The sequence below is a fragment of the Chloroflexota bacterium genome, from assembly GCA_014360905.1.
Lineage (GTDB): Bacteria > Chloroflexota > Anaerolineae > UBA2200 > UBA2200 > JACIWX01.
The window spans coordinates 1-57,671 of the sequence record JACIWW010000003.1 but is presented as its reverse complement, the minus strand read 5'-3'; the positions used below and the strand labels follow the sequence as shown (position 1 = coordinate 57,671).

44 protein-coding genes (1 of these 44 running past the window's edge) are annotated in these 57,671 nt (G+C 50.1%); 4 read left to right on the top strand and 40 right to left on the bottom strand.

The window, feature by feature from the left end:
* From H5T67_02160 to H5T67_01965, 40 genes are all read right to left on the bottom strand, one after another.
* Positions 1-749, bottom strand: the start of a protein-coding gene (locus H5T67_02160) for a DNRLRE domain-containing protein (GenBank protein ID MBC7244124.1). The gene continues 4,918 nt to the left of window position 1, outside the view; 749 of the gene's 5,667 nt are visible here — the first part of the coding sequence; its start codon is at positions 747-749; its stop codon lies beyond the left edge, outside the window.
* Between the two features lie 111 nt (positions 750-860).
* A complete protein-coding gene (locus tag H5T67_02155; protein ID MBC7244123.1) occupies positions 861-1,769 on the bottom strand; it encodes a class I SAM-dependent methyltransferase in 909 nt (302 codons plus the stop codon).
* An 80-nt stretch (positions 1,770-1,849) separates the two neighbouring features.
* Positions 1,850-2,215, bottom strand: coding sequence for an acyltransferase (locus H5T67_02150; GenBank protein ID MBC7244122.1), 366 nt, complete (start codon positions 2,213-2,215; stop codon positions 1,850-1,852).
* A gap of 364 nt (positions 2,216-2,579) precedes the next feature.
* Complete coding sequence (locus H5T67_02145) at positions 2,580-3,539, bottom strand: NAD-dependent epimerase/dehydratase family protein (GenBank protein MBC7244121.1); 960 nt, start codon at positions 3,537-3,539, stop codon at positions 2,580-2,582.
* 19 nt (positions 3,540-3,558) lie between these two features.
* Complete coding sequence (locus tag H5T67_02140) at positions 3,559-5,259, bottom strand: glycosyltransferase family 39 protein (protein MBC7244120.1); 1,701 nt, start codon at positions 5,257-5,259, stop codon at positions 3,559-3,561.
* A complete protein-coding gene (locus H5T67_02135) occupies positions 5,256-7,004 on the bottom strand; it encodes a prolyl oligopeptidase family serine peptidase (GenBank protein MBC7244119.1) in 1,749 nt (582 codons plus the stop codon). The genes H5T67_02140 and H5T67_02135 overlap by 4 nt, the downstream gene beginning before the upstream one ends.
* Before the next feature lie 8 nt (positions 7,005-7,012).
* Positions 7,013-8,305 carry a radical SAM protein gene (locus H5T67_02130; GenBank protein MBC7244118.1) on the bottom strand — a complete coding sequence of 431 codons (1,293 nt, stop codon included), beginning with the start codon at positions 8,303-8,305 and terminating at the stop codon, positions 7,013-7,015.
* Between the two features lie 24 nt (positions 8,306-8,329).
* Positions 8,330-9,982 carry a glycosyltransferase family 39 protein gene (locus H5T67_02125; GenBank protein ID MBC7244117.1) on the bottom strand — a complete coding sequence of 551 codons (1,653 nt, stop codon included), beginning with the start codon at positions 9,980-9,982 and terminating at the stop codon, positions 8,330-8,332.
* Between the two features lie 106 nt (positions 9,983-10,088).
* Positions 10,089-11,666, bottom strand: coding sequence for a glycosyltransferase family 39 protein (locus H5T67_02120; protein MBC7244116.1), 1,578 nt, complete (start codon positions 11,664-11,666; stop codon positions 10,089-10,091).
* A gap of 22 nt (positions 11,667-11,688) precedes the next feature.
* Positions 11,689-13,362 (bottom strand): hypothetical protein, encoded by a 1,674-nt coding sequence (locus H5T67_02115; protein MBC7244115.1) that lies wholly within the window; start codon positions 13,360-13,362, stop codon positions 11,689-11,691.
* A gap of 1 nt (position 13,363) precedes the next feature.
* A complete protein-coding gene (locus tag H5T67_02110; protein ID MBC7244114.1) occupies positions 13,364-14,890 on the bottom strand; it encodes a hypothetical protein in 1,527 nt (508 codons plus the stop codon).
* 112 nt (positions 14,891-15,002) lie between these two features.
* Positions 15,003-15,854 (bottom strand): glycosyltransferase family 2 protein, encoded by an 852-nt coding sequence (locus H5T67_02105; protein MBC7244113.1) that lies wholly within the window; start codon positions 15,852-15,854, stop codon positions 15,003-15,005.
* A 94-nt stretch (positions 15,855-15,948) separates the two neighbouring features.
* Positions 15,949-17,001 carry an NAD-dependent epimerase/dehydratase family protein gene (locus tag H5T67_02100; protein ID MBC7244112.1) on the bottom strand — a complete coding sequence of 351 codons (1,053 nt, stop codon included), beginning with the start codon at positions 16,999-17,001 and terminating at the stop codon, positions 15,949-15,951.
* The gene (locus H5T67_02095) at positions 16,986-17,672 is read right to left on the bottom strand and encodes a glycosyltransferase family 2 protein (protein ID MBC7244111.1); all 687 of its coding nucleotides are present in this window, start codon (positions 17,670-17,672) and stop codon (positions 16,986-16,988) included. The genes H5T67_02100 and H5T67_02095 overlap by 16 nt, the downstream gene beginning before the upstream one ends.
* 22 nt (positions 17,673-17,694) lie before the next feature.
* A complete protein-coding gene (locus H5T67_02090) occupies positions 17,695-18,864 on the bottom strand; it encodes a radical SAM protein (protein MBC7244110.1) in 1,170 nt (389 codons plus the stop codon).
* A 109-nt stretch (positions 18,865-18,973) separates the two neighbouring features.
* Positions 18,974-19,993, bottom strand: coding sequence for a glycosyltransferase (locus H5T67_02085; protein MBC7244109.1), 1,020 nt, complete (start codon positions 19,991-19,993; stop codon positions 18,974-18,976).
* Positions 19,994-20,350: 357 nt separating this feature from the next.
* Positions 20,351-21,979: a phospholipid carrier-dependent glycosyltransferase gene (locus H5T67_02080; protein MBC7244108.1), complete on the bottom strand. Its 1,629-nt coding sequence runs from the start codon at positions 21,977-21,979 to the stop codon at positions 20,351-20,353.
* 14 nt (positions 21,980-21,993) lie between these two features.
* Positions 21,994-23,265, bottom strand: a complete 1,272-nt coding sequence (locus H5T67_02075) for a glycosyltransferase (protein ID MBC7244107.1) — start codon at positions 23,263-23,265, stop codon at positions 21,994-21,996.
* A gap of 11 nt (positions 23,266-23,276) precedes the next feature.
* Entirely contained in the window at positions 23,277-24,926 is a 1,650-nt protein-coding gene (locus tag H5T67_02070) for a glycosyltransferase family 39 protein (protein MBC7244106.1), read from the bottom strand.
* A complete protein-coding gene (locus tag H5T67_02065) occupies positions 24,904-25,335 on the bottom strand; it encodes a DUF2304 domain-containing protein (protein MBC7244105.1) in 432 nt (143 codons plus the stop codon). The genes H5T67_02070 and H5T67_02065 overlap by 23 nt, the downstream gene beginning before the upstream one ends.
* Positions 25,336-25,355: 20 nt before the next feature.
* Positions 25,356-26,207: a polysaccharide deacetylase family protein gene (locus H5T67_02060; protein ID MBC7244104.1), complete on the bottom strand. Its 852-nt coding sequence runs from the start codon at positions 26,205-26,207 to the stop codon at positions 25,356-25,358.
* Positions 26,201-26,971 (bottom strand): glycosyltransferase family 2 protein, encoded by a 771-nt coding sequence (locus H5T67_02055; GenBank protein ID MBC7244103.1) that lies wholly within the window; start codon positions 26,969-26,971, stop codon positions 26,201-26,203. Before H5T67_02055 ends, H5T67_02060 begins: the two co-directional genes overlap by 7 nt.
* Before the next feature lies 1 nt (position 26,972).
* The gene (locus H5T67_02050) at positions 26,973-27,902 is read right to left on the bottom strand and encodes an SDR family NAD(P)-dependent oxidoreductase (protein ID MBC7244102.1); all 930 of its coding nucleotides are present in this window, start codon (positions 27,900-27,902) and stop codon (positions 26,973-26,975) included.
* Entirely contained in the window at positions 27,892-28,857 is a 966-nt protein-coding gene (locus H5T67_02045) for an NTP transferase domain-containing protein (protein ID MBC7244101.1), read from the bottom strand. The genes H5T67_02050 and H5T67_02045 overlap by 11 nt, the downstream gene beginning before the upstream one ends.
* Positions 28,858-28,870: 13 nt before the next feature.
* Positions 28,871-29,599 carry a glycosyltransferase family 2 protein gene (locus H5T67_02040; protein ID MBC7244100.1) on the bottom strand — a complete coding sequence of 243 codons (729 nt, stop codon included), beginning with the start codon at positions 29,597-29,599 and terminating at the stop codon, positions 28,871-28,873.
* Between the two features lie 26 nt (positions 29,600-29,625).
* Positions 29,626-31,113, bottom strand: coding sequence for a glycosyltransferase family 39 protein (locus tag H5T67_02035; protein ID MBC7244099.1), 1,488 nt, complete (start codon positions 31,111-31,113; stop codon positions 29,626-29,628).
* A complete protein-coding gene (locus H5T67_02030; protein ID MBC7244098.1) occupies positions 31,079-32,695 on the bottom strand; it encodes a glycosyltransferase family 39 protein in 1,617 nt (538 codons plus the stop codon). Before H5T67_02030 ends, H5T67_02035 begins: the two co-directional genes overlap by 35 nt.
* Positions 32,696-32,697: 2 nt before the next feature.
* Positions 32,698-34,596, bottom strand: coding sequence for a hypothetical protein (locus tag H5T67_02025; GenBank protein MBC7244097.1), 1,899 nt, complete (start codon positions 34,594-34,596; stop codon positions 32,698-32,700).
* A 20-nt stretch (positions 34,597-34,616) separates the two neighbouring features.
* Complete coding sequence (locus tag H5T67_02020; protein MBC7244096.1) at positions 34,617-34,970, bottom strand: EamA family transporter; 354 nt, start codon at positions 34,968-34,970, stop codon at positions 34,617-34,619.
* Positions 34,971-34,983: 13 nt separating this feature from the next.
* A complete protein-coding gene (locus H5T67_02015) occupies positions 34,984-36,585 on the bottom strand; it encodes a glycosyltransferase family 39 protein (protein ID MBC7244095.1) in 1,602 nt (533 codons plus the stop codon).
* Between the two features lie 21 nt (positions 36,586-36,606).
* A complete protein-coding gene (locus tag H5T67_02010; GenBank protein MBC7244094.1) occupies positions 36,607-38,076 on the bottom strand; it encodes a glycosyltransferase family 39 protein in 1,470 nt (489 codons plus the stop codon).
* Entirely contained in the window at positions 38,073-39,599 is a 1,527-nt protein-coding gene (locus H5T67_02005) for a glycosyltransferase family 39 protein (protein MBC7244093.1), read from the bottom strand. Before H5T67_02005 ends, H5T67_02010 begins: the two co-directional genes overlap by 4 nt.
* A 12-nt stretch (positions 39,600-39,611) precedes the next feature.
* Positions 39,612-40,613 carry a radical SAM protein gene (locus H5T67_02000; GenBank protein ID MBC7244092.1) on the bottom strand — a complete coding sequence of 334 codons (1,002 nt, stop codon included), beginning with the start codon at positions 40,611-40,613 and terminating at the stop codon, positions 39,612-39,614.
* Positions 40,604-42,070: a radical SAM protein gene (locus H5T67_01995; protein ID MBC7244091.1), complete on the bottom strand. Its 1,467-nt coding sequence runs from the start codon at positions 42,068-42,070 to the stop codon at positions 40,604-40,606. Before H5T67_01995 ends, H5T67_02000 begins: the two co-directional genes overlap by 10 nt.
* A 7-nt stretch (positions 42,071-42,077) precedes the next feature.
* Complete coding sequence (locus H5T67_01990; protein ID MBC7244090.1) at positions 42,078-42,524, bottom strand: helix-turn-helix domain containing protein; 447 nt, start codon at positions 42,522-42,524, stop codon at positions 42,078-42,080.
* 286 nt (positions 42,525-42,810) lie between these two features.
* A complete protein-coding gene (locus tag H5T67_01985; protein MBC7244089.1) occupies positions 42,811-45,132 on the bottom strand; it encodes a GAF domain-containing protein in 2,322 nt (773 codons plus the stop codon).
* A gap of 27 nt (positions 45,133-45,159) precedes the next feature.
* Positions 45,160-46,611 carry a hypothetical protein gene (locus H5T67_01980; GenBank protein ID MBC7244088.1) on the bottom strand — a complete coding sequence of 484 codons (1,452 nt, stop codon included), beginning with the start codon at positions 46,609-46,611 and terminating at the stop codon, positions 45,160-45,162.
* A gap of 34 nt (positions 46,612-46,645) precedes the next feature.
* Complete coding sequence (locus H5T67_01975) at positions 46,646-48,061, bottom strand: tetratricopeptide repeat protein (GenBank protein MBC7244087.1); 1,416 nt, start codon at positions 48,059-48,061, stop codon at positions 46,646-46,648.
* Between the two features lie 24 nt (positions 48,062-48,085).
* Complete coding sequence (locus H5T67_01970) at positions 48,086-53,080, bottom strand: hypothetical protein (GenBank protein ID MBC7244086.1); 4,995 nt, start codon at positions 53,078-53,080, stop codon at positions 48,086-48,088.
* Between the two features lie 137 nt (positions 53,081-53,217).
* Complete coding sequence (locus tag H5T67_01965; GenBank protein MBC7244085.1) at positions 53,218-53,904, bottom strand: response regulator transcription factor; 687 nt, start codon at positions 53,902-53,904, stop codon at positions 53,218-53,220.
* Positions 53,905-54,162: 258 nt separating this feature from the next.
* Between H5T67_01965 and H5T67_01960 the strand changes: the two genes are divergently transcribed.
* Genes H5T67_01960 through H5T67_01945 form a run of 4 tightly spaced genes read left to right on the top strand, consistent with a single transcriptional unit; the run spans position 54,163 to position 57,347 of the window.
* Positions 54,163-55,131, top strand: coding sequence for a glycosyltransferase (locus tag H5T67_01960; protein ID MBC7244084.1), 969 nt, complete (start codon positions 54,163-54,165; stop codon positions 55,129-55,131).
* 16 nt (positions 55,132-55,147) lie between these two features.
* A complete protein-coding gene (locus H5T67_01955) occupies positions 55,148-56,050 on the top strand; it encodes a glycosyltransferase family 2 protein (GenBank protein ID MBC7244083.1) in 903 nt (300 codons plus the stop codon).
* Positions 56,047-56,814 carry a 5'/3'-nucleotidase SurE gene (surE, locus tag H5T67_01950; protein MBC7244082.1) on the top strand — a complete coding sequence of 256 codons (768 nt, stop codon included), beginning with the start codon at positions 56,047-56,049 and terminating at the stop codon, positions 56,812-56,814. The genes H5T67_01955 and surE overlap by 4 nt, the downstream gene beginning before the upstream one ends.
* Positions 56,815-56,828: 14 nt before the next feature.
* Entirely contained in the window at positions 56,829-57,347 is a 519-nt protein-coding gene (locus H5T67_01945; protein ID MBC7244081.1) for a nitroreductase family protein, read from the top strand.
* Positions 57,348-57,671: the final 324 nt, after the last annotated feature.

Sequence of the window (57,671 nt, the reverse complement as noted above, 5' to 3'; positions counted from 1 at the left end):
GGAGTTCGCGTTGGTGTAGGAGTGGCCAGTGGCGGCGCACCCTCGTATGTCACTACCAATTGGGGGCGATAATGAGGAGTGAGGTTGTCAGAACTAGCAAATTTATAGGTCACGTTCGCTACAACAGTAGCCCCCTGCAGCAGGAATCCATAATTCGCTGCCGGGTTATCCACCCATGCTTGTACTGCGCTCGTCAGATCCAGCACAACAATATCTCCAGCAGGGTTGTTCACCTCGGTCTGATAAAATGGCCCTTCAGAGCGTGAACTTCCCTCGCATCCGCCCCCACCCCACCAACTTACTCCTTGCGAGGCGTTGTTCCAGGTCACTTGAGACTCCATCCAAGGTTGCAACACATGGTAGCATTGCAAGCGTATAGGATAAGAAGCTGTCCGGTTGCTCACACGGATAGTCAACGTCGCCGAGAGCACTCGTACACCCTCGGGAATATGCTGCGTCAAGTCAAATTTCATCAGAGCACGCTGCCAACCATCGCTTCTGACCCACAAGTCGCCACTGGCTCCTTGATTTTCGGTCGCAGAAAAGTAGTTGAGAAAGGCGTCAGCAGCACCGCGGTATCCAGCAGGCGAAACATTGGTCTGAAAAGTAACGCTATACACTCCTTGCTGGGCGTGGGCTGGCAAGACAGCCACCGTTGCTATCTGGCTCCCGATATTCCAAGATACAGTCAGCCACAGGCCAATGGCCAAAGCCAAAGCAATGACGAAAATAACAGAGATTCTGGTCATGATGCTTCTCCTAATAGATAGCTATGCTTGCAACACTCTAAATAAATAGACGTATGACATACGTTCCACTCTACTGTGTGGGCAATGATTAGTCAAGGGTGGATTGTTCCTTCACAGAGAGGAATCGCACTGCTTACGGGCATATACTGCAATTTTCGTGAAAGGGTTGATGTTGATGCGGATCTTGTCCAGACCCAGCTTGTACACGAGGCGAGTTGCTGTATTCGTCAAAATTCCATCCCAGGTATAGTACTTTAGCCGCTGCATTGCTGGACCCAAATAGAAGACCTTGTCAGCACTTTCTATCTTCAGCACCTCAAAACCGGCTCTACGCAACATCTCGGTCATCGTGCGCCGAGAAAAGAAGTAGATGTGTTCGCGCACCCGGCGTACCTCCTCCCAACGCTTGCCCAATAAGCGTGCTATCGGACTGCTGCAATCTGGTGTGATCAAGGAAAGCAACCCACCCTTACGCAGAATACGCCAAACCTCCCGTAAATCACCCATTGGGTCTGCTACGTGCTCGATAACATCCCACATGGTTACCACATCAAACGTTTCTGCAGCAAAATGTAACTCTCTAAGTGAGCCTTCGTGCACATCTAATCCAAACCTGTCGCGCGCATACTGTGCAGCGAATGTGGATACCTCGCTGCCGACTACTTCCCAGCCCCTGGTTCGCGCAAGATCCAAGAAAAACCCAGTCGCACAGCCGATATCCAACAGTTTGCCTTTGTTCGCAAATCGTTCAATGGTTTTCAAGCGTTTGGCGAAGGTAATCCTGATGTTCTCCTCATCGGCAATATAGTCATCATAACCAAAGAAAGCCAGGCCATTTTTGATGCCATCGTGAACATAATACTCTGCGGTATAGAGTTCCTGAAGGAAGCCTTCCTGGTAGCGTGGATTGACATAGACCAAACCACACTGCCGGCAGCGGACAATGTGAAAATCATCGATCTCCGCTACAGGCTCAGTATCGTCAGCACCGCAAAGATTGCAACGAACGCTTTCCAGCATGTCATCCTCTTTCCCGCCCATTCTAACAACCCAAAATGAAAAACTTATGAAAAGTTCAAAGGGCAGATATTACAAATCTTTCACGCCTCGCCACGCCAGCGGATGACACGCGCTGGCACACCTACCGCGATAGCATATTCAGGGATGTCTTTGGTGACCACCGCACCAGCTCCAATCACAGCCCCTTTGCCAATGCGCACGCCCTCCAGCACCTTGACTCCCAACCCAAGCCACACATCGTCTTCCAACACAATATCGCCTGCACTGCGGATACCCTGTGCATTGATAGGCCTATACCGGTCTTCAAAGTTATGCTCATAGGGGCTGAAAGCACAATGAGGGGCGATCTGTACATTGTGACCAATAATGACGCTCTTCAGAAAGCCTTTGATATTGCATGATGCCTGAATATGCGTATTATCTCCGATCATCACGCTTCCTCCCATTCCGATTTCGATGATCGTGTCTCGGTATATATGCACTCGATCGCCCAGGCGAACCTCACCCCCATTATGGTGAGAGTAAATGGTTACTCTCTCGTCTATGAAACAATTACGCCCAACTCGTAAATGAGGGCATTTTATCTGGGCATGAGGCGAAATATAAGGTCTGGAGGTCACTTGTGCCAGTATACGTCGATCTTTGTAAGGCCCAACTAAGGCTTCGGCAAGCCGCACGGTCAACCATCCCAAAACGGGTACTGCCGATACTCCCATCAGAATAGCCAAGACCTTTTTTCGCATATATCCAGCCCACTTACTAATCCTCTGCATGATCTCACTCCCCTGAGGCAAACTCTGAAATATCAACTCATGTCCGGACATACCCATTGTCTCTAAACCAGGCAATAGCCTCTGCAAATGCCACCGGCAGCGGTGTCTGGGGCAATCCCAATTCACGAATAGCCTTCGATGGGTCACAAGTCAGTGATCTTGGCCTGAAACTGGGTGCTTTATCAGATGACCTGCCTCGCATGGCAGACAAAATGGAGAGCGGGTGTTTGGTTATGCGAGGGCGTTTGACTCCTGATACCTGTTCCATTAAAGCCAAAAATTCTGACAATTGCAGGTTACCGTCCTTATGACCAAGGATATACCTCTCACCCACACGACCCCTTTCTGCTGCCAACACTTCACCCTCTGCAACATCGTGAACTGAGATAAAATTTATCCCTCCTGGCACAAAGGAAGGAGGCTTGCCATTGAGATAATCCAGGACACGTTGACCTGTGCTGCTTGGCTTGATATCCCGTGGGCCTACCGGTGCACAAGGGTTTACCACAACCACAGGCAAGCCTTGTTTGCACATTGCAAGCGCTGCAACCTCGGCGAGGTATTTAGATTTGACATAGTGACTAGCGCTATCCCATAGATTGAAGGGCGTCTCTTCAGTCGCTAGAGTACCATCCTCGGGTTGCCCAATTGTCCCGATAGTACTGGTATGCACGACGCGCTGTACCCCTGCCTTCAGTGCAGCACGCATTACCGCCTTCGTCCCGCGCACGTTCACCTCGTACATCATCTGGCTATCGGCTTCATCCGTACTGTAATAGGCGGCGATATGGTAAACGACATTGCAACCTTGTAAAGCCCGTGCCAGGGCCTCTTCATGTAATAGATCGCCATAAGAAATTTCCAAATCAAGGCCAGCAATATTGCGTAGGTCACTGCTTCGCCGAGCCAGCACTCTGACTTCAACGCCCCTGCGCAGCAAACTACGCACTACGGCAGAACCCACGAAACCAGTCGCTCCAGTCACAAATGCCTTCATACTAATTCCCCGCTCAGGCTCATGGTAGCCGGTATAAGAATATCGAATAGCCTATCTTGGCCACAGGCGTATACCGTCGCAACCAACTAAATTGATCCACATCTTCCAGATAGCTCCCTTGTAGATACGTGGCGCTAATAGCATAGACTGGAGTAGTTTCTATTTCCAAGTCCTCTGGCTTATTTGTAGGCAATGGCTGCGCTTGAATGCCGTAATAATCGGGATGTGCACTGCCAAAATAGGCCAGATGCACTATATCTAGGTCATTTTGGGCCATATATGTTTTCAAGTTTTTCAAATCTTGCCCCCAATCCAAATCAGCACCCACAAGATATTTATACCCATTCCCAGAGCCGCCCACAAACTCGTTGAAATAGGCTAAACAATGGGGATAGATAGAAGCAGTACCAATAGCATACCATAGACAAAGCACAGCCAGAATGAGCTGTCCTAGATGCCCCAAGTTCCATGTTACGATTTTGCTCACAATAACGAAGGCAAAAGGCAAAATCGGTAGGATGTGTCGATAGTTAAGGTTCAATGAGCTGAAAATAACTCCTGCCAGGAAGAAAACTGTGATAGGCAAATACAAGATGAACTCTTCATGCGCACTATGCTTGCCACGCAGAGTCAAATACGTGGCTGCAGCCAAAAGAATTAACGTAGGAATTGGTGTCTTGATGGCAAAGGCAACAAGTATGTGGTACCATGGGCCTTTGCTGAAATGCCTGCCCATTAGGAAGACTGGCGCAGCACGTTCCAGACGACGCAGTATCGAGCGTAAGCCTCGGGCATACGTAGCAAAAGGCATCACCCAGTCCTTGATACTTCCTTGTCCGCCCGAAGAATTGAGCGCCTGTTGCGCCAAATTCCATACCGATTTGAAGGATTGCAGCGGCACCGTTTCAAAACGGTAGCTTGCCCATAGTGAGAAAAAGGCCAAACTGCTTAAAATGAGTAAAGTAACACAAAAGGAGCGGGTTGCTCGGCCCAAACCTCGGTGGGCACTATGCCCTTGCCGAGTCCTCCAACCGTGCGAGATCCTATTACGACAAGCCTCGATCAGCAGCATAACACAGAAAACCGGTAAAAGAAGCAATGCCGAGAACTTTGCCGCCTGTGCTAACCCTAGCAATAACCCTGCTGCTGCTAGATCTACGCTTCGGTGCCGGCGAAGAAAGCGCCATAAGAAATACGTAGCAATGAAAATGAAACAAGCTGCCCCTAGATCATTCGTGGCCAACTGAGAATGCGCCAGGATATTGGGATCCAAAACATAAAAAAACAATGCCAGCAGCCCCGCGGATACGCCCCACAGCTCTCTCGCCCAAAGAAAAACAGCATAGCCAAGTAGAACAGACAAAAAGATAATCGCCAGACGTCCGCTATTGATCACCGCCTCAGCATCATTGTAAACCCAGACAAACATGTCGGCGAACTCAGTGAGGGAGAACCTGTGCACAGGATGAGGGGGAGGTATTATAATGCCTTTATGAAAGAGCACTGGCAAAGCAGAGAGCATATCTACAAGCGGGGGAGATTCATCGAGATCGAGCTTGCCAGTTATGAGATAGCGATAACCACGAGCGATATGTGCTGGCTCATCCAAGGTAGGTGAATTGACTTGAATGCCAAGCAAGCACAAAGCAACCAAAGTTCCCAAAAGAGCAAAGACTATCCAGTTCTTGACCCGATCAAGGCAGTCCGTGGTTGGGTTCATTGGCAAGTCTGGTCTCCGACTCGAGAAGAGGGATAGATTCGATACTGATGGCGTTCTTCGCCCAAATGCTCGCGAGGCAAAGAGATGGTCAAACGTCCTTCCACGGGCAAGATGTCTTGCTTACACCACACTTTGCCCGAGGCAATGTGGTGATCTTCAATGGTATATGCAGTAGAGGGGTCAAATCCCATCGCGACTAGATCAAAAGTGACATCAATCGGTAAGGTGCCATCCTCAAAAACGCGCTCATCCCACACTGTGGCCGAGATCACCCGTGTGGCTAAGTCGTAGTCGGCCACTACGTTACTAAAGCCCTCAATGTGCTTGCCATTCCAATCCCTCTGCTCGACATGCACCCAATAGTAGCTTTTGCTCTCATCGGTTCTGATCATGACATCTCTGGGATTGGTATTCACGGTGAACTGGGCCAAAAAATCTAATCCGTCAAAATTGGGCAATGAATCAACATGACCGCCATCATGCCAAACAGCCAATTTGTTGTGCGCAATCGGATCATAGAATGCAGCCATTCGGTCATAGAACTCCCTAGACTGAGCAAATGGCACCCGGTCATCGGCACGGCCATGAACAATAGCCATCGGCACATGCTTCAGGTTCATCACCAACTCCCATGCAGCTCGACGCCTCCATTCGAACGGACAGGCCGACGTGTTTCCTTGCGGCGGGCATCCAAAGTCATAGGTCACCAAGCCAAAATATAACTGGGGGCGCTGTTCGATCCACTGTAACAGGTTAGTCGGTCCTTTCCAAGCTACAACCGCTGCAAAGACATCAGGATATTTCGCTGCCACCGTTGCCGCTACACCACCACCTGTAGAAAAACCACTCATGTAGATGCGGTTGACATCCACCTCATAATGACGGATCATGTAATAGATGGCATCCATGATGTCATGCTGAGTAGCAAGAGAGGCGGTCCGACCAAGCGATTCCTTATTAACTTGCCGGATATCGGGTGCCATCAATAGCCAACCTCTAACGTTAGCTCGATGTGCAAAGCGGGAAAGGGCATCCCATTTGTCCTCAAGAGTCCCACCAATGGATACCAACAATGGCACACGCGTACCTGGAGTGTGGCCAATCGGTATCTGGTACACGGTATAGCGCGTACTGCCATCATAACTGCTGGTAAAAGCAAATTCCGCAATAATTGCCTGGGATAGATTACCCTTGATTATCAACTGCAGATTGTGAGCCATCCAACTATCTGTGATATCTGCGTCATTGGTGACACTAATGTGATTCCAGCCATTGACAACGATGGAGGGATCGGGCAATGTGTAGGTTACAAGCCGACCATTTCCGTTGCACATGCAGGTATGAAATGCGTCATCTTGAGCCTGAGCTACCGGTTCTCCATTCAGGTAAATCGTGTGTGCTTTGCCTGACTTGACTCCGCAGGAGGTTAGCACTAGATGAGCAACTTCCGGTGTACCCTCGTAGAAAAGCAGAACCTTCCCTTCTGCTGACTGAACTTTTCTGCGGTCAGCTGTAACGATCGCGCACTCCTTGCCCACAGTAGAGGCAACCACCGTCCAGCCTGGCTCTTCTACATCGCTGAGCAAATCGTTGGCCAATTGATCGTTTGCAGCCTCTTCAATCGAGCATTTGCTTAGTGTAAACCAAGCAAATAGCGCCAATAGCAGGAGAATAGGGAGGAAACGGAGTCCTTGCAATAGGACAACTGGCCTGTCATTCATAGCTGGTTCAGGACTCGACGCCATCGGCTTCATCACCTGCGTAGGGTGCGTCTCAGCCAACGCTTGCCACGTACCAACAAAGTGAGACCTGGCTGGTCACGCACAAGCGCTGCTTGTGCCTGACGCAAAATTGCCAACTGTGCTTCATCATTTTTATCTGGCTCACCTTCCAGGTCGATGCCTGGGTATCTCTCGAAAACTTTCACGTTCAATGCAGCAGGTCTGAGTTGCTCGATAAAATGGCGCGTATGCTGCGCCATCGATATGTCCTGGCCGGGCAGGCCAGCCATGACAAACAATCGGCATGGCAATTCAATCTCTCTGCATACCCTTACCACTTCCGCAATATGGCTGAGATACGCCGTGGCTTCTTCTGCCGAGCTCACTCTACGCAACTGTTGCAACAACAGCGCATTCGTCGTCTCTAGTCCGATCTTCACCCATTGACAGCCAGCACGCTGCATGAGACGAAGCAAATCTGCATCAAAGTGCTCCGGCCTGGATTCACATTCCCAGTTCAGACGTAGATCAAGCCTCAGCATTCCTTCACAGATGGCTACTACTCTCTCGCGGTCATGAGCAAACACTGGGTCGCGAAAGATCAGCCTAACAGGATGAAAACGCCTGCTCAGCCAGTCTAGTTCTGTCAGGACATTCTCTACCGAACGGGGGCGAAAACGGTGTCCCTGGGCTGCTGCATAAGGGCAATAGGCACAACGGTCCGGGCAGCCACGGCTGCTCAATACGGTCAGGAATCTGTACTTTTCATAGGGCAATAGATCCCAGGCTGGAAAAGGTAGTGCATCCAGATTTTGCACAAAGCCCAAGGCATCGCAGCAAGAGGCCCCAACGCTTTCTGCTGTCAACATTCGGGGAATGTGTGATTCTACGTGGGTCCTTAGATGCTGCAACGCTGCCACGAAAAATCCTTCCGCCTCACCCACGAGGACGATATCTACAGGTACTAGGCTCAGCATCTCCTCGGCAACAAAGCGCACCGCAGGACCAAAAGCGATCAGTATAGCCGCAGTCTGTTTGCGCAATGCACGAATAAAAGCGAGGTCATTATCTAAGCTAGCATAAGCGACAAAAATGCCAATTACATCCGCCTGCATTGCATGCGCAGCCAATTCCTCCACCACGGCATCAAAAGCCTGTACCGTATAGCCAGCATCGCGCAGGCTCGCGGCTACTGTTGCCAATGTTTGTGGAGGATAGAAGAAGGCATCGGGGTAGGGATATACGACTCCCATACCCGCAGCACCCTCGCGATTGGCTACTGTACCAGGAGCACTTGGTGGATTAATCAGATTTACTTTATACAACGCAGTTCTCCTTGTGGTTTGCGTTCAATATAGTACCTCGTAGATAATTGTTTTGCCCCTGGGATCATGAGCCGTGTACACATGCCGTAACCCGGAGGGCGGCGCATCCTCGTTCAATAATAGCTGAAGTTGGGGCCGGATGACTGTAACCTCTCGCTCGTCCACAATCAGGTACTTTGCACCTCGTTTGCGTACATAAGCAATGAATCGCGAGTAATCCTCGTGCGGCGTAGCAGCCCAACGTCGCTCTGCATAGAAAGGTACCTCGGTATCACGAGACATGATGAGCGCATCAGGAGGAGAATTAGCTCTCAGCCAAAGTCCAGCCTCACGCCGGCTGGGATTCATCCCAGCCAATCCATCACGCACAACGAGAGGCTGCAGAATAAGAAAATAGAGCACAACCAGAACACATACTAGTACAGAAAAACTCGCGACCAGGTTAAGGGATAAACTGTCAGATCGTAAACCCACCCAAGTACGCTGTAACCAATCCGCCAGCGCGTCAATTCCTTTTGCTACCCACAACAATAAAATCGGCAACATTGGTGCAAAATAGCGTAATTCAATGTGAAAGGGTAGAAAGATAAATACAGGCAATACAACGGCAACGAGGAACAATTCCTTCACTGCCCGCTCCTTGCTCCAAGTTTGGCCAAACCACCCTAGGCTGAGGAAGATTAGCAGATAGAAGGGGAAAACCTGCCTGGCAAACAAAATCCCTTCTAATGTATTCACATTCCGCCACACCCTGCGCACGAAGCCTCGCGGATCGGCTTTGATGTAATCTAAAATGTCGTACTTGAAGCGGTCTGCTGAGAACCAGATAATCTCTTCGCCAGCTTCATCTAATTGAGATAGTGCTCGGTCATAGAGACTGGGGTCGTGATCCACCGCACCCTGGCCCGCTACATAGGTAACTCCCAATTTGCCACTGACCATGAGATGCCCAGTGTGACGATAGAGAAAAGCAATATAAGGCGAAATCACCAGGGCAAAAGCCAACATACCAGCCAACAGGGCAAGGACAGTACCCCAGGTGAACAGCGTACGCCGCCATAAGTTGGCCAAAGAGAGCAAGACAAACATCAACGCCATATAGACCACTGCCTCAGGCTTGGTCAAATAGGCTAGCCCAAACAATGCGCCTGCAGCCAGATAGGCGCCCAGTTTCTGTTTCTCCCAGGCGAGCCAGACAGCACAAAGCGCAGCATAAAGCAGGAAAAGATAGAGCGGTTCCAGCATGGTACCCCAAAAGAGCACCGCCGCTGTCAGTGCAGGGAAAAAGCACAAGAAGACCACACTCATCAAGGCAACACGCAAGCCAAACAGCTGTTTGGCTAGCCAGTAGAAAGGCAAGAGCGTCAGTGTGCCAAAGACAACGAAGCAGATGTCGCTGTTCAGTTTCATGTCATGCGTCAATGGGTACAATAACCCTGTAATCACAGGAAACAACGGCGCATAGTGCAATTCAGGCCGTCCGCTCACAGTATAGCCCCGCCCTGTGAACAAGTTCCGGCCAAGAATGAGATAGTCCGGCTCATCCCAGCGCACGATGCGATCCACGCGTATCAGAATCACTCTGAGCACCAGAGAAGCAATGACTATGGTTGCCAACATCCAGAACTCTCTGCTGGTCGGCAATCCCTTCGTGTATTTTCTAGATTCGTCTTTCACTGCAAACTCCTGCGATGCGAATATCCTTATGTAGAATCATGCGCCAACCAGGCGCTTCTCTATCATCTTATCCAGCAACCTACTTGCTCTCCCACCCTTTGTGCCTCTAATCCAGGCGCTGATAAATTACCACGTTTGGAACATCGCGCACAGTGGCGAACTTGTGGTACTCTGGCACCGGCCGGTTGCCCCACAGGATGTCCGGATAAGGTATCTCAATTGCCTGATAGTTTCCACTCGCGATAATCTGGGTAATTACCTCTCGGTAGAAGCCTTCCCGGCGGTCAATTACCCACTCCGGCTGTTTCACCTGCTCTATGCGATATGCGGATAAGCCACCAGCGATGTCCAGCCCGGTATAGAAAACAATCGGCAACTCGCCATAGCTGGTCAAGACCATATCTCCCGGCTTTGCATGCTCACGCAAGAATAGCACAATACCCTCATCTGGCCCATCGTAATCATGGGTGAGCTCATAGAAATAGTTCGCTAGGTCAAAGTGCAAGCGGCCAGCTTGCTCGATTAACGCATCTGTCTCCGCTAGATACCGGCGCGGAGCAAGAGAAGCCCATTTGAATTCTCTGGTCAAAGGCAGAAAGTAGGGAAAACCATGCAGCACATTGGTCATTACTAATAAGACTATTAACCCATAGCCCAGCGCACGAAAACGGTCTAGGATCTTTAGCACAGTCAACGCCAGAACCACTGCTAAGAGTGGTACCAATTGCACAATATAACTGAAATATATCCAGACAAAAGTCGCGGAGAGAAACAGAAGCGTGATCAGAATCACCCCAATATACAAATTCAGGGCTGAAACTTCGCTTTCCCTCAGTTTCAAATCTTTCTTCAAGTACCAATACGCAAACAAGAGCGCCAAAGGCCAAGGCAAAACCCAACCGGTGATATAGACGATGTAATGCACCATGTGACCAACGAAACGGTATACATCAAAAACAAACCGACCTCGCGCCCATGCTTGTAGATACAGTCCCCAAGGCACGGTGAAAAGAAAAAGGAGACTGACAGCCAATGCCATGCGCTTCACACGAACCCATTTGGAGTGGGTGAGGAGAAAATGCAACCCCGTTGCAGCAACCAAAGGTAAAAAGGCACCAAAATTGCTTTGAAACAGACAGAAGCCAGACAATATGAAATACGGTAGAGCAAAATCAGGTGCCTCATCCTGAAGAAGGCGCAGATAAGCATCCAACGTAGCCACAGTGAACAAAGCAGCAAAGGGAAAATACTTGCACTGTCGAGCATGGAGCAGAAACGGCACACAGAACAATAACAAACTCGCGCCAAGAATAGCCACACGTCGGTCGCGAAAATGCTGGCTTACACTGTGATATAGGAGGAGAATTGCAGCCAATCCGGCAATTGCATAAGGCAAACGTGCGGCGAATGTCGTCGGACCCAAGAGGGCAAGAGATAGCGCTGTGAAGTAAAAAGGCAACCAGGGATGATATATCCAGACATAATCCTCTGTATACTGCACATCCGCAGGGGCCTGACGGATCAAATTGCGGCCATCGAAGGCCAAGGGCAAGCCATACATCCCCAGCCTTTGGGAGAGCAATGCAGCCTCGGCCTCGTCTTGCCAGAGATAGATATTCCCAAGGTTCGTTAACAGCAAGATAGCCCCGGCGACAAAGAGCAGCCAGAAAAACTTTTTCTCCATCCAAGCCCAAAGCCTCTTCAAGCTAATCTCCCCTACGTCGGTACAGTACGACATGATCCTCGTCGCCCTGTGCCGTAAGAAGGTAATAATGCTTATATGCTTCTTCGCGATTCTCGTTACGAATGTCTGGATAGGGTATCTCGATACGCTCATACGAAGCTGCAGCTAGAATTGCCGCGAGGATATCACGGTAATGTCCATGCTTGCGGTCAATCACCCAATCCGGTTGCTGATCGGAGAGCACACCACGGGCAGCAAACCCACCCAGTACGCGCAGGTTTGTGTAGAACTGGAGCGGCAGATCCTCATAGTTGACCAAAACCGTCTGTCCTGGCTTTGCATGTTGGGAGAGATATCCCACCAGCCCTTCGATAGGCCCTGCATAGGAATGAGTCAACTCTTGGGCATACATCCATAAATCAGAACGAAAACGAATGCTCCGTATCAAGTCTACCCAATTCATCGTGGGCGATGTGACGGCTTCTTGCCACCAATGGCTCTGCTCCAAAGGAGCGGCACTGAGCAGCCTATAGGGTAGAATATGTAAAACATTGCTTGTGATAAGCAACGCTAGCAAAGTATAAGCGAACACAGGCCAGCGCTCTAAGAACCTGGCGATGACAACCGCTAGCATGGCTAACAGCAACGGGATCAAATGCGTAAGGTAACGGAAGAATACCCAACCCAGCGTAGACAATGTTAAGATATTCACTACGACCACCAAACCAACTAGCTGGCAAAATGTGGCCTGCGTTGAATTCAATGCCAATCCATCTGCCTTTGACCGCTTTAGCAAGGCAACAATCAGCACAGGGATAAATATCAAAGGGAAAAACCAAAGAGTAATTTGCAGAAAATATTGCCCCAGGTGTGCTAGGAAACGATTCCATCGTGATGGACTTACTAACGTCAATTGACTTTGGACTGACGAGAACCCCGCTCGACTACCCAAACGCATGAAATAAGCCCAAGGCACAACAAGGACAGCGATAAGCAAAAAAGCAATCAAGAAACGATGCCAGACTATGCGTGTTCTAGCAAAAAAGAACAGATGCAGTAATAAGGCAGCTAATGTAGGGGGAAAAGCAAGATAGTCACTATGGTAGAGCAATACTGAAGAGAGTACGAAGTACGGCACAGTCCAGGGCCTTTCCAAGCGCAACCACAGATAAGAATCCACCGTAAGCAAGGTGAACAACGCAGAGAGCACATAGTACCGACACTGGCGAGCCAAAAGGATAAAGGGTACGCAAAATAAGAGAAGCACAGCCGCCGCTCGCGCAATGCGCTCATCTTTCAGCCAACGTAAGACAAAATAATAAAAGAAACAAAATGTGGCTAATCCTGCCAGAGCGAAGGGCGCTCGTGCCGCAACTGTAGTGGAGCCAAGTGCCGCAAAAGCAGCAGCAGTCAGTGCAAACTGCAACCAGGGGTGATAAATCCACACATAGTCACGCGTGAATTCAATAAACGGCTGTCCTTGTTGTTGAACCCAGGTTACTCCATTGGTGGAAAGTGGCAAACCATAAGCCAACAAATGACGCGCAATCACCGCTGTCTCCGCCTCGTCTTGCCAAAGATAGATATCTCCCAGATCTGCGAAGAGCAGTAGCATACCAATGATGAGAAGAAGCCAGAGGAATCTGGCTTCTATCCCGCGCTGCAACACTATTACCGGCTGGGGTGTTGTGGCCACGTTAGTCCCTCCGGCGTCTGTACAACACCACGTTATCCTCGCCTCGCGCAGTGAGATAATGATGAGCGCCTGGCTGCGGTCGGCTTTCCCATCGAATATCGGGATAGGGTATCTCTATGCGTTCATAGGAGCCAGAGGAGATGATCTCGGCCAATAATTCGCGGTAGTGACCATATTTGCGGTCGATCACCCAATCTGGCTGCATCTCGGCAAACAGAGCATGATGCCCAAGGCCACCAAGCACGCGCAGATCAGTGTAGAACATCAAAGGCAATTCTTCATCATTGACAACAGCTGTCTCCCCTGGTAGGGCATGTACAGAGAGATAATGCACCAAGCCCTCAATCGGCCCTTCATAGGTATGAGTCAACTGCTGAGCATACATCAGTACGTCAGAGCGAAAGCGGTTGGCAACGACCCAAAGCCCTTGCAAAGCTCTGAATGCCCCAGAATCAGGCCACAGATTCTGCCAGTTAATATGCTTGATGCCAGGAAGTCTATAGGGCAAGATATGCAAAGCATTGCTGAGCAGGAGCATGACCAGCATAGCCGCTCCCAAAGCAAACCAACGCTCCATAACCAACACGACGAGAATCGCCATGAGCATTAGCAACAATGGGACTAGGTGCAGAACGTAACGGAAATAAACCCAATCATAAGCGGCAAAAGCAGAAAGAAACAGGATATTGACCAGGATCACGAAGCCAGCAAGTTCGCAAAAGGCAGCCTGAGTTGGATTCAATGCAAATCCGGTACCCCTGGCCCGACGCATCCAGGCAACTAACAAGATTGGTACCAGAATCAAAGGGAAAATCCATACTGTAATGAACAGAGAATATTGTCCAAGATGTGCCAGGAAGCGATCCCATAGAAATAACTGGCCGCGATTCCACACGCGCATAAAATAGGCCCAAGGCAGCACGAGCAATACAATGAGACTTAGCGCCAAAAGGAAGCGATACAATACCTCACGCTTTGTTCTGGAAAGAAAAAGGTGCATAGACAATGCTGCCACCGTGGGGAAGAAAGCACCATAGTGACTATGGTATAACAGCACCGCTGATAAAACAAAGTAGGGGACAGCCCATGGCTCCTCTGCACGGAAGCGCAGGTAAGCATCCAAGATCACCAGAGTCATTAAGGCGACGAGTGCATAGTAGCGACACTGCCGCATATGTAGGATAAAAGGCACGCAAAAGAGCAGAAGTACAGTAGCTACACGCACTATGCGCTCATCTTTCAACCACCGCGATACAAAGCCATAGAAGAAGCCATAAATGACCAAGCCAATAAGAACAAATGGCAATCTTGCTGCCAAAGTAGTAGGCCCAAGGGTGATGAAAGCTAGAGCAGTCAACGCATATTGCAACCAGGAGTGAAAAATCCAGACATAGTTCTGCCTGAACTCTACGAAGGGATCATCCGCCTGCTGTACCCAATCCTTACCATCTGTCGCCAGAGGCACTCCATAAGTCAATAGATGGCGTGAAACAAGAGCCGTCTCAGCTTCATCTTGCCACAAATACATATCATCCAGCCGGCAAAAAAGCAATAGCGCAGCAACAAGCAACGCCAATGCTGGAAACGTGATATTTTGTAACCAATCTGAGCCGAGGTGCTTTGCACGATAGAGCATGAGATCAGGACTTGTTGCCTCCTTGAGCTGGTTTACTCACTGTTTCCATTGTATCTACAGTGGGCTGACGCCGTAGGATTTGAGGCAGGTGATAGCGACTGATGATCTCTGGCAATGTCTTCTTGAACTGAGGATAGCGCACGATGTTCCACTTTGCCAGCAAGTACCGTATCATCACTGCCAGAGTGCTTAAGCCGTAAATGACACTGTTCTTGAAGTTTACCGAAGAGGCTTCTTTGAAGTAACGCGTTGGAACTGCAATCTCTCCAATGCGAAAACCAAAGGCCACCGCCTGGGCAATTACTTCCGTATCGAAGACAAAATTATCCGAATTCAACAAAAAGGGAATGGTCTCCAGGAACCGCCTGCTATAAGCGCGAAAACCGGTATGGCACTCGGACAAATGTTGTCCCAGCACCAAATTCTCAATCATGGTCAAAAAGCGATTGGAGATATATTTGTACAAGGGCATGCCCCCAGCCAGAGTGCCCCCACTAAGAAAACGAGAGCCCAGCATCATATCAGCCTTGCCCTCCAAAATAGGACGGATCAGCTCGGGCACAAGTGTAGAATCGTACTGATAATCAGGGTGCAGCATGACCACAATATCCGCTCCCTCTTCAAGCGCCTTAAGATAGCAAGTCTTCTGATTGCCACCATAGCCCCTGTTCTGGATATGAACCACTACCTCCAACCCTAGCTGACGGGCAATTTCCACTGTCTCATCCTGACTTACATCATCCACAAGGATGACTTTATCCACCACTTCTTTCGGCAGGTCATTGTAAGTACGCTCTAAAGTTTTGGCTGCATTGTAAGCAGGCATGACTACAATAACTTTCTGACGCATACTCATCCCCTTCACCATCTAACAGGATAATTATGACAGACAATATCTGATGCACGCTTTCTCGAACTAACGACCCCTAACATCACAAAAGCCAACTTGGTTACTTTTTCCAATAATGCTCCCGATACTCTATGTAATAGGCTACTGTACGTCGCAGCCCCTCTTTGAGAGGGACTCGGGGGGTCCAACCCAATGTCTTCTGGATCTTGCTATAGTCGGCATAATAATCGCCGATGTCAATACGCTTTTTGTCCGGTGGAAACGGCACCAGGCGATAGCCGCCCTTGCCCGCGCCAAACTCCTGGCACACTTCTAACAACACTCGCACAAATTCCAAAAGGCTCACCGGCGGAGTGTTTCCAAGATTGAAAACACGTCCATTCGCCCCATCGTAAATAGCCGCTAACAGCATCGCTTCTACCACATCATCCACATAGTTCAAATCACGGACCTGCAATCCATCGCCAAAAATCTGTATCTCCTCATTGTCAATCGCCTGGCGGATAAACCAAGCCACAAAGCCTTGCCGATTGTGTTTCATCAATAAGCGCGGACCATAGGTGTTGGTTAGACGTAGCGATACAGCTCGGATACCGTACACGTTATTGTATAGGATATGATACCATTCACCAGCCATCTTGTTAATGCCATTTACATCTGTGGGGCGTAGTAAATGCTTTTCATCAACGGGCAGATATTCTGGAACACCGTAGACCTGCCGTGTGCTGGCGTAGACAATCTTAACATCAGGATTGTTGTGGCGGCAGGCTTCTAATATGGACAATTGCGCGCGACAATTGATCTCCAGGTCAGTATAGGGGTCCTGCATGCTGTCAATATGGCTAACCTGCCCCGCTAGATTGAACAGGTAATCCTGGCCGCGCACCAGATAGTTCATTCCATTCACGTCACGCACATCTGCGATATTGACCCGTACTTTGTCCTTCACAGGCTCTATGTTGAATAGATTGCCGCCATAGTCCGGTATCAACGAATCTACAAGGAGTACCTCAGCCCCTAATTCGACCAGTCGTATGGCGAGGTTGCTGCCGATAAAGCCAAGTCCGCCTGTAATCAGAACCTTCTTGCCCGCAAATGCGCTCTCATATAGCACTGTTTTGGGGTTTGCTACACCTTCTAATGCTTCCGCCATGTCCTGAACCTCTTCTTGAACAAGAAGAAGAGATTAGCAAACCCATCTCGCCAGAGCTGCAGTTTGCTTTCGCCTACACGCGCTTTGTAGTAGATAGGCAATTCACGTGCCTTGAGGCCTTTGCGTGTGAAAGCCTCGATCTTCAACTCCTCTGAAAAGGACATGTGATCACTGCTCAGGTCAAGCTGTGGGAGAATCGAACGCCTGAAAACCCACATGCCCGACTGAGAGTCCTTTAGCCAGATGAAGAAGAGCCCAAACATAGTCAGATTCAGGATAAAGTTGCCTAGGACACGCAGAAATGAGTTGGCTTCCTCGGCTTTGTGCCCTGTGCGATCACAGGAGATGAAATCAATGCCCTCTTCAATCATCACATCTACCAGAACGGGAATGAAGTTGCGCGGATAAGTTGCATCTCCGTCCATGGCTACGATGATGTCGCCGGTCGCGGCACGAAATCCAGCTTTGCAGGCTGCTCCGTAACCCGGCTTAGGCTCAAAGATAACCTTAGCGCCCATGCTCGCAGCGACTTCGGCAGTGCGGTCCGTGCAATTATTATCCACAACAATCACCTCATCTACTACATCGGGCATATCAGCAAGCGTAACATGAATCCCCTCCTCTTCGTTATAACACGGTATCACGACAGAGATCGAATAACCCTTATACACCTGATTCCTTTCTAGCACCAATTTATCTGTCTTCTGTGGATAAAGTTAGGACGCTTGCCGGCTCTTTCCCGCCTTTTATCCGATACCTTAACTTGCTCCATTTGAGTGCACTCCACTCTTTCACCACACGCGGCAAGACGAGTGGATTGAAGAGGATATTGATCGTCAGAAAACATTCATAAGTGCAGAAACACTTTGTATCGTGAATGTATCGACGCACTTCATCTGCCTTGGGACTATACCAAATCTTTTTGAAATCATAATCAAAATCGCGCACATTGCCGATTTCTTTATCAATGAGCAACTCGCAGGGCAGAACCTGCCCTTCGCTGAACATCGCACCACCCAGAGAGCCAGCATAGCACGGAATCTGGAAGCGGCGTTCGCGCACCGTTTTCGCAATAATGTGCGGCCGCACAATACGCTTGGCGTTCAAGAAATCAGAGAAGGGCATCTTGTAATAACCGGATAATATGCGCGCCTTGTTATCGCGCTCCAGCACAGCATGCAATTCCTCATACTTGCGAATGTCAAAATTCTTAGCACCTGGATCGCGGGGCGCGCCGCGTGTCAGCAAGGTAAAGACCGTGTTGACCCCTACTTGATGAGTCAAATAGTCATACAATTCTAGCAAGTGGTCTTGATTGTATGCCGAGACCGTGATCTCAACACAAGTGCTGAAATTAGGATAATGTTTTTCTAACAGTCGGAGCTCCTTGTAAGTGCGCACAGCGCGATCAAACAGCCCTGGGAATTGCCGGATCTCATCATGCCGCTCTCCGATATCGTCTATGGAAACGTCAATGTGCAGGTCAAGGCCGGGACAGGTATCGAGCATGTCTTTCGTCGTTTCGACAATGCGTGCGGTGAGACTGCCATTGGTCGGGATGCCCACGTTGGCAGCATGGTTATTGCGATGAAAGATGCGCACAATCTCTGCCAAATCCCGACGGAGAAAAGGCTCACCCCCAGTAGGAGTGAAAAAAAGCATGTCATCCATGCTGGCCGACACCCGCTCGATCTCATCAATAGTCAGCTCTCTTTCCTTTGCTGTAGGATTATGTTCAGCAAGCAGGCAGTGTTTGCAACGCGCGTTGCAAAAGTCGGTGACAAAGAACACAAAATATATTGGCGAGGCGCCTCTTTTGTACAAGATGCGACTGCCATACTTCAGATAACGCCTATAGTTCATTTCTAATCCCTTTGCGACCTATCAACAAGCCAACCAAAGCACGCCACTTTGTTCGTAGTTGGCACTCTAGTGCTGTTACTAGAAGCAAGACAACCCGCCTAACCCATCTTTAATAGCGGTTGCCTCTCAAGTAATCTATGATTGCCCATACAACACCTAACCCAGATACCCACAAATCAACGGGTAAGAACAAACAAGATTGTAAACCAAAGAACCAGCCCCGCGCGCGACGCAATGCATTCAGGAACGGCGCATTGACAAGCAAGATGGCCAGGTAAGTCAATAATGCTGCCAAGCCCCAAATGAAATGCCGTGTCCCCACAGCCAAAAAGATAAATAACAACAATAGCCAGGCCATTGGCACCCCCGCTATGAAAAACCACGGCACCGATGCATAGTACTTCTGCCCCGTTGCTCTGAGGCTCGGTTCCAATTTCTTGCGCAGCCAGGTTTTGGTCAAACCAAAGGCACGCTCAAAATCTGTCCTCAGCAACCCGCTAAATGAATAGTGCTTTAGATGCTCAACCGCTAGACGGCTATCGAGTCGTATTTTGTGCCCAGCGGATAGAAGCCGCTGCCCAAACTCAATATCCTCGGTAACGCTTGCACCGCGATAACCTGGGTCAAAGCCACCCATCTGCTCGAAAATCTCTTTGCGGATAGCGGCGATGCTGGTAAGGAAGACGCCCACACCTCGTTCGGCATCCTTGCTTGCCGCTAGACGCCGGTACGTATAATTCATCCACAAGTTCTTGAAATGGCTGCTAAAGTTACTGTACCGCAGCCTTTCCCCGAGCAGGCCGACTACTCCAGCAATGCTGGGGTCTTGAAAGTGGGCAGCCACGATACTCAGTGTATCTGGCTGCAGCACGATGTCAGCATCCGTAAATAGAATAATATCACCTTTGGCTTCCTTTGCGCCGATGTTCTTAGCCTGTGCTGCACCCACATTCTCTGTCAAGCGAATGAGCCGGCAGCCATATTGCGCTGCCACTTGAGCACTCTCATCCGCTGAAGCATCATCAACCACGAGTACTTCATACTCGGTATAGCTAGAGCCTTGAATAGCTTGTAGACACTCGCTCAGAGTATGTGCTGCATTGTGTACAGGGATCACGATTGAGATCATAGACCAAACTTCACCCTCACTAGGCCACCAGACTAGAAAAACTGCATGAATGCTCGTGAAAGAGTGTAATTCACTAATTCAACCTTTGAAGATGTCCGCCCAAAAGAACAAAGACAGTGCCTGGCGTTTGGATAGCTCTTCCTCAATCATCTGAACCTTAATATTAACGTCGCCCTAGAGAAAAGCACAGCGGCCTTGCCAACTTAACATCATAGATTATGCTCAAATTATACACTAGTTACATGAAAACAAGATATAAAGGCACGCTCAGTGCATGAAATTTCTGCAATACTGCCCAGAGCCGGCAGCACAGAATATCATGCCGTCGAAACAGCATGGGGTCTGTGCAAAGTACAGTCACTCCGCGAGGCGCATGCGCAGTTCGGCAGCATATGCAGATTTGAGCACCTGCGAGTGAGAGCGGATATACGCAGTGGTATCGGGTGAAAGTTGCTTCAGAGCACGTCCATCCAAAATAATGTAAGGTGCTCGAGTGAAAATAGCAAGCACTTCCCTTTGCGCCGGCTGCTGGTGAAAAACTTCTTGTGCTCTAACCCGCGTCGATCGCACCCAGACTTCCAGCAAAACTGGAATGGGCTTATCCGGTATGCCTAGATTCCGATAGAGCATTTCGCCGTAACTGTCAATGAAAAAAGAGCCTTCCCGGGCACCAGCCGGCGGGTGGGAGGATAGAAAAGTGTAATTCGTCTCGAAAGCCAGGATAGGTACACTATCGGGAAGGTGCCTACGAATGTGTGTGCTAATTTCCACATAGGCGGGTTTGATCTGCTCCAAAGCGGCTTTAGTTGAGCCAAACTGAAGCAACAGCCGCGGAAAGCCTAGGCCAAGCAACGCAACAAAAACCGCTACTTGCAGCATTGACCACAACTGCTGCGAAGCCACTGGTAAACGGTCTAGCGGACTAGCCATGTCATGCTCCATTTCCTGATTGAACAAGAGGCCACCTAAAATGGCTAATGGCACAGCCAGTTGGGAAAAATACGTGGCCCAGTAGGTACGACTGCTCAGCAACAGGAGCAATACCAATACAGCCCAAGCCAATACCAATAACCACAGGCGGCGGTGGCGCACTTTTTTACCAGCGAGAAAGGTTATTGCCACTCCCACGAGAGAAATCCGCACCGTGATCCAGGACCAAGGGTAGTTCCATATTTCCGCCAACCTAGCCAACGGGTGCGCAGTCCCATCCCATGGGCGCAGCAAATGAAAGAGATACATTTGCTTGATATAGTCTGTAGGACAGGTAATCAGAAAGAGCCCAGCACACAACAAGTAACTGCCCAGGAAGGAAACAACAAACCACCACACTTCGCGCCAACGACGCTGCATGAAAATCGCCAACGCAATCACAAGGGGAGGAACAATCGCTGTGCCCTTGCTGAGCAGGGCAAGGGCACAGAAGAAACCAGCAAGCAGAATCAGGGAGTTGGGTTTCTTTCGCAACCCATCCTTCACGTTGGGCGCACGAAGGGCAAGCAAGTAACAGAGGATAGCCAAAAGGGAGAAAAGGTTAGTAAGAGATTCCAGCATGGCACGCCGGTCTTGTGCTACAACAATACCGTCAACAGCCACAATGGCGGCAGCCAGTAAACCGCTTCTTTTCCCCCCAATCAGGTTAGCAGCGAAGAAGGTAAGCAACACGGTAAACAAGCCATAGGCAACAGAGGCATAGCGCAAGGCCATCAGACCGGTAGGACTGCCCCAAGGATGATAGAATATGCGCAATACAACCATGAATAGATAAATGGCCAGCGGGGGCATAGGCGTGAAAAAGTCGCGATACGGCAGATAGCCTTGCAAAGCCAACTGAGCTGTCGTGGCATAGACCCCTTCATCAGCATCTTGAGCATAAAGCAACCCGACCTCTGGAGGTACCAAGCGATACAACCGGCAGACAAGCCCCATCAAAAGGATCAATAGCAAGGCTATCGAATGCCAGTTCTCGAGAAAAAATTTGACTCGCATCGCCTGCAGAGCTCCTAGCCGGCACAGTCGCCCTTGGTGAACGAGGCGATCAGCTCAGCACCCCAGATGTACTTCCACTGGCAACATTGGAATCCATGCTTTTGTAGCACGCGCAACAAACTTTCGCGCGTGTAGTGAGTGATATGCTCATCCGCATACGCACCCGGTGCAAAAAACTTGTATAGCCGTTCCAAAATTGGCCAGACCCGGCTTCCATAGTCAGGCGTGCCAATCACCAGCCTGCCTCTCTTTTTCAACACGCGATTCATCTCGCGAAAGGGCTGCTCGCTCGCTTCGAGATGCTCGATAACCTCTGAACAAAGCACCTGATCGAAGACCCCATCGCCAAAAGGCAAAGCAAATGCGCTGGCATTGACTAGGGGACGCTTGTAACGCCGTGCGCAACGGAGTTTGTTCAATTTGATATCCAACCCAATCGAATCTGCACTCAAACCGCGAAGGATATGGCTAGACCCACAGCCAACATCCAGACATCGCTTGGAGCGGTCAAGCATCCCCAGGATAATGGCATAACGCCTGCGCTGCCAATAGCGCTGCAGAGGGATGACGCTGTCAAAAGCACGCGCGTCATAATCAGCGGAGTTTATCGAGTTGCGCAACTTCCACATACGGAACAAAGTGTTCAAGTAGGCTATGCCAAATCGCAACAACTTCACCTTTGACTTGCCTTGTTCCCTTGGCATGTAGTGCATTGGCATTTCTAGAATCGTATAACCCTGCGCATAGCACTCGATCAAAATCTCTTCCAGTGCGTCGAAATCCTTGCTCTGCAAGTCGAGACTGCGGAGGATGGACGCACGATAGAGGCGAAACCCGCTGGAAATATCTCTTATCGGCAGGGATAGGACTCGTGTATAAACGCGGTTGAGAATAATGCTCAAGATATGCCTGTACCACGGCATATCCGTGCTCCCGCCCTCTACATAGCGAGAAGCAACAATGACATCGGCTTTCGCACGCTCATTCCACATAAGCGGGATGAAATCCGGTGTGTGGGATAAGTCTGCATCCATAGTCAAGATGTACTCACCCGAGGCATGACCGAACCCTGCCCACAATGCTCCACCATAGCCTGGCTCATTCTGTTGCAACAGAACAACCCCCGCAGCTCTACAGACCTCCTCTGTAGCATCTGCCGAATGGTTGTCTACTACGAGAACTTCGTATTCGCAGCCAAGATTCGATAATACGGCATGTAACTGGGGCAACAGTTTGACCAAATTGTCCGCTTCATTCCAAGCAGGGATAACGACGCTGAGTTCCATAGGCTTTCACACTATCTCAATTTGAATACCACTAGTTTCCCATCTGTGCTGCGCACCACGTGAAACAGTTCCAGCTCAGCGGGAGTCGCATACTCATTCAGCAGAAAAGCGAGTTGTGGACGTAGTTCGCGTGTCTCGAGCTCATCCAAAACAAAGTAATCCACCTGATTGGCTCGCGCATAAGACAGAACTTGCTCATACTTGGCATTCGGAGTGGGTTTCCAACGAGCATCGGCGTAAAAAGCAATTGCTGGATAGCGAGACATTACTGTAGAACCCTGAGGGATATGCTCCTTTAGCCAAAGTCCTACGGCTTTATGTTCTGGACGGAAGGATCCTGTCGTTGTGTAGTCTTCAATGATCCTCGGCTGAAGCAAGATGAGACAAACGAGGAGGACTAGGGTGGGAACCGCTACCAAAACAGTCAGCCAACGGCGTCGTAGTGCGTGCCCAGCAAGCAGATTCGCCACAGTTTGACTGAGCCACAGTCCTAGTTCATAAGCACCCAAAGCCAGCCAGATAACCAGAGTGGGCAGCACAGTAGCAATATAGCGATCTTGGATGAAGAACAGCAAGAAAACCCCTACCGGCATAAGGGATGCCAGCAAGAGCAATTCCCCCTTCGTCCGGAATTTGTCCCAAGGCCTTTTGAAGAAGGCAAGACCTATCAGAGGCAAAAAGTAATAAGAAAACAGCCGCCAGGAGAGCAAATAGTTGATAAAACGGCGTACATTCCGAATGAACAACTGCATGAATTCAGAAGGATACGCACGGATGACATTCCACATGCTCACATGGTAGCTCTCGCGGGAGAAAAAGAACACCTCCCGCCCAGTGGAGTCCAATCCCCAAGTAGCCTGGTCAAAAGCTTTCGTATCACCCTCGGAAAGACCGATACATGTTACAAAAGTCACTCCTGCTTTCTCACTGATCATCCACGAGCCAGTCTCTCGAGCAACGTAATAGGCATAGGGCAAAAACAATAGCAAAAACCCTACAACATAAAGCGTCAACGCAACCAGTGTCCGACGCGTGAATAATTTTCGCTCAAAGAGCCTGACCAAAGCCAGTAACAGACCACCTATAGCCACGTACGCCACGGCCTCAGGACGGGTCAAGTAGGCCAGGCCGAAGCAGATGCCGGCCAAAAGATAAGACCAGAGACGTTCTCGACGCATAGCGAGGAGGGCCATGAGCAGGCCAGTGTAGACAAAGAAATAATAAGGGGGCTCGGTCAACGTGCCCCAGAAAAGCGGCGCTGTGGCAACAGCCGGATAGATAGCGAGCAGGGCTATAGTAATATAACCTACCTCCCTTCTGTACATTTCTTTTGCTAGCAGATACATTGGGATGACCAATAGTACGCCAAACAATACGTAACAAATGTCGCTAGCCAACTCCATGTTGTGGGTAAGAAGATAGAACAGCCCAGACAGCAATGGATACATCGGCGTATGGTGTACATCGGAGTAGCCAGTAAAAGTGTAGCCTCTTCCAGTGAGCCAGTTACGCCCCAACCAGAGGTAGAAAGGCTCATCACCCCACACAATGCGCTGTGGCAGCAACAATGCCCCCAGACGCACCAACGCAGTCAAAAGGCACAGAGCAGCAATAGTTAGGACTTCATTCCTTCTGGGATTAGTTCGTGTCACATTCGTCATTTGTATCGCTTCTCCCTTTTTCATCGCTAGCCTTTTGCTCAAGCACTTCAAGCCGGGCTTGCAGCAATGCCAGTTCCTGGATCAAAACTTTGATCTGATCGCTCATACGAGAAAAACGCATAGAGAACTGGAAAAGAATAAACAATAAAGAAATAATGGCTAGCACAAAAATCAGGGCTGGTGGGTACTCGATCCCAAGGGTATATGCAAGCATATCCAAATAATCGATGAACAAAGGGGTGAGCACCAACACCACACCTGTGAGTAGCCATAATAGGGCAAATTCTTCTTTCAATTTCCTTGTGCGTACCAAGTTGATCACAAATAACAAGACTGCGAGGCCCAGCACGATCGCAAAAAGGCGAGCCCGAAATTCCATAACATCCTCCTCCTGCAAAGCGAGGCGCAAGCAATCATTCAACCAAGCGCTCATTTCAATTCCCCAATGTCTTCGAGCACAGTTCTCATCGGCGCAAAGGAAAATGCGTCCAACAGCGCTGCGAGTCGAGGCAGCATCTTGCCAATGTTGTGATATGTAGCTAAGCGGGCTGGCAAAGGCAGTTCCAATCGCGGCGTATTGGGATACGTTTCCCAAGGGTGCACATAAATGACAAAAGGCCTTTCACTGTTAATTTGTCTCAAACAAAATTTGACTAAAGCAAGCGGCAAAATCCGTAAGTAAACGCCACCGCCCACAGGTATCTTCAGACCTGCCCATGACCACACGGACATAGGGAATTCAAGCAGTGCACCATGATCATCAGGCACTGCAATGTTTCCTGCGGAAGGACGGTAGATTGTGAGCGGGCAGCCGCTAACTCCATAAAGCGGAGTGCGCAGCGGAAACACGCTCGAATCGTACCGATACCCAAACTCTGCTAGGATACCCAATGCCCAATGCGTCCGGTTATCCAGAGAAAAGGTGGGAGCGCGAAAACCAATGATCTCGGTCCCAGGCACAAGCGCTGATATGACTTGACCGAACTCTTCCAACTCGGTGCGGAATTCATCCGGTGTCATCTCCCACAATGGCCTGTGGCTCATTCCATGGCAGGCCAGTTCATGACCTTGCGCAGCAATAGCCTCGATAAGACTTGGATGTCGTTGAGCCACTTGGCCCACAACAAAGAAAGTGGCTTTAACTCCTCGCTCCTGCAGCAAATCCAAAAGCGGCCAAGTGGATTGTTCAATCTGCGCCTCCTGCTCAGCGGACGACAGCCGGGGACGCACCAATTCGGGATGATACCAATCCTCCAAGTCTATCGTCAATGCGTTCAACACGGTGAAGGTCCTTCTCTTAGCGGACTCTGACCTCGCCGCACGGCATTGCTATGGGTACGCTGGCGCAATAAAACAATAAAAATAGAAAGAAACATCTTGAATATGTAGTAGATAGGTTTCCAACTAGAATGCATAGATTGCCCGCTCAATCTTTCACGCATTACAACGGGCACTTCGGCTAAACGGAACCCGGCAAAATGCAGCAGCAAGATGGTATCAGCATCAGGAAAATCAACAGGATAATTGTCCTTAGCAAAAAATTCCATCACCTCACGATTGAAGGCCTGGAAGCCAGAGGTTGCATCGGTGATATGCCGCCCTGTGATGCGCGAGACTACCTGGCTGAAGAAAGCCATCCCCACGCGCTTGAAAAAAGTAGTGCGATACTCCATCCGCCCTAAAAAACGGGAACCAAGCGCAAAATCTGCCTTACCTGATTGTACTACCTGCAACAGATCTGCGATACAACTAGCTGCATGCTGTCCATCTGCATCCATCAACACCCCAAAATCGTAGCCGTAGTGAACGGCGTAGCGAAAACCTGCCTGTACTGCACCACCATAGCCCAGATTGCAGGGCAAGCGCAGCACACGCGCTCCAGCATCAAGAGCAACAAGCGCGGTGTCATCGGTCGAATAGTCGTCAACGATCAATATGTCTAGCTCAAGTCCGGTATCTCTCACCTCGGCCAAGACCTGTCCAATGTTGTTCGCTTCGTTGTGAGCAGGTATAATCAAAAGAGTCTTTGCTGTGGAAGCGCTCATGCTACATACTCCCTCGATTCCAAGCAATGACTTCGTCAATTTTTTCCACCAGCCGACCACGCGGTTCATACCCAAGTAGTTCTCGGGCTTTGCGTATATCAGCAACAGAGTTGCGCAGTTCACCAGGATGTGCGGGTATATGCTGAGGCTCAATGCCAGGATGCATACGCGCACAGAGTAAAGCAGCCAACTGGTTCACCGAGGTGCCTACACCAGAACCAACATTGCATACTTCCCCATGCACAGGGCGCACCAAAGCGCGAAACGTAGCTTCAACAACATCGCCGACATACACAAAATCACGACACTGTTCACCATCACCGAAGATCAATGGTGGTTCGCCACGCAGTAGGCGTTGAATGAAAATGGTGATAACCCCCACATATGGAGTGAAACCTTGTCGCGGACCATAAGTATTGAAATAGCGTAAGGCTACCGCCTGAAAACCAGATTGCTCTGCCACCAGCATGGCATATCTTTCGCTGGCTAGTTTGGCAACACCATAAGGCGATATCGGTACTGTGGGGTGTGTTTCAGGCAAGGGAACAGGTTTCTCAGCATCAGCATAAACAGCCATGGAAGAAGCGTAGACAAACTTCTTAATCCTCGCGGAGGCGCAGGCGCGCAACACATTGAGGGTGCCCATGAGGTTAGTTTCTGCATCCTCATAAAAACCAGCTACCGAAGCGCGTATACTGACTCTAGCTGCCAAGTGAAAAACAGCGTCCACACCAGACACGGCTGTTGCCACTGCAGCAGGGTCTCGAACATCACCCAGTATAAATTCGGCTTCCTTTGGTACATTCTCGCGCTTGCCGACGGATAAATCGTCCAGCACTACCACCTGCAGGCCTTCTTGCAGAAGCCGCTCTACCAGATGAGAGCCGATAAACCCTGCCCCTCCAGTTATCAGCGCTCTTTTATAATCCACAGTTCAACCCCTTCTCAGAAGAGCAATCAATACTGACATCAGGAGTCAATAGCATGCGATGGATATCCTGCGTGGTTGTAATACGCGTGCCGGAGAGAATCAACGAATCCTCGATCGTAATCGGATTCTCCACTGTTACATCATCTCCGAGCACGGACCCCACCAGCATGGCACCCGGATGGATCGTCGTATTCCGTCCCACCAGATATGGCTTGCCTAGCCGCTGAAGTTGATTGCAGTTGCAATCCAGCAAATCACAGGCAAAAGTGATGTTCATATCCCAATCAATGACTTCTGCGGGATAGACGGGAAAGCCATCGTCAATGAGGATTTGGATCGAATTCGTAATCTCGTACTCATCGCGCTGCGCTGTCCGTGGTGTGCGCCTGATGGCATCGAAAATAGCCAGGTCAAAAATATATACGCCACACCCTTTGAGGTCACTGGTCACATAACGCGGCTTCTCAATCACCCGCGTGACGGTACCACTAGCATGCAGGATTACGGCAAAGTTGCGTCGGACGTACTCCGGGTTTTTCTCCCGCTTGACAGCCAATACAGCTCCTGCGCGGCGCTCCCAGAACATGCGCTCCATGGATTGCAAGTCCTTGGGCACGAGAAAGATGTCACCCAGGAACAGGATAAATGGCGAATCAACCACGTTTTCCAGTTGCGCCACGGCATGGGCAATGCCCAGTGTTTCCTGCTGCTCGACATAGCGGATATGTAGACCTAGAGAAGAACCATCACCAAAGTAGGAGATAATCTCTTCCTTCAAATGACCAACGACAATAATCACATCGCGTACGCCGATCTTGCGCATATCTTCCAACTGGTATTGGATGATGGGCTTGTTACACACCGGCAGCAAGGGCTTGGGCAGGTATAAGTTTAACGGTTGTATACGGCCGCCTTTGCCAGCAGCTAAAATGACCCCGAGTAATTTTTGTGACAAGATTCCTCCAAGTTTAAAAGCTGTTGATAATCTTTGCCCTAAAGAGCATTTGCTTGTATTTCAAGTAAATCAAGAATAAGAGCATATGCCAACTCGTACGCAGGGCCTTCAACTTGGTTTTCCCCCCGGCTCGTTCGTAGTGAGTAATGCCCACCTCACCAATGCGATAACCTAAAGTATGAGCGCGCACTAGCAATTCCGTGGGTGTCGGGTATCCTCGCGCCTCCACTGTAAGGCGTCGTGCTACATCACCTCGCAGAAGTTTTAGCGCACAATTGGTATCGCGCAAAGATAGGCGGAATAAAACACGGATAATAAGGTTGAGTACTCGATCAGCGATCACCCGCAATGGCTGGTCCTGCTTGTGGCGCCGGTAGCCAGTGACCACATCATAGCCTTTTTGCATCTCTGCCAACAGAAGCGCGTATTCAGCGGCATCAAATTGCCCATCTGAATCAATGGTCAAGACATAGTCGCCCCTAGAGCGAGCGATAGCACTGGACAAGGCATAACCATATCCTTGATTGACGGCGTGATCTACTACTATCAGGTTGTCGAATTTGCGCTGGAGGTCCCGCAAGATGTCCTTAGTGCCATCGGTGCTGCCATCTTCGCCGATGACTATTTCGCCCTGGATGCCATCACGGGCAAAGATGTCTTCCCAATAAGTTACCAATTTCTCGATATTCTCGCGTTCGTTGTAGGCGGGTGCGGTGATAGATAGGAATATATTTGAAGACATCAACTACCCTCGCTCTTTCTGAGCACTCATTTCGCTTTGACTAAGACATAATTTCCAGAACGATATATGACCTCTCCCAGTTCTTGCAGCGGTTCCCAATATACCCAATCAGCCAGCACGTAGCAATCTTCTCCGCTCATAAACAAACGCCGCAATGCCTGCTCATCGGTTACCAGAAGCAGTGGCCGGCCTGCATAAAACAAGGCCGAGGGTCTAATCCAATATGAGCCTGGCCAATAATTCACCATGATGGCATTTTCGCTAACCACATATTTGCTGTAAGAAGCCACTGACTTCACATCCGGATTGAAGTCTCTGGCGGAAGGCAAGATGGGATGAAAAGCCACAGTAGTTACTAGGACAAGGAGAAGAGCCAGCTCCCTGCGCAACACTGCAGCCAGCAGGTTCATGGTCAATAATGCCAACGCTGGATAAACGGGAATGATATACCAGCCTATCTTGCTGCGTGAGATATTGTACAATAACATGGGCACCAGTGTCCAACACAACAAGAGGGTTGCCGCTCGGTCCCTATGACGCAGAGCCCGGTATATCCCGTACAGGACTGCTAATGCTATGAGCGGATACAAAATGGGAAAACCTTGCCGTATAATGCGGAAATAGAAAAAAGGATCCCGCATATGACCCTGCTCACCGGTTACGTAACCCACAGTCAAAGAAACCATGTAAGAATCCCAGAAAGACCGACCCCAGATCAGCAACTGACCCAGATGCCAGGGTACTGCCACCAGCAGCGAGAGCAGAAATCCCCAGATGATCTCCTTCTGTTTCCAGAACAACCCTGCACTGGTGAGCAAAAAGAGCACTACAATGCCATAGGCCATCAATCCGGCAACGCTCTTCACCATCAGCCCCAGACCAAGTGGTATCCCCAGCCAGATGAGCCACTTGGCATCTCGCTGGCCACGCCAGACAAACCAGACAGACAGGGTCATCATCAGGATCAGAGGTGCATCGAGCATTCCTACACGCGCTAAACTAACGAAGTTGCAGCTATGGCTGGAAAGATTACGGTTAATAGCCAGCAGGATGATAGCCGCGCCCAGACCCACAATGCGTTTGCCAAACAGATCACGTCCTAGCATATAGACTAGCAAGATGACCAATACACCGGAAAAAGCAGATACGACCCGCGCCGCAAACTCATTGATGCCAAATACCTTGTAGGCCAATGCAGTGAACCATAAGCACAGCGGAGGCTTGTCGAAGAACTCCACGCCGTTCCAACGCAAAGTGTTAAAGTCATTCCGCCATAGCATTTCCCGCGCGATCTGTGCATAGGCCGCTTCATCATAGTCCCCTAGACTACCCTCACCCAGGCGCCAGAACATAACAATGGCAGCCATTAGTGCCAAGATCAGGAGCAAGACAAGATCTACTTTCGGCAATTCAAGGTGAAAATGACCTCGCCACAGATTCGTTATCCTCTTGTACAAATTGGATACCATTTCGACTACCTCAGCCTTGTTCTTTCTGCCTGAGACGATAAACATATAGCAATACGACCCCTTTGTAATCCAGAGCATACACTGGTGAGTATTCGCGCAGGATATCCACCACCTCTGGCGTATAGCTGAACCCAGTTTGACGCATCTCAACTACTGCGTAATCAGCTTCATAAGGACTGACAATGTCCCCTCCCGTTACATCCAGATCTTCCCGTAACAAACCATAGCGCTGATAGAGGCGTAAGACAAAAGGATTTTCCGCCCATACAATGGCCCCGGGCTCGGCGTTTTGGTTCAGATACGGCAGCGCGTCTCGATACGTCTCACACCAGAAAGTGGTTTCTAGCCCCAGTCGGGTAGCTCCGGGCAGTCCCCCCACCAGTTCACTATAGTAAGACAATTCATATGGGTGGATGTCAACGATGGAAAACAACGGTGGTATGAGAAGCAAAACTAACAGCAAGCCAAATAGCCAACGGGCTTGGCGTGGGCTAACCTGCTGGTAGAACCGCTGCCAAGTCGCACTCAACAGGCTCAACACACTGCCAAATCCCACTCCAGCAAGACAAGCCAGGTACGGGTAAGCAGGGATAAAGTGCCTTTCGCCGCTATATACCGCTTGGAATGGAGTAGCAGCGATGAGCAGAGGCACCAATGCATTCAGAATGAGCAGCCAGCCCGTTCGGTCTGACCTGCTGCGCACAACTCGAACGAATCCCAATACATACATTACCGTGATGACCAAAGGCACCACAGCCAATGTAATGACGAATGGATAATGCCAAGGCACATGCGCTGGCGTCTGACCTAGGTAGAACTGGGGCCGGTCTTTGAAACGCGATGCCATGAAGAAATAGTATAGCAGGCGATTTACTGTATCGTGGTACAACCAAGGCCATATAGCGATGAAAACCCCAATGCCAATGATCCCCATCAGGATTAGCTTGGCTAACGCGCGCCAGTTGCGGTCAAACAGCAGCACCCAGATAACCCACACTAAAGGCATAACGATGGCATTCAATTTGGTTCCAAATGCCAGGCCATAAGCAATCCCCGTGCAGAGGACCAGAAACCAACTGGGCTTGGCTACGTATCTCCAGAAAAGGTACATCGCTAAGAACCAGGTAATGGCTACCGTAGTGTCAATGTTGGCCAAGTGAGCATGGAGGAACATACGTGGCATGAGCACCAAAGATAGAGCAGCAAAGATGCCACTCGCTGTATCGTAGGCAGAGGCTACCATCCAAAATACCAATGCCACCAGGAGTGAAAATAGTGCTGCATTGCTCACGCGATGAGCAGCAATATCGCCTAGCACGCCCCGTAAAGCAGCCCACGTCAGGCCAGACAAGAACTTGCCCAACGGAGGATGCAGTTCCAGAGTCGGGTGCTGCATCCACCAACGGGTAATGGATGCATCCGAAAATGCTTCACGCAGGTCACGCTGCTGCAGGCCTTGTTTGAGCAGTCCCAACCAGGTCATGTAGCCACGTGAAGCCTTCAGGTACAATGGCTCATCCCAGGTCACGCCGACATCACTCAATGTGAGCAGAATCGCTACCATTGTGCAAGTGGCCAGTATCAGACCGATGACGAATTGCCTGCGCTCAACACGCAAAGTTGACATACTCACTGTACCTCATAGACATAGACACGATCAACAATAAATGCTGGCTCTGTTCCTGGCAACAGACGCAGGATTCGGTCTCCCTCATAAATTGGAACATCATCCATGACTAAGACGTATTTCAGGCCTGAGGCTGTCGCTAGCTCCCGCTCGAGCTGTGGCCAGTTAGCACCATAACTGTACGCACCTACCAAAACATAGCGCACTCCCCATTGCTTTAACAAGGCAATGCTAGCAGCACTGGGAAATGTATCCAACACGGTGCGCTGCTCGTTGAAAGCAGAAGGAAAGAAAGTGCCATAACCAAAAGAGATCTTTTTGCCATGAATGCGCATCGCATATAATGTGCGACCCGATACAGCCTTAATAACTGGGAACTCCATGATTGCAAAGTCGCCCTCTTGACGACTAAGCCAGAGATCCACTGGCCGTGCCTCCACCCGACTAGTTCCTAGCGCATAAGGAAATACAGCGAACTCTAGAAGGACCAGAGCAAACATAACAATTGCCGTCACCAGGCCACCAAGGTGGGGCGGATTGTTCCTTTTGGAGATCACTCTGGTCTCGTACAGTCGCTGAAATCCATATCCCGCCAGGACCGCGACACTGAAAATCGAAATGAGTCCAAATCGGGTCCACACACGCATAGCATTGAAGAAAGGCAGATAAAGCACCAACAGCAATGTGGGCAAAGGCACGTAGATCGCTTCTGGCTCACGCAAAGTATAGGAAGAGAGAGGATAAAACGACAGGCGCTTGGTGAGAAACCCCATGCCCAGTGTAAACAGCCGTTCCAGCCATGGTGGCACTGCAATATAGACCCGCGTATTCCCCAAATGCAATGTTGTCCCTAAGGCGATGATCCCAAAGATCAGAAATAACCATAGAAATGTTGCTCGCACCTTGTCACGACAACGCCACAAAGCGATAACCGCCAATATCAACGGAACCCAACCGAGGGAAAGGACATTCTCATGGATGTTCAGAGGATATCGCTCCAGCAGCCATTGGCCCCACAGGGGATGCATCACATTGGGATAAACAAAATCCAGAGGGCTGGCTGAGAAATAATCGAGATAACTTAGAGATTGGGGCCGACTTCCCTCCTTCCACAATCGGGTAACCGGTACTACCAAGGGCCCCACCAGCAAAAGGCATACCGTTACAAAAACGAGAACACCCTGCAGAAAGCGCCGTTGCCACAAATGCTGGCGCCATGGTCTGCCGCAAAACAATACATACAGGAATCCAGCTAGGGCAAAGATATACGCATAGTACCAAGCTGATAGGGCTCCAAAGCTGTAGAAAAGCCCGGCCATAAAAGCATCACGGCCACGTTGCTGCAAAACCATTCTCCTCAGATAGATAAAAAGCAGAGGCAGCCACTGTGTACCCATGAGAGGCAAATGCCCAACACCCAAATGAGCCATGCGATAAGGGCTGAAAGCAAACACGATGCCACTGAGCAGTCCCGCTATTCGGTTTCCTGTAAGTTGTAGCACGAATAAGTACATGGCTAATCCGGATAGTACAAAGGAAAGGAATATTATTAAGTTGTAGGCGACGACTTCGCCAAAAGCCAAAGTTAGGGGTAAGGCCAGAATAGTGTGCGATAGCGTCGTTTCGGACAAAGTCATGTGGTAGCCAAAGGGATAGAACATGTTAGGATTGAAAAACGGAGACACATGCAAATCGAACAGGGCGTGCTTGAACCACCAAATCTCGTACACGTAATAGAAATTATCACCAGGTGCTGGCGGCCCAAGGACCTTCGAACCTAGATCCTTGACAAGGGGATAAGTCAGGATCAGGCTCAGCATTGTAAATGCCCCCAACACTACCCAATATGTGCTCAAAGCGCCACAGCGCCATCTGTCGCTGACTCTGATTTTGGCTTCCATGTGGCTTTGCACCTCGTCTGCTACCTGCTGATCAGCGAGACTCCCAGCAAGACCAACAGGATGCCCACCAGCCGCGCAACAGAGAATGGCTCATGCATTACAATCCAGTTGTAGAGGGGCACAAGCACATACCCCAACGCAAACATGGGATAGGCAAAGCTCTGATCAAGCCTGGACAGGGCAAACAGGTAGGCAATAAACCCAACCCCATACGAAACAATCCCACCAAAGACATAAGGGTTGAAAACCATGCGGAAGAATACCGCCACATTGATGTCAGTCAACGCGCCAAGCTGATTCAACCCTGTCTTCATCAGCAACTGACCTGTGACGGCAGCAAAGATGGCAAAGAACAACAGAATTTTGGGATCCATTTGCATTCCTCTCCTAATTCGATTGATTAACACACCACACTCTGGTGCGAGGCGTGTCAGTTTCATAAACCAGAGAAAGCGCATCGGGCTCTGCAGCGAGCCAAGCATTCAATGCAGGGCGCAAGTAGTCCGCGGTTGTAAGTGTCCAACGGAACGCATCCTCGATGATATACGCCACGTGATTCTCAAGCACACTCCATTTCAAGTCCATTGCCTGCGCTGAGTAGGGATACTCCAAAGCATGGTATCCAGTGAGAATATACAGCAAATCTGGCTTGCGACACATCACGATGCTGTGCGGGGCAGCGTGCTGTGTAACCCAGTCTATGGCAAGCAAATAGTTCTTCCATTGGGCATCAGCGGAGTAGTACAATGCCACTGGATGCCCCAATCCATAACGCAGATTGTTTTGGATATTGCGAATATTACGAACCAAGGCCGATAGGGTCAACACAGCGCACAACACGGCCAAAACAGCTATTTCAACCTGCCTAGAGCGTAGGCCACGAGAATGCCACCAACGCTGTACTTGCTGTAACACATGGTGAATTGCCACCAAGAAATAGTAGATGGCAAACGGAACAATAGGCACAACCAATCTGAGTGCAGGCCACAGATAACACAAACAGGACAGAAAGAAGAGCGCTACATACCACTCGGAGACATGCCCATGCCGGGCTTCCAGGATGAAACCAAACAGAAGCAATCCCGAGAACAACAATATGAAAATAACTCCCAGGCGCTCTAACCATGCACTCACCCTAAATACATGGGGGAAGAGGATGTTGGGCCATATTTCCAATGCATAGGTATAGATATTCTGAGCCAGTCGTGCTGCCCAATCCGATAGACTGGCTCGCTCTGTGCCATACGGATCGCTGGCGAAGTACAGAGCAAAGTAGCTGCGTCCCAGCCCTACGGAGGTGCCCGTTGTGGGTAGCAAGCTGCCGCGGATAAACCAGGGGGCCACCAGGACTCCTATACTGATTAGCAGCAATAAGGCATGCCTCCATCTCCGCCGCACAAATAAGTGGGCCACAAGAGCAAGCGCCAGAACCAGCGCGATGGAACGGATGTAGAATGCCAACACCGCCAACACAGCAATCGCCAAGACGTTCCTATCACTCGACTTTTGCCAATGGCGATCAAACAGGTAGAGGCAACAGAGAGAAACGAAGAGATAGGGAATTTCGGTACCGACCTCCGTGGCAAATTGCAGGAGGAATGGATTCACAGCCGTAAGCAATGCAGCCATTGTTGCTAGAAGGGTATTCCGCTTTTGCAACAGATCATAGACCAATGCAATGACTCCGAGAAAAAACAGCAGCGATGGCAATTTCAACGGCAAGATCGCCGCTAATAGGTCATGCATTGTGCCTGTTAAAGCAAGCACTCCAGCCAACAACAAGGGATAGCCAGGTGGATACAAAGCCATCTCGGGCGAACGAGGGTCGCTGATCATTTTGTAGCCCTTACCCATAACCAGGGACTGGCCTAGAACAATATAAGTTGCATTATCGCCAGCCGGCACCAAATGCTCATTAAGCCGCATCACAGCCAAAAACAAACCCAGAGTCAATATCAAGATCAAGCGATATTTGGACAACAGCTGCATACCCTGATCACCCTCTGTGCGCTAAGGATTTATGGTAAATAGGTCAACCTCTACACCGGTAAAATGCTTTTCCGAAACCAGTTTTGTATAGCGTGAGGTCACCAAATAGTCCTTCAGGGCAAAGTTACTGGTATGGCTCAACACGAGCCAGATACGCCGATGGGTAAGCAGCACTTGACCTACGCGTGCTGCCAAAAAGTCCCGATCAGTTATCCCACGACTGACACCTGTGTAAGATAGAGAACCCTGATAGTAGTGCCCAAAAGGCAACCAGATATCCTCGTCCACCATAAAGATGAAATCGTCCGGTTGCTCCTGAGAAGTGATATATTGCGCTACAGTACGCCAAGCCTCTTTTTGCTCATAGCGATATATGGTAGCAATGGGCCACAGGGAAGACAAAACAATGGCTACAGTAATCAGCGCTGGCAGAATCCGGCCTGGCATTCTGGATATCCCTCTTGCTACAATAACACAGTAAGGTGGCAAAAAGGGAAAGATGTAGCGCAATACCCAGAACGATCTGAATTGTGAGATAACAAAAACCGTACCAATAGGCAGAACGAGATACAAAAGGCAGAACACCAATCCGTCATCCAAGGACAATGCCACACGTTTCTGTCGAAAGTCGATCAAACTCCACACCACACAGAAGCCAAACAATGGCAAGCCTACCCAGTAAAACACGGGCGCGCTTACTTGCGTACCGAAACTGAACTTGAACCAGGTGCCGACCAAGTCCCGCCATGTTGGTGCGCCGTGCCAGGTATCCAGCAATCCCCACCAGTACTCCGACTCTGCACTGAAGATGCCTGCCAATCCAACCACAGACAAAAGCCCAACAGCAAACTGGCTAAGCAACCATTGTCTCCAGATGTCGGTGTGCACTCGCCGTCGCAAAAGCATATAGAACACATAAACATTTTCGAAAACGGCAAGGAAAAGGACGAAATAATGCGTGTTCATGGCCATAGCCGTGCTCAGTATATAAGCCAACCAATGCCAGCGCCGTCCCTCCCGAAGTGCCAACAACATAAAATAGGCAGAGCAGAGAGCCAAAGTCAATACCAGGACATACATGCGAGCTTCCTGCGAATACCAAATGTGCAATGGCGAGATCGTCAGCAACAATGCGCTGAGCAAACCCACCCGTGCGTCAAAAAGTTTTTGGGCCAAGGCATAAATGACTAGAATAGATCCCAAACCGACCACTACGGATAACGAGCGCACGATAAACTCGCTATCCCCCAGCGACAACCAGAGATGCAGAAGCATATAATACAATGGCGGAAAGATGCGCTGCGTGCTGAGAGTGAAAAGCCAGCCAATGCTATGCCTAGCCGCCCACACGCTATAGACTTCATCAAAATACAGGCTCTCCGCCGACAGGGCATACAAGCGCAATAATGCGCCGCTGAGCAAGATAAGCAGCAACCCAATCCCTGCTCTCCGTTTTGGGGCGAGGCCTGCCCAAACCTGGTGTATCCTCATGATCCCTCTGCTCGTGCTGCTTTCAGATCGTACAGCATCAAATCCATCATGCCTCGAAACTCGCGGGCTTCTATCAGTTGAAATCGGCTATCAAGAAGTTGTTTCACAATGCCATTTGGATCACTATAATGTCCACGTTGCCAGATCAGCCATACGCGTGTGTAGCGCTGAGCAATGTCTGCTACTACCTCTTCCGCCGCCTGCATCGTGACAGGAATGGGAAGGTCCATGTTGATTGCTACCTGTCCACGAGCATAATAATCAAAAGGTTTGACGTTCCAACGTGGTGAGCAAAGCACCACATCTCCTGGATGGGCTTGCGCCAAGACGTAAGCACTAATCCCCCGCCAGTCATCCCTTTGTTCGATGCGCAAGGCATTCCAATTGCCCACCAGTAGGATCAACACTAGGCACAAAACTAGAGCAAACCGCAGCCAATTCCGGCCCAGGATATGGATGCCATGAGCCACAATCATATAATAGGGTGGCAAGAATGGCAACAGATAGCGTATAGCATATATAGGTGTAACCTGAGACAAAAGCCAAATGGTCAGCAAGGGCATGACGGTATATAGGAGGCCAAACATCAAGCCTTCACGGCGTGCACGAATAATCCCAACTTCTGCATTCACCTCTGATCGCTCCAAGAATGGTGCCACTATGGCCATCACGATAGGAATGCCAAACAGCAGATAAGCCAGTCGGCGCAAGATCAAGGGGTAAAGCCGGCTATCCAGGCCAATATTGAAATAGATCCAAGTGCTCAACAAGGCATAGATAGAAGGCCTCCTAAGGTACCTATCCTCCCAACCTACACCGCGAATGCTCGCCTGGCGATAGAAGATAGGCAACCAGGGCAAAAACAACAGGAAAATAGCTAGCTCCGCCATCAGCCATCTGAACCAGATGCCCCTTGCACTCTTGTTTTGCCACAGCCAATAGAGAGCGAATAAGTTATGGGATAATAAAACAAAGAGCATGAAATAATGCGTGTAGACTGCTACAGCAGAGACAAGAACATAGCCTAGCCAATAGCGTGTTTGCCCCTTCTTTAGAGCCAGAAGCAAGAGATAACTTGACCACAGGCTCATTGTGGCTACCATGGCATACATACGCGCTTCCTGTGAACACCAGATATGCAGCGGTGACAGAGCCAATAAGAGCGCAGCAAGCAATCCAGCACGTGGACCAAACAACTCGTGACCCAGCGCATACAGGATCGCAACTGCGATCACACCTAGAACTGCAGACAGTGCACGAATGGAAAACTCTGTCTCCCCTGCACGAAGCCAGAAATGCAAAGCGAAATAATAGAGTGGGGGATGAATATCTGCAGCGGCCCAGGCGACCTCTGAGCGCAAGTCCATGCGGGCAATAATCAAGCTGGTCGCTTCATCGAGCCAGATGCTCTCTTTGCCCAGCCCGGCAAAACGCCAGAGAAAAGCAACCAGCACAACCAATACAAACAGACCAACCTTGGTATGGACGGGTAGCTGTGCAACTTCTGTCCAACATTCCTCCATGTGCCCGTCCTCTTAGCGCTGAGGGGCATTGCCATGAGATGAGAAAGGTGTAGGTCGCCACCAACTCCATTCGACGCATTTGCTGCACGAAGGCACGTCTTCCAAATTGCCTTCCAGATGTTTGCGTCGCAGTTCTACCATTCGGGGACCATTCCAGGCTTTCATCACACCGTCACGAACGTTGCCAAGGGGATAAAGCGCATTATAATCGCGATCGCAGCAAACCAGTGTCCCATCCCAATAGATATGCACATGGTACCACAGATTCGGGCAATGGTAGCGTTTTCCAGGCACAACGATCTCGTCATCGTCAGCGCGCAATTCACTGATTTGCTGGACCTGGTCACCCCAGGAGTCAAAAGCTTTGATATGCACACGATCCACCCCAGGAATGTGCCAAATCTGTTTGAACTCATCAATTTCTGCAGCAGTCGGTTTGATGTGAATAATCTGCACACTGACACGAGGCCCTTGACCACGCTGGCTTTTCATCTCAGCAAAGCGCAGAATATTTTCACGAGTTTGCTCGAAATCGGCCTTGCGCCGCACACGCTCGTAAGTCTCGGCCGTCGAACCATCAAGACAGAGATAAATAGCACCTAGCCCTGCATCTAGTATCTTGTGGCTGCTCTCTTCGGTCAGCAGTGTCGCATTTGTAGAGATTTCGCTATGGAGACCGTGGCTACGGCAATACGCAATCATGTCGTAGATTCGAGGATGCAAAAGAGGCTCGCCCCAGATGTGTAAGGTAGTTGTCTGCACATGAGGTGCCATCTCGTCAACGATCTGAGTGAAAAGGTCATAGTCCATATACCCCTTTTGTCGCGTGAGTAGGCCTAGACCTGTTGGACACATCACACACCTCAGATTGCACACATTGGTGGATTCCAGATACATGCGATCGGGATAAGTCCACAAGCGGGTGCAGCCGCTGATGTAAGAAAGCCATTTTGCAAGATTGGAAGCACGGCGTCGATAACGCTGCACGCGATGCTTTATCTTGGTCAAGACCATGTCTTTACCCTCCGTATACGGAGACTAGCAAAGCGTTTAAACGCTCCCAAGCGCAACAGGTAGCGGGCAAGCACTCGCAAAGGCTCAAAACGTGAAATCCGCCACAGAATGGAGCCCAATCGCGGCCCAAATGCTTGTTTATACAGATACTTTGACTTACTTTCTGCTAAGGCGCGCTGGGCTTTGCGCATCCATTGGCTGAGAACGGTGTCCGAAACCTCAGACACATTCAGAAATGGGACTAGCTCTTCGTCTGGATCAGTGTAATAATAAGCCCGAGTGAAATCCTGGTTATACTCTGTTTCTGGTTTCTTCTTGACTAACTCGTCCCATAGGCGTGTGCCGGGGAAAGGCGTAGTGAGACTGAACATTGCTTCATCCAGGTTAAGCGCAACTGCCAAATCTACAGTTTGTTGCATGGTCTCTTCCGTGTCGCCAGGAAGCCCTAGCATAAAGTATCCCTTGACTTGAATCCCAGCCTCCTGTGCCCAGCGCACTGCTTGTCGCACTTGCTCCAACTTAATACCCTTGCCAATACGCTGTAGAACCTCTTCGTTACCGGATTCGATCCCAAAGTGTATACGGCGACAGCCAGCTGCGTACATCTTGCGTAAAATCTCAACATTTACACGGTCTACACGCCCCAAACATTGCCAGCGAATATCCAATTTCTCGTTGATAAGTTGCTCTGTAATAGCCTCTAAACGTCGCTGGTCAATGGTGAACAGATCATCAATGAAGTAGAAATTGCGGATGCCATATTGGTCAATCACCTGCTTCAGTTCGGCAATGATATTTTCTGGGCTGCGTTGACGATAAGTGCGCCCAACAATTCCCTTGAAACAATAACTGCAATTATAAGGACAACCTCGGCTGGATAAGATCGACAACATAGGTTGCCCGTCAGGAGTACACAAACCATACCGTTTCAAATCGAATAAGTGGCGCGCAGGGAAAGGCAAGTTGTCTAGATCGGTAATAAGCGGCCGATCTGGATTCGAAAGGATTTCGCCCCGGAGCCGGTAAGTGAGGCCCTTGATTGTGCTGAGATCACCACTATCGTACAGGACATGTACCAACTCTCTTATCGTCTCTTCGCCCTCACCACGAACTACATAGTCGATCACAGGTGACTCTGCCAATATCCGCTCTGGATAAACGGTAGCATGAGGCCCCCCAATCACAATAGGCCTACCCAGATAGGCTTTCAGCAACGTAGCAATCTCTAGAGCGCTGTGATACACGCTGGTCATCGCCGTGATGCCTATGAGATGCGGATCAAAAGCGCAGACAGGTCTTACATCATCCTCAAGAGCCGTATAAGGATCCAAAGCAAAATCAAAAATTCTTACCTGATGGCCATCTCGCTCCAGAACAGCAGCTAGATAAGCCAAACCCAGCGGCGGATAATCATTAGCCTTTTTATTCCATTTTGGTGAGATTAAAGCAATCCTCATGATCTATCTACTTATACCCTTTATACTGGCATTGCGCCTCTCTCAGTATCTGACGTACACATTCGTGGCTGATTCGGTCTACAATGCCGTGTTTCACAGCTTGCTGGGCCAATTTATGCAGGGTCCAGCGGCTAAAATTCAACCCCAAATCCCTTGGCTTTGCTCGAGCCAGGCGAACAATTTCCTGCCTTTGTTCTGGAGAGAAGCGCAACCTTGGGCCACCAGAGCGCACTGTCCGCAACCCCTCACATCCCCGTTCATTGAAACGATGAATCCATTTGCGTAGATTGGCTGGATGAGACTTAACCAGTGGCCCTATCTCTGGTACCCGATAGCCCTGGCTCGAAAGAAGAATGACCCTAGCACGATGTCTCATCGCTGGATCGCCGCCTGCTAACCAACGCTTGAGTTGTTCTTCCTCTGCCTCAGTTAGCTTGCGCACATAGAGCGCCATACTCTTCCCCCTCGCATCCAAATCTCTAAAAGGATGTCGGAGTTCACCTCCGGCTAACAACATTCTAGCCTTTCGAGATGAAAAGAGGATGAAAAACAAGCGCGACAGGGGTTACAATCCGCTCATGTAGTACGCCATTTCAAATGAAGAAAATGTAAATTTTTTCAACTATATTCATTTTCCGGCCAAAAGCCAAAAAGAGGCCAGAGCACGCTCCTCTCAAAACCAAGGGGGCTGGATCAGGCAAGACCAATTCTGCAAGCAGGCTGCTCTGGCCTTGAGAATGTCACTTTTTGTGCTCGCGTGAGCGCTTTTGTCTCTGTTCCTTTCTGGGCAAGCTCGAGAAGTCGAGCAACAATTCGCCCTCTTCAGCCCTGATCTTTTTGGGCAAAATGAAGTAGAAAGTGCTGCCTTTGCCCACCTCACTTTCCACCCAAATCCGGCCATGGTGGTATTCCACAATATGCTTACATATCGTCAAGCCAAGACCAGTGCCGCGATAATGTCGCGCTGAGCCACTATCCACTTGATAAAAACGTTCGAAGATGCGTTCCTGTTCACTTGCTGGAATACCAATGCCAGTATCCGAAACAGCAACCTGCACCTCGCCTCCCAAGTCCTGAGCCGCAATGGTCACAACTCCAGAAGGAGGAGTGAACTTGATCGCGTTGTCAATGAGGTTGGTCAAAACCTGTTCAATGCGCATATAGTCTGCTTCGACGACCGGGATCTCTGCCCCAACACGGTTGACTAGTTGGATCTGACCACGCTCTGCTAGGGGCTTTAACTTGTCAATGACCGCCGCCGTCACTTCTGACAACGAAACCTCGCTTAGGCGCAATTTAATTTGTCCTGACTCGAGGCGTGAGAATTCGAGCAAGTCATCGATCAGACTTTGCAAATGAGTTGTTTGATCGCGCACCGTGGCGAGGAAATCAGCCTGGGTGTCTGTAAGCGGGCCAGTCTTGCCCATCAAGATAATGTCCACGAAGCCCTTGATCGAATGCAGCGGTGTTTTCAGTTCATGAGATACTACCGACAAGAAACTAGATTTCATACGCTCGAGTTCTTTTTGACTTGTGACATCCCTCAGCACGGTCACCACTCCACGTGCCTTACCATCTGCGCCAAGAATCGGCGAGGCTAGGGCCTGATAAGTAGCCTCTATCCTATCACCTGCTGGTGACAGAGAGATCTCCCGCACAATGGCATTTCCAGCACCATGAAGCGCATCCTGAAAGAGGGATGTCAGTTCCTGATGCGGTATAAGTTTTGATAATGACACGCTACTGGACACATCCGCTTTGACTCGAAAGATACGAGTAGCAACCGGATTCATGAGCAACAAATTTAGATCGGGGTCTGTCACAATCACTCCGTCGCCAATGCCACGCAGAATTGCCTCGAGTTCGTTTCTCCGCTCCTCGACATGTTGATAAATCTGCTCTGTTTGCCTTTGCTCCTCGACAAGCTGCTCATACAGTCTGGCATTTTTCACTGCAACAGCCGCCTGATCTGCGAAGGCAGTCAGGAGGTTCAAATCCTCGGTTGTAAACACATCGGCATCTGCGCTTGTGGCAATCAGCGCTCCAACCGCTTTATCGTCCAGAAAGAGCGGCACACTGATTACCGAGACAATGGGCAGATGGGTCATGCTTGTAAAGCGATCGTCCTGCCGTACATCGCCAATGAGCAGCGGCTTGCCATTCTCCACAATCCACTGAACAAGGCTCTTGACAAACTCGAAACTGGTGTCAGTCCCAACACCTACCTTCCCATCTGATGCTGCCATGGAGAGGACCTGGTTGCGTTCCTCATCCAAAAGTGCCACTGAGCAGCGTGCTCCTTCCAGAACCTGAGAAGCATTAGCCACAATGAGACGTAGCACATCCTCCAAAGCCAGCGCGGAATTGATGGCCTTGATTCCTTCCTGAAGGGTTCGCAATTCAAGCACTCTATTGCCAAGGCTAGTAGCCATTTGCTGCATGGAGCGCGTTTTACTGTCCAACTCCTGGGTACGTTCGGCTATACTACGTCGTAAACTCGATTGCAATAGGTAATTGTGTTCATTCAACCAGCCTAGATAGACCGAGGTCAATACACTGCCAAAGAGCAAAACATAGCGCTGAAGGAAAAGAGGCTCGGTCAAGAAAGACCATGTATGGAGCGAAAAGCGCAGAAGCACCGTGTACAACAGGCCCGAGGCAAAGGGAAAAATCAATGCTTCATGCCACGCAGGATAATACAAGATACTTTTCAGTGCTAACAATGCATACAAGAAGTACAGTTCGCTGACAGCAGCACCACTGTAATAAATGATCAGGCTAGCAAAAGCGATGTCCATTCCATATGAGAGCAAGTAAGAGTTGCGTCCCCATGACTTGGCCATGTCCAAGCGAAACACTAACTGGTACGTAAAATACAGGTTGAACAGAGCATAGGCCAACACCCCAATAGCCAATCCAGTAAAGATGCGATATTTTTCCAGAAAGCGCGTACTGAACAAACCAAGTAGCAATAATGCCCACTTGATGGATAAACCCACCCGACGTTCGCTCTGCAATATCGTATTCAAATAGTCAGCATGATCATCCGTATGTGCTAACATCTTGCCCACCACGATTTCATTCTACAGTCATCTCAGCACCGGAGTCTCCTGAGGTGGAGAAGGTGGAGGCGGAGGTGTTGATGGTACTGCTGTTGCGGTAGGAGTGGGCACAGGTGTTGGTGGTACTGCTGTTGCGGTAGGAGTGGGCACAGGTGTTGAAGTACGAGTTGGAGTGGGTTGTTTAGTACGCGTAGCAGTAGGGCTGGCAGTAAAGGTCGCCGTTGGTGTCAACGTTGCCGTAGGAATAGGCGTTTCGGTAGGCGTTGGAGTAAAACTAGGCTGCACTGTTGGCGTAAGCGTAGGCTCAACCGTAGGCACTGCAGTTGCACTTACCACTACAGAAGTTGTCCTCGAAGCCACAGGCGTCCCTAATACATAGCGCCAAATGCCATCCGTTGTGCCTGCCCAAAGAATAGAAGGATTCTGGGGATCAAGCGCCAAAGACAAAATGGTTACATCGCCTAGCCCCTTTTTCAAGGGAGTCCAGCGTATGCCGCCATCCACTGTGCAATAAGCCGCACCATATTGTAGGCCCACAAACAAGACGTCCTCATCACCTGGATACAGAACTATTGTGTTGATCCGTCGGCCCTGTGTCGTCAGAGCTAGTTTAGTCCATGTCAAGCCAGCATCTATGGATTTGTATATGCCGCTTTCTGTCGCGACATACAGCAAGTCAGGTTGAATCGGTGAGATAGCGATGTCATAGATATGAAGGCCGTCCAACCCCTGAGCCTGTTCCAACCAGGAATTCCCGCCATCTTTGGTGACAAACAGGCCACGTCCGTCAGTCCCTATATAGATCACGCGTGGATTGCCAGGACGGATAGCGAGAGACGAGATCTTGTTCACCTCTATAGCTGGCGGATTAAGTCGCAACCAGGACTGCTGTTCCCCGATATTGCAATAGATGCCCTCGCTCGCTGCAGCGCAAACCACGCTGTTTTTCACACTTGGCAGTGTCATGATCGCAATTTGCCGCACCTCCTGGCCTGCCATCACCCTACCTGCAGGTAGCCAGGTCGCGCCCTTCTCATCCAATACGTATAACCCAGCACTGAGCGAACTGTCTCGACTGCCAGCGCCGCCTATGCCAGCGTATGCAATGAGTGGATTGTCAGCATCTACAGCAAGGGCTTGCACATTGATATTTGTAAATTGTCCAGAAGGCAAGCCATCGTTCAGTGCCGTCCAGGTGATGCCATTATCCGTACTGCGATATATTCCCTTATCAGCAAGCAGTACATACCGCACAGGAATGATTCCTCGAGGAAGCAACACCTGTTTAATCGCACTCTTGGATAGCCCAGCATATACCCAAAGGTCTGTTCCACTCTCATGCAAAGCGGCTGGCAGGAAGAAAACGGGCAAAAGAAAACATAGGATAGCCAGGACAATCTGGGTTGCTTTGCTTTCCAAAAGACCGTGCAGATAACTGTGGGCGCTTTCCCTTTCCACGACAAAGGAGCGATTGTTCATTTTCTGATCCAATCCGGCTAATACACCTCATCAATCACCGGATGATCGGTGTCTCTGTAGGGGGCGGAGGACGCGGTGGAGGTGGCGTAGGCGGCAAAGGTGTAGCAGTGAAAGTGGGAGTGGGTTGTGGTGTGCGGGTTGGTGTTCGCGTCCTGGTTGGAGTTGGAGTCGGTGGATAAAGAGCCAGGTACACCTCGCGCTCCTTTACCGCCGCTTCAACATGGTCACAGCCATCGATAGCCAGTACGTTTCGATACTGGAGCAATGCTTGTTCCAGATCCCCGGACTCATGATAGGCATCTCCCAACCGCAAATAGGAAGTGCACAACATAGCAGTGACCCGGCCATCCATATAACTCGGACGTGTACTGTAGATCTGTTGCAAGACAAGGACCGCTTGCGGCCAATTCTTCTGATTGAAAAAGAGGTAACCTTGGCGATAAAGATCTGCCAGCCTCCTCTCAGTAAGAGCTGTCTTGTCATTGGGTAGGATCAGCAATGCCCGATCAAAACTTTGAATCGCCTGACTCATCAGATCCAGAGACTCACCTGCCCCAGCTAAAAGCTCCACCCCATGCCGAAAATAGGCATAGAAGAGAGTTTGTTGCACATCGTTCGTCTTGAAAGCCGGCGCTGTCTCACGCAATTGTTCCAGGATATCAATAACCTCCTTCCATTTGCCCTGTTCAAAATAGCGCCGGGCTTCGGCAAAGCGGGCATCCAAAGTCTGCTGGCTCTTGATGAAATCAACCTTAGTACGAGCATCCTTAAACGTGGGATCAAGCGCTATAACTTTCTCTAACTTCTCCAATGCGCTATCCCACTTCTCAGCAGCCATGTCTGCTTCCGCTTGTGTATATAGGTAATCCATCTGCTGAAATCTCTGTGCTTTGGCATACCAAGTCTGCACATCTTCGTTGTTGGGAGCCAGAGCCAGTGCCTCGCCAAAAGCAGCTACAGCGCGGTCATATTCGCCAACGTTCAATGCAGCTCGCCCCTGGTTCACCAGACTCTGGACGCGGGCCTGCCGTTGACTATTGATGAGTGGATCTAGCCATCCTGTTACGTACAGCACTGAGAAAAGAATCAACAGGGAGGCCAGAACAACCAACACTATTGACCACGTGGTCCTACGCCGTTCGCGAGGAAGTTTTGCCTCTCTTCGTGAAACACGCTTCGCTTCACGCGCTTCTTCCGCTCTACTTGTAAAAGGCACAGCCCTACGGCGCTCCGGTTGCATTTCCTGCAATTGAAGGAACAGATCTACCTCATTCAAAAGCGCGTCAACATTCCGCCGGCCAGGTGCAATGGATTTCAAGCGTATAAAACAGGCCCTGGCTTCTTCCCATTCCCGTCTGCGGTAATGAGCCATGCCTTCCGCATACAAAGCATCAGCAGCTTCGGAATCCTGGATGCTATCTACATTTGCGTCCTCTATCTCGTCAGGCACAATACTCCCCCTCTATCTCTCAGCCTATCGCTTAAGCGGTGGCAATTCGAGTTCCTCCTGTACTTTAGGGAGTACCGAACTCAGCGTTGCTTCTGCTGCTAACCCAGCCATAGGAACAAGCCGCTTTATGACAGGCAAACAAATCTTATACTCCAAATTGACCACTCGGACATCGTCGACATAAGTCCAAGTATTCAGATGCTCATCCTCTCTAGTCACATTGGCAAGACAAACTTTTAGTGTTTGCCCTGCATACGGCTTGAGATCCACTGCTCCCTCACGCCATCCCAAATCCCGCAAAGTGCCATAATCCGGACCCTTGTGCCCATCTGTAAAAACGTAGGTGGGAGAAATATCGCCCGGACGCCACAGAGCAATATTGAAGGAATCGAAGAACTTTCCGGTTATTGGCCCTAGTATTAAATCATACGTGAAAATACGGTAACGGAAAAGTAGCATGGGAGCAGGCATGTTCTGCACGGTAGGCACATTGATAGTCTGACAGATCATGGACACGCCAAAAGGAGCGTCCCTTCTATCGCGGCAACCCAGAACCACCGCATAGGTATTCCCACCGCTATACGACTGTGTATAAACCCGTGTGGGCCAGCAGCTACCCTGACCGCCACCAGTGATCCACAAGATCTCCCATTCACTCGCAATATCGCGCTCGAAATCACCATTGAGCAAAGGATCTATAGATACATAGGTATCGGCAACAACAGGATAAGGCTCCACATTGCCCGCTTTATCCATTGCCCGGGTACGGAAATAATAAGTCCTTCCCCGCACGCCAGTAAACAGTTTGGAACGCTGCGTTGGGTCTAAGGAAATGGCCCAATCTTGCCAAGTGCCAATCGTCCCTTCTTTATACTGTACGTCAAAGGCAGCAAGGCCAGATAATCCATCACTGCCATTCCAACGGACAGTGAAAGAGGTAGATGGACTGTAGCGATCAGCATAGGCATAGGATGAGGGTGGAGTGCGGTCAATCTTGACCGAACCTGTGCGTATGGCTTCCGTATTGCCTGCGATATCCACAGAATAGTACGAGAACGTAATGACGCCTTCAGCGCTTATGACAAACGAAGTGCCATTATGCCATGCCCCATCGCCAATCCGATAGTAGGTACCATCCTGCTTGCATCCGGAGTGAGCGTCTGTACAATTCAATGAGATTTGCACATCTGAGGTGTACCAACCTTCACCTCCAGAAACACCCTCCACACTAAAAGTGGTTGTAGGCGGCGTTCGGTCGTATTTAAGTGTAACCATGCCTCGTTTCTGATGATCCTTGTTGCAGGCCTTATCTGCCAGCCATACATAGACTGGTATCAACCCCTCCTCAGTAGCAGAGATAGCAAGTGAGCTATGGAAACCATCCACATAAGTTCCATCTGAGGAAAAAGTTGGAGGATTTACCTGTTTATAGTAAACTCCTGCTATTCCAGATAAATCCCAAGGATTCACCCAACGAACCACAAAATTGTTCTCTCTGGACCAATCGCTTGGCTCAACCCAAATAGGCATGGGCGCATCTGGCGCCGTCTGATCGATTCGGACAGTTGCGGTGACGATGTCGCTATGGTTGCCAGCGACATCCCTGGCCCTGCTTTCGATCACATAGCGGCCATCGCTGGACTCGTAATAAGCAGTGCCTTGCACCCAGCCTCCACCATTTACCTGATAACTAATCACTCCAGTAGCCATGCCTGAGAGTGCATCCGTCGCCACAAAAGTGACAGTAATAGGAGAATTGTACCATCCACCCACGTTACACAGGCGTCCTGCTACCACTGCGCTCAATTGAGGAGGAGTCTGATCCAGTGCTAGCGTGACCGCATGTCTGGTGCGATGATCGCTATTACCTGCTCTATCCCGCAACCAAACATACACATTATGCAACCCATCTCCGAGCTGGGTTGGCACCTGCACACACGGGATAGACATGATATTGTCACCAAGGACAAGAATCCCATCGGTCGGTGAAACCGGCACATGAAAACTATAGTAAGCTCCACCGATGCCTGAAAAATCAGCAGGATTCGCAAACCAACGGATATCGAAGCAGTTGATATTGGTCCAGCCACTGGGCACAGGATATGGGGCGTAAGGAAGAGCCAATGGTGCGCGGGAATCCACACCAATGGTCAGCGTGCGCATCGGTTCTATATTGCCAGCCAGGTCCGTTGCGTAGTACGTGACCGTACGCATGTACTCGCTCTGCCCTGCCGGGATCGTAATGGTAAACGATGTTAGCGGCTCCCTGATCTGCCAGGACCCGCTGTCAATGCGGTAATGCACCTTATCCACGCCAGAGACCCCCTGTACACCCGTAACGGCATCGCTGGCGATTAAGGTCACGGTCACCGGCGCGGCGAGAAACCAGCCGTTGTCACCCTGAACGCCTTCCAGTTGGTAGGCAGTAGTGGGATAAGTTTTATCTACCTTGAGTGTGGCAGTTTGTTCTGTCTCCCAATTGCACGCAACGTCAACAGAGTAATAACGAATAGTATGCGCTCCATCAGCGGTTACACAAAATGAATCTCCCGTCTGCAAAGTGTCCGTATCTACCTGATAGCAGGTGATGGATATGCCAGAAGTAGCATCCACAGCATTCAAAGTCACGGAAACTGGCGATATGTACCAACCTTCACGCCCTAGGGTACCAGTATAGATAGGTTGGTACGTAGTAGGTGGCACCGTATCAATCTTTAGCGTAGGAGTGAGCTCACGTGGTGTTTCGCTATTGCCCGCAATATCCACCGAATAGTACTCGATGGTATGAACACCTTGCTCCGCTATCTGGAAGTTGGATCCGGTCACTTGCTGCCAGCTGCCTCCATCTTTGCGCCAAAATGTTGCACTGATGCCAGAAGTCGCATTGATCGTACCTGGGTCTGGATTTACATCCACAGCGGAGAGGTTGACCTGTACTGCAGAAATATACCAGCCTTCGCATCCCTGCCTGCCATCCAAGTTCACAATAGTTGTAGCTGGAGGTTCGGCATCCCATTTAAATGCTCCTACTGTAGTGGCGTTGCGGGTTTGGAAGTTAACATTGCCCGCCTTGTCCTCCAGCCAGATGAAAAGCTGATGGGCACCCTGTGTCGGCACGGCCAATCCTTGGATGCTTTGAATTCTCTCGCCTGAGATTGGTACGGGTGACCCTGGCGATTCATCTTCGTTGTTCACCGGCGCAGCATTCCATTTATAGTGCGCGAGCTTAACTCCTGAAAGGTCGGCAAGACATTCCCATGTTACAGTAAAAGAATTCACTGGTGTCCACACCGAAGGTTCAACAGCAAGGTTAAAGGGCGATGATGGCGGTGTGATGTCGTACACAAACGTGCCTATACCAGGGATATCTTGCACGTTACCACAGGAATCTGTAGCACGGCTGGTGACTGTGTAGACTGCTTCTACGGTTGGTGTAAAGGGCACTGTCCAGGTAATGTTTCCAGTAGCCGTAATCCATTTTTCAGCCGATGCCCAGGAAAAGCCATCATAATAGAAATGGTCCAATGACCTCTGCAATTTCACTCGAACATGTGCAACCCCGGACACAGCATCGCTGGCTATGCCCTCGATTGCTCCGGGCCACGTATTGAAATAACCAACAGTGGCAACCACAGATTCAGGGGGAGTGGCATCATAGGTGAACACACCTGTGCCAGGCTCGATTTGCAGGTTGCCACAATGATCTGCGGCCCTCACAGCAACCATGTAGGTTGTTTCCAGTGTTGGCGTAAAGGGCAACGACCAGTCAGTTGTCCCAGTAGCTGTGAGCCAGGTGGCAACAGGCGTCCAAGAAAAGCCATCGTAATAAAAGCCATCCAACGCCCGCTGCAGCCTTACCTGAACGTAAGAAACTCCGGAGACCAAATCACTAGCCACACCCTGTATGGCTCCAGGCCAGCTATTGAAGCAGCCGGTGGTTGTTACCACTGTCTGGGGCGGTGTGACATCATAACTGAACGTACTCGTGATAAACACACTTTGCCAATTACCACAATTATCTACAGCTTTCGAAGTAACCGTGTATACTGTTTCCACAGGTGGTGTAAATGGCAATGACCAGACAGCTGTTCCAGAAGCCGTAACCCAACTCTCAGTTGGCCCCCAGGAGGTTCCATTGTAATAGAAACGATCCGAGGCCCTTTGCAATCGGATTTGCACTGACGCAACACCAGAAAATGCGTCGTTGGCCAAACCCTGTATGGCCCCTGGCCAAGTGTTGAAGCAGCCAGTAGTCGTTACTACAGACTGCGGTGGAGTTGCATCATAACGGAAAACGCCACTTCCCGGTATCCCTTGCACATTGCCGGCGTTGTCCGTAGCTCTGGAAGTAACCGTGTACACTGTTTCTACCGTTGGGGTAAACGGCAATGACCAGTTCGTAGTGCCAAAAGCAGCTATCCAACTCAGCGTTGGCCCCCAGGAGGTGCCATTGAAATACCAAGAGTCCAAAGCGCGCTGCAAGGCGATTTCCACAACTTGTACTCCAGAGCCAGAATCGCTGGCCACACCCTTAATCTCCATAGTAGAGCTATAGCAAGAAGCCACAGCCACAGTGGAGTCAGGAGCAACTCTATCTACGCGCACAGAATAGGCGTTGCTTTCTAACCACTCGTCAAGTGAGGACTTGATACGAAACCTGATCTGATTTTGATCCTCGGTAGCAGAATGAGGGAAAAATAGATTGGAGACAGTCAAACGGCGCCTTGTGGTATCCAATATGACAATCTGAAGACTTTCTGCAACCCAGTTGCTCCAAGCATCTCCCGTGCGGTATTGGTACTCGGCTTCGTCAATAAACCCATCCGGGTGGTAAACTTCGATCGTACAGGTCACCAAAGTGGTTGTAACCCACCCACTGGGTTGAAAATCATACCAACTTTGGAGGCTGGCTCCCATCAGCGTTGATTCGATGGTCATGCCCCTGACCTGGGTAGCCGCACATAAAAAGATAAACAGCATGCCAAACGTAACTACACTTATCAGGGCTCTAACCCTCATTCTCCGCTCCCCTTTCCGATACTTGATAGAGCTCCCCACAAAAACACAGTATTAGATTGCAAATGGAAGCATACCTCGTATATTGGATACCGCTGCGGACCCGTGGATTTGCGCCGTGAACCCGAATGGCAAAACCTTCACGGACGCTCGAATTTGTATCCAAGGCCACGTACTGTGAGTAGGTATTTAGGATTTTCAGGATCCTCCTCGATTTTCAAGCGCAAGCGGTGTACATACACGGCGATCTGGTTGCTATAACCTTCGTAGTCATAACCCCAAACGGCATTCAACAGCAAATCATGACTCAGGATACGACCCGCATTGCGCATCAGACAGTGCAGAAGCCTGAATTCAATCGGTGTCAGATCTACCTTTCGGCCATCCGCAAATACTACCCGATTGTTCACCGGTTCAAGCGTGATATCCCCTACGGTCAAGCGTACCTGCGCTTCTTCGCCCGCAAAAACCTCCGCTCGACGCATCACCGCTCTCACCCGAGCTAACAGCTCTGCTGGCTCAAAGGGCTTGGCTAAGTAGTCATCTGCTCCTAACTGCAGCCCAGCCACCTTATCCGCTGTCTCGCCTTTAGCTGAGAGGAAAATAATGGGAACATCCAGCTTTTGGCGTATCCGCCGGCACACTTCGAAGCCATCAACGTGTGGCATCATGACATCCAGGATCACCAGATCCGGCTGCTCGCGATTAACCAATTCTAGAGCGGTCGTCCCGTTATCTGCGCTGAAGACCTCATACCCTTCCTCACGCAAGAGAAAGGAAATCATCTTGACGCTGGGTGGATCATCATCTACTACCAGAACACGCATATCCGCACCTTATTCCTCTCTTTTTGGAGACGCACAGACACATAAAAAGATATGAACTGATTGTTTTAATTATATCATTCGTTGTCCAGTGTGCAAAATACAAGTTTTTCAACTCCTTGTTATGTGTTTTGATGCTGCATACACTTCTGCCCATCTAACAGAAAGCGACCAGTTGCCGAAACCGCATCAAACCGTTATAATATGCCCGACTAGGCAGGAGGTGCACAACTGACGGTCTCGGTATCAGTCATCGCAACAGTGAAAAACGAGGGCAACTCTATCGGGCGGTTATTGGAGTCGCTTAGCCAACAGACACGCCCGCCCGACGAAGTGGTCATTGTGGACGGGGGCTCTGACGATGACACGCTATCCCAGTTATACGCCTGGAAAGACAGCGGGCGCCTGCCACTTTGCATCGTAGTCGAGCCCGGGTGCAACATTTCTCGTGGCAGGAATATCGCGATCGCTTCCGCGCGGGGTCCCATTATTGCCGGCACCGATGCTGGAGTTCATCTGGACCCATCGTGGTTGGCCAATTTGACGCATCAATTTATGGCAAATGAACCAAACTCTGCTCCCATTATCGCATGTGGTTTCTTCATGCCAGAGACGACCACCGTCTTCGAGATAGCTATGGCAGCCACGGTCCTGCCTGTTCTAGCGGACGTCAACCCTGCGAAATTCTTACCCTCCAGTCGGTCGGTAGCCTTCTTGAAAAGCGCCTGGGAGGATGTGGGAGGGTATCCCGAATGGTTGGACTATTGCGAAGATCTGGTCTTCGATCTCCGCTTGCACGCCAGAGGCTATCGCTTCGTATTTGTGCCCACTGCTATTGCATACTTCCGTCCACGCAGCGATCTCAGCGCCTTTTTCAGACAATACTATCGGTATGCACGAGGTGATGGCAAAGCGGACTTGTGGCGCAAAAGACACGCCGTGCGCTACCTAACGTACCTGGTTGCTCTTCCTCTCCTCCTCTGGCTTTGCGTCAATAGAAGTCTGTTATGGGGCGTACCCCTAGCATTGGGGGCAGCAATCATGTTCTGGACGCCCTACAAGCGCTTGTGGCCTGCGCTCAAGTCCCTCCCTATTGTAGATAAGTTGAAGGCTTTCTGTCTGGTGCCCATTATCCGAGTCACTGGGGACATTGCCAAAATGCTCGGCTATCCTGTAGGTGTCTATTGGCGCTGGCATCACCGTCGCAACATCCCGCGCTGGCGTGACTGAATCTACCATGGTTAGAATGGATACTCGCCTCATGGACCTCTCAATCGTGATTGTCAATTATAATACGTGTGACTTGCTGCGCGAATGCCTGCGCTCCATCTACGCCAGCCAGGGAAACTTTGACTACGAGGTGATCGTTGTAGACAATTGCTCACCTGACGATAGCGTGGCTATGGTGCAGCGAGAATTCCCCCAAGTCAACTTAATCGCCAGCCAAATCAACGGGGGATATGCCTATGCCAACAATCTAGGCCTGCAACAAGCAACAGGTCGCTATGTGTTGCTGCTCAATCCAGACACGGTCCTGCCACCTACAGCCCTTCGCGACATGCTGGCCTTTATGGAAGAGCACCCCGATGCAGGCGTGGCTGGTCCTAAGTTGGTATTGGCTAACGGCAGCCTGGACTTAGCCTGTCGGCGTAGCTTTCCCACCTTGGACGTCGCGTTCTACCGCCTGGTTGGGCTTAGCAAGCGTTACCCTCATAGCCCCCGCTTCAATCGCTATAATCTCGGCTATCTTGACCCAGATCAGATGACCGAGGTTGACTCCGTGGTCGGTGCCTTCATGATGATACGCCGTGAAGCGCTGCAACAAGCCGGTTTCCTCGACGAACGCTTCTTTGCCTACGCAGAGGATATTGACCTTTGTTACCGCATCAAAGTCGATCACGGATGGAAAGTGTATTACAATCCCAAAGTAGTTGTCACACACTACAAGGGTCAATCCACAAAGCAACGCTATATACCCATGAATATCCAATTCTATCGTGCCATGTGGCTTTTCCATCAGAAACACTTTGCCCCGCGTACTTTCTTTGTGGTCAATTGGGCTACTGCACTGGGCCTTATTTGCCTCTGCGGCTTGGCTCTGCTCATCAACTTTTTCCGCCCACCGGAGAAACGAAAGGTAGGTCTATGAATCGGATCCTTTTGACCAATGATGATGGACTAAATTCACCAGGCTTGATTGCTCTCAAGCAAGCAATCGAGACCGTCGGTGAGGTCCTGGTTTTCACTCCCGATCACAACTGGTCTGCTGCTGGTCACGGGAAGACGATGCACAAGCCATTGCGTATTCAGGAAGCCAAACTGGCAGACGGTAGCCCGGCTTTTACCACAAATGGTGGGCCTGCTGATTGCGTGGCATTAGCGGTACTAGGCGCATTTCCTCATCAGCCTGATCTGGTCATCTCTGGAATCAATCTGGGCTCGAATGTGGCACAGGACATGACCTATTCAGGCACGGTGGCAGCCGCGTTGGAAGCCCTCATCTCGGGTATTCCTGCCATAGCGATTTCGTTAGCCATGCGTGATGGCACAGTGGCAGACTTTAATTGTGCTGCGCGTTTTGCTGCCGTGTTGGCACGCAAGGTATTGGCGAGCGGACGCAAGGACCTGCTCCTGAATGTGAATGTACCTGCTATACCATGCCATGAAATCGCTGGAGTGGAAATCACCCGCCTGGGACGGCGTATCTACCGGGATGTCCTGATCGAGAGGCAGGATCCACGAGGTAATACTTATTACTGGATTGGCGGAGAGCCTCCAACAGGTGTGATTGAAGAGGGGACGGATATCGCCACACTTGCGGCGAATAAAATATCGGTAACTCCTCTCCAGCTAGATCTAACTGCGCATCATTTGCTGAGCGAACTGCGCGACTGGCAATTACGTTTCGAATGATGAGGGAGATACAAATGGACTTATGGACGGTTATTGCCCGTAGATGCAGCATACGACGTTTCACCTCTGAAGAAGTGAGTGCGTCCACAGTGCAAAAAATTCTCGAAGCAGCCATCCGCGCTCCTTCAGCCGGCAATCGGCAACCGTGGCATTTCGTCGTTGTGCGCAGGGCAGCGGTCAAAGAGGCTCTGGCACAGGCGGCATATGGACAGGATTTCGTAGCCGAAGCGCCAGTGGTCATCGTGGTCTGTGCAGAACCAGAGCGCTCCGCGCTGCGCTATGGGGCGCGAGGAAGGGATCTGTATTGCTTGCAGGACACTGCAGCAGCTACCGAACACATTCTATTGGCTGCTACTGCTCTTGGCCTTGGTTGTTGCTGGGTAGGTGCTTTCGACGAGAAAGCCGCTGCTCGTGCCTTGGCGCTGCCTAGTCAGTTTCGGCCTATTGCGATGGTGCCTATCGGACAAGCTGCAGAACCAATGGCACGCACCCCACGACGCCCATTGTCAGAGGTTACATCCTATTTGGAATAGTTTTTGTAATTGTTCAGATTAGGCTGGATGTGGTATACTGAGCTCATGACACTGGAAGAAGTTGTTGCCCTACATGCTGAGAACGATGCTCTGCGTGCACAAGTAGTTGCTTTGCAAGAGTAGCTAGCCCAGAAACGCATTGTGGGAGTGCTGGAGCAACTACGGCAGAAAGCGGAGCCGACGCTACGCGATAGCAAGATGTAAGTGGCCAATAGATCGTTACCAGCCTCTTTGTCACAAGCGAGCAGCAGGTCGGTACTAATTGGGTCGAGCAGGATAGGTGGTAGCAAGGCGATATGCTCATCCCCAGTATACCCCAAATGG

Coding starts and splice junctions, on each gene's coding strand:
- H5T67_02075 (MBC7244107.1), bottom strand. CDS start 23,265: ATGGAACTCAGCGTCGTTATCCCTGCTTGGAATGAAGCGGACAATTTG.
- H5T67_02025 (MBC7244097.1), bottom strand. CDS start 34,596: ATGGAAGCCAAAATCAGAGTCAGCGACAGATGGCGCTGTGGCGCTTTG.
- H5T67_02145 (MBC7244121.1), bottom strand. CDS start 3,539: ATGAAGGCATTTGTGACTGGAGCGACTGGTTTCGTGGGTTCTGCCGTA.
- H5T67_02155 (MBC7244123.1), bottom strand. CDS start 1,769: ATGCTGGAAAGCGTTCGTTGCAATCTTTGCGGTGCTGACGATACTGAG.
- H5T67_02015 (MBC7244095.1), bottom strand. CDS start 36,585: ATGCAGCTGTTGTCCAAATATCGCTTGATCTTGATATTGACTCTGGGT.
- surE (MBC7244082.1), top strand. CDS start 56,047: ATGAATCGGATCCTTTTGACCAATGATGATGGACTAAATTCACCAGGC.
- H5T67_02080 (MBC7244108.1), bottom strand. CDS start 21,979: ATGCGAGTCAAATTTTTTCTCGAGAACTGGCATTCGATAGCCTTGCTA.
- H5T67_02010 (MBC7244094.1), bottom strand. CDS start 38,076: ATGAGGATACACCAGGTTTGGGCAGGCCTCGCCCCAAAACGGAGAGCA.
- H5T67_02120 (MBC7244116.1), bottom strand. CDS start 11,666: ATGGAGAAAAAGTTTTTCTGGCTGCTCTTTGTCGCCGGGGCTATCTTG.
- H5T67_01990 (MBC7244090.1), bottom strand. CDS start 42,524: ATGGCGCTCTATGTGCGCAAGCTAACTGAGGCAGAGGAAGAACAACTC.
- H5T67_01985 (MBC7244089.1), bottom strand. CDS start 45,132: ATGTTAGCACATACGGATGATCATGCTGACTATTTGAATACGATATTG.
- H5T67_02040 (MBC7244100.1), bottom strand. CDS start 29,599: ATGTCTTCAAATATATTCCTATCTATCACCGCACCCGCCTACAACGAA.
- H5T67_02085 (MBC7244109.1), bottom strand. CDS start 19,993: ATGATCTCAATCGTGATCCCTGTACACAATGCAGCACATACTCTGAGC.
- H5T67_02090 (MBC7244110.1), bottom strand. CDS start 18,864: ATGAACTATAGGCGTTATCTGAAGTATGGCAGTCGCATCTTGTACAAA.
- H5T67_02140 (MBC7244120.1), bottom strand. CDS start 5,259: ATGAACCCAACCACGGACTGCCTTGATCGGGTCAAGAACTGGATAGTC.
- H5T67_01945 (MBC7244081.1), top strand. CDS start 56,829: ATGGACTTATGGACGGTTATTGCCCGTAGATGCAGCATACGACGTTTC.
- H5T67_02150 (MBC7244122.1), bottom strand. CDS start 2,215: ATGGGAGGAAGCGTGATGATCGGAGATAATACGCATATTCAGGCATCA.
- H5T67_01970 (MBC7244086.1), bottom strand. CDS start 53,080: ATGAGGGTTAGAGCCCTGATAAGTGTAGTTACGTTTGGCATGCTGTTT.
- H5T67_02030 (MBC7244098.1), bottom strand. CDS start 32,695: ATGTCAACTTTGCGTGTTGAGCGCAGGCAATTCGTCATCGGTCTGATA.
- H5T67_02135 (MBC7244119.1), bottom strand. CDS start 7,004: ATGGCGTCGAGTCCTGAACCAGCTATGAATGACAGGCCAGTTGTCCTA.
- H5T67_02035 (MBC7244099.1), bottom strand. CDS start 31,113: ATGTTTATCGTCTCAGGCAGAAAGAACAAGGCTGAGGTAGTCGAAATG.
- H5T67_02020 (MBC7244096.1), bottom strand. CDS start 34,970: ATGGATCCCAAAATTCTGTTGTTCTTTGCCATCTTTGCTGCCGTCACA.
- H5T67_01955 (MBC7244083.1), top strand. CDS start 55,148: ATGGATACTCGCCTCATGGACCTCTCAATCGTGATTGTCAATTATAAT.
- H5T67_02000 (MBC7244092.1), bottom strand. CDS start 40,613: ATGGTCTTGACCAAGATAAAGCATCGCGTGCAGCGTTATCGACGCCGT.
- H5T67_01980 (MBC7244088.1), bottom strand. CDS start 46,611: ATGAACAATCGCTCCTTTGTCGTGGAAAGGGAAAGCGCCCACAGTTAT.
- H5T67_02070 (MBC7244106.1), bottom strand. CDS start 24,926: ATGACGAATGTGACACGAACTAATCCCAGAAGGAATGAAGTCCTAACT.
- H5T67_02055 (MBC7244103.1), bottom strand. CDS start 26,971: ATGAGCGCTTCCACAGCAAAGACTCTTTTGATTATACCTGCTCACAAC.
- H5T67_02110 (MBC7244114.1), bottom strand. CDS start 14,890: ATGTATTTGTGGCAAGATGAAGCTGAGACGGCTCTTGTTTCACGCCAT.
- H5T67_01995 (MBC7244091.1), bottom strand. CDS start 42,070: ATGAGGATTGCTTTAATCTCACCAAAATGGAATAAAAAGGCTAATGAT.
- H5T67_02005 (MBC7244093.1), bottom strand. CDS start 39,599: ATGGAGGAATGTTGGACAGAAGTTGCACAGCTACCCGTCCATACCAAG.
- H5T67_02105 (MBC7244113.1), bottom strand. CDS start 15,854: ATGAGTATGCGTCAGAAAGTTATTGTAGTCATGCCTGCTTACAATGCA.
- H5T67_01965 (MBC7244085.1), bottom strand. CDS start 53,904: ATGCGTGTTCTGGTAGTAGATGATGATCCACCCAGCGTCAAGATGATT.
- H5T67_02100 (MBC7244112.1), bottom strand. CDS start 17,001: ATGGCGGAAGCATTAGAAGGTGTAGCAAACCCCAAAACAGTGCTATAT.